The sequence below is a fragment of the Muricoccus nepalensis genome (genome assembly GCF_006438825.1).
Lineage (GTDB): Bacteria > Pseudomonadota > Alphaproteobacteria > Acetobacterales > Acetobacteraceae > Roseomonas > Roseomonas nepalensis.
The window spans coordinates 280,056-333,921 of the sequence record NZ_RCZP01000002.1; the positions used below are offsets into that span (position 1 = coordinate 280,056).

The 53,866-nt window shown below is 74.2% G+C and carries 58 protein-coding genes and 1 riboswitch (2 of these 59 only partly in view); of the genes, 26 read left to right on the forward strand and 32 right to left on the reverse strand.

Going from position 1 to position 53,866, the window contains the following annotated elements; translation table 11 throughout:
• Positions 1-552, forward strand: partial view of a 2-hydroxyacid dehydrogenase gene (locus EAH89_RS03520; protein ID WP_140881381.1) — the 3' portion only. 450 nt of this gene lie to the left of the window's left edge; only the last 552 of its 1,002 coding nucleotides appear in the window; the start codon falls outside the window, past its left edge; the stop codon is at positions 550-552.
• 15 nt (positions 553-567) lie between these two features.
• Here the strand turns inward: EAH89_RS03520 and EAH89_RS03525 are convergent, their stop codons facing one another.
• From EAH89_RS03525 to EAH89_RS03550, 6 genes are all read right to left on the reverse strand, one after another.
• Positions 568-1,335, reverse strand: a complete 768-nt coding sequence (locus tag EAH89_RS03525; RefSeq protein ID WP_206667436.1) for a Crp/Fnr family transcriptional regulator — start codon at positions 1,333-1,335, stop codon at positions 568-570.
• A 182-nt stretch (positions 1,336-1,517) separates the two neighbouring features.
• Complete coding sequence (locus tag EAH89_RS03530; RefSeq protein ID WP_140881382.1) at positions 1,518-2,891, reverse strand: NAD(P)/FAD-dependent oxidoreductase; 1,374 nt, start codon at positions 2,889-2,891, stop codon at positions 1,518-1,520.
• An 89-nt stretch (positions 2,892-2,980) separates the two neighbouring features.
• Positions 2,981-3,778 (reverse strand): DUF2243 domain-containing protein, encoded by a 798-nt coding sequence (locus EAH89_RS03535; RefSeq protein WP_206667437.1) that lies wholly within the window; start codon positions 3,776-3,778, stop codon positions 2,981-2,983.
• The gene (locus EAH89_RS03540; protein ID WP_140881383.1) at positions 3,775-4,269 is read right to left on the reverse strand and encodes a hypothetical protein; all 495 of its coding nucleotides are present in this window, start codon (positions 4,267-4,269) and stop codon (positions 3,775-3,777) included. Before EAH89_RS03540 ends, EAH89_RS03535 begins: the two co-directional genes overlap by 4 nt.
• 511 nt (positions 4,270-4,780) lie before the next feature.
• The gene (locus EAH89_RS03545) at positions 4,781-5,104 is read right to left on the reverse strand and encodes a manganese catalase family protein (RefSeq protein WP_161993467.1); all 324 of its coding nucleotides are present in this window, start codon (positions 5,102-5,104) and stop codon (positions 4,781-4,783) included.
• Positions 5,105-5,168: 64 nt separating this feature from the next.
• The gene (locus EAH89_RS03550) at positions 5,169-5,639 is read right to left on the reverse strand and encodes a response regulator (protein ID WP_241666842.1); all 471 of its coding nucleotides are present in this window, start codon (positions 5,637-5,639) and stop codon (positions 5,169-5,171) included.
• Positions 5,640-5,745: 106 nt separating this feature from the next.
• Here EAH89_RS03550 and EAH89_RS03555 point away from each other — a divergent pair, with 106 nt between their 5' ends.
• Both EAH89_RS03555 and EAH89_RS03560 read left to right on the forward strand, forming a co-directional pair.
• Entirely contained in the window at positions 5,746-6,498 is a 753-nt protein-coding gene (locus EAH89_RS03555; RefSeq protein WP_140881385.1) for a Crp/Fnr family transcriptional regulator, read from the forward strand.
• Positions 6,499-6,588: 90 nt separating this feature from the next.
• A complete protein-coding gene (locus EAH89_RS03560) occupies positions 6,589-8,532 on the forward strand; it encodes a PAS domain-containing sensor histidine kinase (protein ID WP_140881386.1) in 1,944 nt (647 codons plus the stop codon).
• 16 nt (positions 8,533-8,548) lie between these two features.
• On the opposite strand, the gene EAH89_RS03565 is transcribed toward EAH89_RS03560, so the two are convergent.
• From EAH89_RS03565 to EAH89_RS03575, 3 genes are all read right to left on the reverse strand, one after another.
• Positions 8,549-8,929, reverse strand: a complete 381-nt coding sequence (locus EAH89_RS03565) for a response regulator (protein WP_140881387.1) — start codon at positions 8,927-8,929, stop codon at positions 8,549-8,551.
• 237 nt (positions 8,930-9,166) lie between these two features.
• The gene (locus EAH89_RS03570) at positions 9,167-9,841 is read right to left on the reverse strand and encodes a GntR family transcriptional regulator (protein WP_140881388.1); all 675 of its coding nucleotides are present in this window, start codon (positions 9,839-9,841) and stop codon (positions 9,167-9,169) included.
• Position 9,842: 1 nt separating this feature from the next.
• Positions 9,843-10,586: a maleate cis-trans isomerase family protein gene (locus EAH89_RS03575; RefSeq protein ID WP_140881389.1), complete on the reverse strand. Its 744-nt coding sequence runs from the start codon at positions 10,584-10,586 to the stop codon at positions 9,843-9,845.
• A gap of 113 nt (positions 10,587-10,699) precedes the next feature.
• Between EAH89_RS03575 and EAH89_RS03580 the strand changes: the two genes are divergently transcribed.
• Positions 10,700-11,701 (forward strand): Bug family tripartite tricarboxylate transporter substrate binding protein, encoded by a 1,002-nt coding sequence (locus EAH89_RS03580; RefSeq protein WP_140881390.1) that lies wholly within the window; start codon positions 10,700-10,702, stop codon positions 11,699-11,701.
• Between the two features lie 32 nt (positions 11,702-11,733).
• On the opposite strand, the gene EAH89_RS03585 is transcribed toward EAH89_RS03580, so the two are convergent.
• Positions 11,734-12,924 carry an FAD-dependent oxidoreductase gene (locus EAH89_RS03585; protein WP_140881391.1) on the reverse strand — a complete coding sequence of 397 codons (1,191 nt, stop codon included), beginning with the start codon at positions 12,922-12,924 and terminating at the stop codon, positions 11,734-11,736.
• Positions 12,925-13,275: 351 nt separating this feature from the next.
• Here EAH89_RS03585 and EAH89_RS03590 point away from each other — a divergent pair, with 351 nt between their 5' ends.
• The 4 genes from EAH89_RS03590 (at position 13,276) to EAH89_RS03605 (ending at position 17,032) form a co-directional block, all read left to right on the forward strand.
• The gene (locus EAH89_RS03590) at positions 13,276-14,148 is read left to right on the forward strand and encodes an isocitrate lyase/PEP mutase family protein (RefSeq protein ID WP_140881392.1); all 873 of its coding nucleotides are present in this window, start codon (positions 13,276-13,278) and stop codon (positions 14,146-14,148) included.
• On the forward strand, positions 14,148-14,780 hold the full coding sequence (locus EAH89_RS03595; protein ID WP_140881393.1) for an isochorismatase family protein: 633 nt from the start codon (positions 14,148-14,150) through the stop codon (positions 14,778-14,780). Before EAH89_RS03590 ends, EAH89_RS03595 begins: the two co-directional genes overlap by 1 nt.
• Before the next feature lie 75 nt (positions 14,781-14,855).
• Positions 14,856-16,112 (forward strand): family 1 glycosylhydrolase, encoded by a 1,257-nt coding sequence (locus EAH89_RS03600; RefSeq protein ID WP_140881394.1) that lies wholly within the window; start codon positions 14,856-14,858, stop codon positions 16,110-16,112.
• Complete coding sequence (locus EAH89_RS03605) at positions 16,109-17,032, forward strand: Gfo/Idh/MocA family protein (RefSeq protein WP_140881395.1); 924 nt, start codon at positions 16,109-16,111, stop codon at positions 17,030-17,032. Before EAH89_RS03600 ends, EAH89_RS03605 begins: the two co-directional genes overlap by 4 nt.
• Here the strand turns inward: EAH89_RS03605 and EAH89_RS03610 are convergent.
• From EAH89_RS03610 to EAH89_RS03630, 5 genes are all read right to left on the reverse strand, one after another.
• Positions 17,029-17,730, reverse strand: a complete 702-nt coding sequence (locus EAH89_RS03610; protein ID WP_140881396.1) for a DUF2161 domain-containing phosphodiesterase — start codon at positions 17,728-17,730, stop codon at positions 17,029-17,031. The two genes, EAH89_RS03605 and EAH89_RS03610, sit on opposite strands and share 4 nt — an antisense overlap.
• A gap of 13 nt (positions 17,731-17,743) precedes the next feature.
• Complete coding sequence (locus tag EAH89_RS03615; RefSeq protein ID WP_140881397.1) at positions 17,744-18,061, reverse strand: HU family DNA-binding protein; 318 nt, start codon at positions 18,059-18,061, stop codon at positions 17,744-17,746.
• Positions 18,062-18,277: 216 nt separating this feature from the next.
• A complete protein-coding gene (locus EAH89_RS03620; protein ID WP_140881398.1) occupies positions 18,278-19,207 on the reverse strand; it encodes a bifunctional riboflavin kinase/FAD synthetase in 930 nt (309 codons plus the stop codon).
• Between the two features lie 11 nt (positions 19,208-19,218).
• Positions 19,219-19,803 (reverse strand): LOG family protein, encoded by a 585-nt coding sequence (locus EAH89_RS03625; RefSeq protein WP_140881399.1) that lies wholly within the window; start codon positions 19,801-19,803, stop codon positions 19,219-19,221.
• A 40-nt stretch (positions 19,804-19,843) separates the two neighbouring features.
• Entirely contained in the window at positions 19,844-20,305 is a 462-nt protein-coding gene (locus EAH89_RS03630) for a MaoC family dehydratase (protein WP_140881400.1), read from the reverse strand.
• Positions 20,306-20,400: 95 nt separating this feature from the next.
• Here EAH89_RS03630 and EAH89_RS03635 point away from each other — a divergent pair, with 95 nt between their 5' ends.
• Entirely contained in the window at positions 20,401-21,543 is a 1,143-nt protein-coding gene (locus EAH89_RS03635) for a M20 family metallopeptidase (RefSeq protein ID WP_140881401.1), read from the forward strand.
• A 10-nt stretch (positions 21,544-21,553) separates the two neighbouring features.
• Here EAH89_RS03635 and EAH89_RS03640 read toward each other — a convergent pair whose 3' ends face one another.
• The 5 genes from EAH89_RS03640 to EAH89_RS03660 all read right to left on the reverse strand — a co-directional run bounded on the left by EAH89_RS03640 (position 21,554) and on the right by EAH89_RS03660 (position 26,765).
• Positions 21,554-22,168, reverse strand: coding sequence for a BPSL0067 family protein (locus tag EAH89_RS03640; protein ID WP_206667438.1), 615 nt, complete (start codon positions 22,166-22,168; stop codon positions 21,554-21,556).
• A 46-nt stretch (positions 22,169-22,214) separates the two neighbouring features.
• Positions 22,215-22,499 (reverse strand): hypothetical protein, encoded by a 285-nt coding sequence (locus tag EAH89_RS03645; protein WP_140881402.1) that lies wholly within the window; start codon positions 22,497-22,499, stop codon positions 22,215-22,217.
• A 130-nt stretch (positions 22,500-22,629) separates the two neighbouring features.
• Complete coding sequence (locus tag EAH89_RS03650) at positions 22,630-24,606, reverse strand: TonB-dependent receptor plug domain-containing protein (protein ID WP_140881403.1); 1,977 nt, start codon at positions 24,604-24,606, stop codon at positions 22,630-22,632.
• A 139-nt stretch (positions 24,607-24,745) separates the two neighbouring features.
• A riboswitch (cobalamin riboswitch) is annotated at positions 24,746-24,973 on the reverse strand.
• Between the two features lie 59 nt (positions 24,974-25,032).
• Positions 25,033-25,692: an exopolysaccharide biosynthesis protein gene (locus EAH89_RS03655; protein WP_140881404.1), complete on the reverse strand. Its 660-nt coding sequence runs from the start codon at positions 25,690-25,692 to the stop codon at positions 25,033-25,035.
• 104 nt (positions 25,693-25,796) lie between these two features.
• Positions 25,797-26,765, reverse strand: coding sequence for a Bug family tripartite tricarboxylate transporter substrate binding protein (locus EAH89_RS03660; protein WP_140881405.1), 969 nt, complete (start codon positions 26,763-26,765; stop codon positions 25,797-25,799).
• Between the two features lie 120 nt (positions 26,766-26,885).
• On the opposite strand from EAH89_RS03660, the gene EAH89_RS03665 reads away from it, so the two are divergent.
• Together EAH89_RS03665 and EAH89_RS03670 are read left to right on the forward strand one after the other, a co-directional pair.
• Positions 26,886-27,500 carry a DUF1194 domain-containing protein gene (locus EAH89_RS03665; protein ID WP_140881406.1) on the forward strand — a complete coding sequence of 205 codons (615 nt, stop codon included), beginning with the start codon at positions 26,886-26,888 and terminating at the stop codon, positions 27,498-27,500.
• A 95-nt stretch (positions 27,501-27,595) separates the two neighbouring features.
• Positions 27,596-28,708 carry a 2-aminoethylphosphonate--pyruvate transaminase gene (locus EAH89_RS03670; protein ID WP_140881407.1) on the forward strand — a complete coding sequence of 371 codons (1,113 nt, stop codon included), beginning with the start codon at positions 27,596-27,598 and terminating at the stop codon, positions 28,706-28,708.
• Positions 28,709-28,741: 33 nt separating this feature from the next.
• On the opposite strand, the gene EAH89_RS03675 is transcribed toward EAH89_RS03670, so the two are convergent.
• Together EAH89_RS03675 and EAH89_RS03680 are read right to left on the reverse strand one after the other, a co-directional pair.
• Positions 28,742-29,410 (reverse strand): OmpW/AlkL family protein, encoded by a 669-nt coding sequence (locus EAH89_RS03675; protein WP_140881408.1) that lies wholly within the window; start codon positions 29,408-29,410, stop codon positions 28,742-28,744.
• Between the two features lie 98 nt (positions 29,411-29,508).
• Positions 29,509-30,489: a Bug family tripartite tricarboxylate transporter substrate binding protein gene (locus tag EAH89_RS03680; RefSeq protein WP_241666843.1), complete on the reverse strand. Its 981-nt coding sequence runs from the start codon at positions 30,487-30,489 to the stop codon at positions 29,509-29,511.
• Positions 30,490-30,616: 127 nt separating this feature from the next.
• Between EAH89_RS03680 and EAH89_RS03685 the strand changes: the two genes are divergently transcribed.
• The 4 genes from EAH89_RS03685 to EAH89_RS03700 all read left to right on the forward strand — a co-directional run bounded on the left by EAH89_RS03685 (position 30,617) and on the right by EAH89_RS03700 (position 34,979).
• On the forward strand, positions 30,617-32,287 hold the full coding sequence (locus EAH89_RS03685) for a formate--tetrahydrofolate ligase (RefSeq protein WP_140881410.1): 1,671 nt from the start codon (positions 30,617-30,619) through the stop codon (positions 32,285-32,287).
• Between the two features lie 146 nt (positions 32,288-32,433).
• Positions 32,434-33,366 carry a transglutaminase family protein gene (locus EAH89_RS03690; RefSeq protein ID WP_140881411.1) on the forward strand — a complete coding sequence of 311 codons (933 nt, stop codon included), beginning with the start codon at positions 32,434-32,436 and terminating at the stop codon, positions 33,364-33,366.
• 45 nt (positions 33,367-33,411) lie between these two features.
• Positions 33,412-34,233, forward strand: a complete 822-nt coding sequence (locus tag EAH89_RS03695; protein ID WP_140881412.1) for a transglutaminase domain-containing protein — start codon at positions 33,412-33,414, stop codon at positions 34,231-34,233.
• Positions 34,230-34,979: an N-formylglutamate amidohydrolase gene (locus EAH89_RS03700; protein WP_161993468.1), complete on the forward strand. Its 750-nt coding sequence runs from the start codon at positions 34,230-34,232 to the stop codon at positions 34,977-34,979. Before EAH89_RS03695 ends, EAH89_RS03700 begins: the two co-directional genes overlap by 4 nt.
• On the opposite strand, the gene EAH89_RS03705 is transcribed toward EAH89_RS03700, so the two are convergent.
• Complete coding sequence (locus EAH89_RS03705) at positions 34,976-35,674, reverse strand: PIG-L deacetylase family protein (protein WP_161993469.1); 699 nt, start codon at positions 35,672-35,674, stop codon at positions 34,976-34,978. The two genes, EAH89_RS03700 and EAH89_RS03705, sit on opposite strands and share 4 nt — an antisense overlap.
• Before the next feature lie 151 nt (positions 35,675-35,825).
• Here EAH89_RS03705 and andAc point away from each other — a divergent pair, with 151 nt between their 5' ends.
• The 3 genes from andAc to andAb are packed head-to-tail and all read left to right on the forward strand — an operon-like array spanning position 35,826 to position 37,908.
• The gene (gene andAc / locus EAH89_RS03710; RefSeq protein ID WP_140881415.1) at positions 35,826-37,109 is read left to right on the forward strand and encodes an anthranilate 1,2-dioxygenase large subunit AndAc; all 1,284 of its coding nucleotides are present in this window, start codon (positions 35,826-35,828) and stop codon (positions 37,107-37,109) included.
• Entirely contained in the window at positions 37,106-37,588 is a 483-nt protein-coding gene (gene andAd, locus EAH89_RS03715) for an anthranilate 1,2-dioxygenase small subunit AndAd (RefSeq protein ID WP_140881416.1), read from the forward strand. The genes andAc and andAd overlap by 4 nt, the downstream gene beginning before the upstream one ends.
• An 11-nt stretch (positions 37,589-37,599) precedes the next feature.
• A complete protein-coding gene (gene andAb / locus EAH89_RS03720) occupies positions 37,600-37,908 on the forward strand; it encodes an anthranilate 1,2-dioxygenase ferredoxin subunit AndAb (RefSeq protein ID WP_140881417.1) in 309 nt (102 codons plus the stop codon).
• A 5-nt stretch (positions 37,909-37,913) separates the two neighbouring features.
• Here the strand turns inward: andAb and EAH89_RS03725 are convergent, their stop codons facing one another.
• Positions 37,914-38,579 carry a FadR/GntR family transcriptional regulator gene (locus EAH89_RS03725; RefSeq protein WP_241666844.1) on the reverse strand — a complete coding sequence of 222 codons (666 nt, stop codon included), beginning with the start codon at positions 38,577-38,579 and terminating at the stop codon, positions 37,914-37,916.
• A gap of 91 nt (positions 38,580-38,670) precedes the next feature.
• Between EAH89_RS03725 and EAH89_RS03730 the strand changes: the two genes are divergently transcribed.
• The 8 genes from EAH89_RS03730 to EAH89_RS03765 are packed head-to-tail and all read left to right on the forward strand — an operon-like array spanning position 38,671 to position 47,171.
• The gene (locus tag EAH89_RS03730; protein ID WP_140881419.1) at positions 38,671-39,585 is read left to right on the forward strand and encodes a fumarylacetoacetate hydrolase family protein; all 915 of its coding nucleotides are present in this window, start codon (positions 38,671-38,673) and stop codon (positions 39,583-39,585) included.
• 51 nt (positions 39,586-39,636) lie between these two features.
• Positions 39,637-40,614, forward strand: coding sequence for a Bug family tripartite tricarboxylate transporter substrate binding protein (locus tag EAH89_RS03735; RefSeq protein ID WP_241666845.1), 978 nt, complete (start codon positions 39,637-39,639; stop codon positions 40,612-40,614).
• 22 nt (positions 40,615-40,636) lie between these two features.
• Positions 40,637-41,611, forward strand: a complete 975-nt coding sequence (locus tag EAH89_RS03740) for a tripartite tricarboxylate transporter substrate binding protein (RefSeq protein ID WP_140881420.1) — start codon at positions 40,637-40,639, stop codon at positions 41,609-41,611.
• A complete protein-coding gene (locus tag EAH89_RS03745) occupies positions 41,612-42,070 on the forward strand; it encodes a (2Fe-2S)-binding protein (protein ID WP_140881421.1) in 459 nt (152 codons plus the stop codon).
• On the forward strand, positions 42,067-44,208 hold the full coding sequence (locus tag EAH89_RS03750) for a molybdopterin cofactor-binding domain-containing protein (protein ID WP_206667439.1): 2,142 nt from the start codon (positions 42,067-42,069) through the stop codon (positions 44,206-44,208). The genes EAH89_RS03745 and EAH89_RS03750 overlap by 4 nt, the downstream gene beginning before the upstream one ends.
• A gap of 5 nt (positions 44,209-44,213) precedes the next feature.
• Positions 44,214-45,206 carry a substrate-binding domain-containing protein gene (locus EAH89_RS03755; RefSeq protein ID WP_140881422.1) on the forward strand — a complete coding sequence of 331 codons (993 nt, stop codon included), beginning with the start codon at positions 44,214-44,216 and terminating at the stop codon, positions 45,204-45,206.
• Positions 45,207-45,255: 49 nt separating this feature from the next.
• On the forward strand, positions 45,256-46,242 hold the full coding sequence (locus EAH89_RS03760) for a tripartite tricarboxylate transporter substrate binding protein (protein ID WP_140881423.1): 987 nt from the start codon (positions 45,256-45,258) through the stop codon (positions 46,240-46,242).
• 20 nt (positions 46,243-46,262) lie between these two features.
• Complete coding sequence (locus EAH89_RS03765) at positions 46,263-47,171, forward strand: alpha/beta hydrolase (protein ID WP_206667440.1); 909 nt, start codon at positions 46,263-46,265, stop codon at positions 47,169-47,171.
• 10 nt (positions 47,172-47,181) lie between these two features.
• On the opposite strand, the gene EAH89_RS03770 is transcribed toward EAH89_RS03765, so the two are convergent.
• The 8 genes from EAH89_RS03770 to EAH89_RS03805 all read right to left on the reverse strand — a co-directional run.
• The gene (locus EAH89_RS03770) at positions 47,182-48,450 is read right to left on the reverse strand and encodes a hypothetical protein (protein ID WP_140881424.1); all 1,269 of its coding nucleotides are present in this window, start codon (positions 48,448-48,450) and stop codon (positions 47,182-47,184) included.
• Positions 48,447-49,583 carry a hypothetical protein gene (locus EAH89_RS03775; RefSeq protein WP_140881425.1) on the reverse strand — a complete coding sequence of 379 codons (1,137 nt, stop codon included), beginning with the start codon at positions 49,581-49,583 and terminating at the stop codon, positions 48,447-48,449. The genes EAH89_RS03770 and EAH89_RS03775 overlap by 4 nt, the downstream gene beginning before the upstream one ends.
• A 73-nt stretch (positions 49,584-49,656) precedes the next feature.
• Entirely contained in the window at positions 49,657-50,325 is a 669-nt protein-coding gene (locus EAH89_RS03780; RefSeq protein ID WP_241666846.1) for an SDR family NAD(P)-dependent oxidoreductase, read from the reverse strand.
• The gene (locus EAH89_RS03785) at positions 50,322-50,666 is read right to left on the reverse strand and encodes a thiol-disulfide oxidoreductase DCC family protein (protein ID WP_140881426.1); all 345 of its coding nucleotides are present in this window, start codon (positions 50,664-50,666) and stop codon (positions 50,322-50,324) included. The genes EAH89_RS03780 and EAH89_RS03785 overlap by 4 nt, the downstream gene beginning before the upstream one ends.
• Before the next feature lie 2 nt (positions 50,667-50,668).
• Entirely contained in the window at positions 50,669-51,232 is a 564-nt protein-coding gene (locus EAH89_RS03790; protein ID WP_140881427.1) for a demethoxyubiquinone hydroxylase family protein, read from the reverse strand.
• A 46-nt stretch (positions 51,233-51,278) separates the two neighbouring features.
• Positions 51,279-52,472, reverse strand: coding sequence for an FAD-dependent oxidoreductase (locus EAH89_RS03795; RefSeq protein ID WP_140881428.1), 1,194 nt, complete (start codon positions 52,470-52,472; stop codon positions 51,279-51,281).
• A complete protein-coding gene (locus EAH89_RS03800; RefSeq protein ID WP_206667441.1) occupies positions 52,472-53,521 on the reverse strand; it encodes a ring-opening amidohydrolase in 1,050 nt (349 codons plus the stop codon). Before EAH89_RS03800 ends, EAH89_RS03795 begins: the two co-directional genes overlap by 1 nt.
• A 93-nt stretch (positions 53,522-53,614) precedes the next feature.
• Positions 53,615-53,866, reverse strand: partial view of an amidase gene (locus tag EAH89_RS03805; protein WP_140881429.1) — the final stretch only. Its footprint extends 1,227 nt past the window's final position; 252 of the gene's 1,479 nt are visible here — the last part of the coding sequence; its start codon lies beyond the right edge, outside the window; it ends in the stop codon at positions 53,615-53,617.

Below are 53,866 nucleotides of genomic sequence, written 5' to 3' on the forward strand. Positions count from 1 at the left end.
GGCACCGGGAAGATCGGGCGCGCCTTCGGGCGGATCATGGCGGGCTTCGGCTGCCGGGTGATCGGCCACGACCCCTGCCCGCACCCGGACTTCGAGGCCGCCGGCGCGCGCTACGCCCCGCTGGAGGCGGTGATGGGGGAGGCGGAGGTGCTCTCGCTCCACTGCCCTCTCACGCCCGCCACCCGGCACGTCGTGAACGCGGAGAGCCTGGCCCGGGTACGGCGCGGGCTGCTGCTGGTGAACACGAGCCGGGGCGGGCTGGTGGACACGCAGGCCGCGATCGACGCGCTGAAGGACGGGCGGCTCGGGGGGCTGGCGATCGACGTCTACGAGCAGGAGGCGGACCTCTTCTTCCGCGACCTCTCCTCCGAGATCATCTCGGACGACCTCATCCAGCGCCTCGTCTCCTTCCCCAACGTGCTGCTCACGGGGCACCAGGCCTTCTTCACCCGGGAGGCGATCGGGACGATCCTGGCGACGACGCTGGCCAGCATCACCGCCTTCGAGCGGGGCGAGGATCTGGTGAACGAGGTGCGGCCGCCCGGCGCCTGAGGGCGGCGCGGGGCCTCAGGCCTCCGCCGCCACCCCGGGCGCGTCCGGCAGGTTCCGCATGTGCAGGTAGGTCGGGTCGAACATCGCGAGCTCCTCCAGCGCCTCCCGGCGCAGCACGGCGATCATGGGCCGCTGCCAGGCGATCAGCTCGTCGCGCCGGAGGTCCTGCAGCACGCGGTTCACGTGCACGTTGGACAGGCCGAGCGCGTCCGCGATGTCCTGCTGCGTGACCGGCATCTGGAACACGCCCCCTTCCGCGAGGCCGACCGCCTCGAAGCGGAGGAGCATCTCGCAGATGAGGTGGGCGATCCGCTCGTGCGCGCTGCGGCGGCCGAGGCCGATCATCCAGGCGCGGAAGGTCGCGGCGTCGATCAGCGTCTCCCGCCAGAAGGCGTGGATCAGCCGCGGGTGCTGCTCGGTGGCGTGCTGGATGTGCTCGTGGGCGATGAAGGCGACCGTGCTCGGCATCATGGCGGCGACGCTGTGGTCCATGATCTGCAAGTGCAGGCTCTGCAGGTCCGGCACGTCGCCGGGCGGGTGGAAGGCGAGGATCTGGCGGCGGCCGTCGGGCAGCAGCGCGTAGCGGCAGACGAAGCCGGTGAGGACGAGGCAGCAGTGGCTCGGCCGGTCCCCGCCGCGCACGACGTCCTGGCCTTCCAGGAAGTCGCGCAGGATCATGGGCAGGTTCAGCAGGGCCTGGCGCTCGTCCTCGTCGAGGACGGTGGTGCTCTCCAGCCGGCGCAGCAGGCGGTGGCGTTCCGCAGAAGGGTTGGGTGGGGCCAAGCGCGGGTTCCTCGGGGTGTCGTGAGGGAAGCGGTCATTCCCCGAGGGCACTAGCCCCCAGTCGCTTAGAGCATGCAAGCGCCCGCTCCCCCGCTCACCTATGTGGGAATCCGGGAAGTGCAACAAACGGGGCCACGCCCGGGGTGGCGCGGGCCGCTGAGGGCGTGCCCCAGGGCCCGCCCTCAGCGGCCCGGCGCCGCCAGTTCCGCGGGGCGCGACGCGGCGGGGGGCTTCGGCGCCGCGCCGGGCTCGGGCACGGCCTCGGGCGGCGCGGCCGCAGCGGGGGAGAGGCGGCGGGTGATCAGCCGGGCGCCGCGCTGGAAGGTAAGGTAGCTCCAGAACCACTCGAAGGAGACGACGACGCGGCTGCGGAAGCCGATGAGGTAGTAGACATGGGCGAGGCCCCAGAACCACCAGCCGAGCCACCCCTTGAGCCGGAAGCCGTCCATCGCCACGACGGCGGAGCGCCGGCCGATGGTGGCGAGGTCGCCGTGGTGCCGGTAGGCGAAGGGCGGCGGCGCGAGCTCGCCCCGGGCGCGGGCGGCAATGACCTTGCCGACATAGCCGCCCATCTGCTTCGCCGCGGGGGCGTTGCCCGGGATCGGCCGGCCGGTGCCGTCCCTGGCGGTGACGAGGTCGCCGACGACGAAGATCTCGGGATGGCCGGGCACCGTCAGGTCCGGCCCGGCGGCGACGCGGCCCGCCCCGTCGCGCTCCGCCCCGATCCAGGCGCCGGCGGGGGAGGCGACGACGCCGGCTGCCCAGACCGTGCTGCTCGCCGCGATCCGCTCCGCGCCGTCGAGCACCACGCCGCCGGCGTCGCAGCCGGTTACGCGGGCGCCGGTGCGGATCTCCACCCCCATGCGGGCGAGGGAGCGCGCGGCGTAGGCGGAGAGGTCCTCGGGGAAGGAGGCGAGGAGGCGCGGGCCGGCCTCGACGAGGATGATCCGGGCGCGGCGGGGGTCGGCGCGGCGGAACTCGCTTTTCAGCGCCTGCCGCGCCAGCTCGGCCATGGCGCCGGCCAGCTCCACCCCCGTCGGGCCGCCGCCGACGACGACGAAGGTGAGGAGGCGCTGACGCTCGGCCTCGTCCGCCGCCATCTCCGCGCGCTCGAAGGCGGTGAGGAGGCGGCGGCGGATCTCGGTCGCATCCTCGATGGTCTTGATGCCCGGCGCGAAGGGCGCCCAGTCGTCGCGGCCGAAATAGGAGTGCGTGGCGCCGGTCGCGAGCACGAGGGCGTCGTAGGGGATGCTCGCGCCGTCGGCCCGGACGACGCGCGCCGCGGGGTCGATGCCCGTCACCTCGGCCATCAGCGTGGTCACGTTTGCCTGGCGGCGGAAGACGCTGCGGACCGGCCAGGCGATGTCGCCGGGGGAGAGGGCGGCGGTGGCCACCTGGTAGAGAAGGGGCTGGAAGAGATGGTGGTTCTGCCGGTCGACGATGGTCAGCTCCACCGGCGCGCGGGCGAGGGCGCGCGCCGCCTCCAGCCCGCCGAAGCCCGCGCCGACGATGACGACGCGGAGGGGATGCGCGGGCGGAGGGGAGGCGGTGTTCATGGGGAGGGACCTTGGAGGCGGCGGCGGCCCTGCGCGGGGGCGCCGCCGCCGGTTTTCGTCAGAACGCGGCCCTTCGGGGCCGGTTCCCCTCAGGCGGGCCGCTGCGTCCAGGCGAGGCAGCCGCCGCTGATGGCGGAGCTGCCGACGAGCAGGGCGCCGCCCCGGTAGAGCGCCAGCACCGAGCCGCCGTCGCGCAGGTCGACCGCGAGCAGGCCGCCGGAGGGGTCGCTCCAGGCCACGCGGCCGCCGGCGGCGATGGCGGCGGCGAAGGCCTGGTCCGGGGCGAGGCCTTCCCGGAAGAGCACGAGCACCGTCGTGCTGCCCGCCGGCGAGAGCGCGGCCACCGGCCCCGAGACGAGGGTGAGCGCGGCGAGGCCCGCCGCGACCGCCGTGCCGGCGCCGCCCCCCGGCGGTCCCTCGGGCCGCCGCCGCAGCAGGAAACCGAGGGCGAGGGGCGGCAGGCCGACGACCGCCAGCCAGCCGATGTCCCAGGCTAGCGGGTTGGGCACGTCCACCCGGATGCGGTGGATGCCGGCCAGCCAGTGGAAGACGGCCACGTCCACCACCTGCCAAACGCCGAAGCCGAGCAGCACCGCGCCGAGCAGCCGCGCGCCCGAGCGCCCGGCGACGCCGCGCCGCGCCCGCCAGAGCAGCCAGAGGCCGACCGCCGCGATGAGGTAGACGGCGACGTGGAAGAGGCCGTCGGCGAGGATCTGCGCGCGGATGTCGCGCAGCGCCTCCCCGGGCACGAGGGAGAGGAAGTGGTGCCACTGCAGCACCTGGTGGAGCATGATCCCGTCGAAGAAGCCGCCCAGCGCGAAGCCGAGCACCCCGGCCGCGAGCCCCGTGCCCGGCGCGTCCCGGCCGGGGGTGGGGACGGGCCTCACGGCGCTTCCTCGCTGCTCAGGGCGGCGAGGCGGCGGGCGCTAGCCTGGTACTCCTCGGCCGACATGCGGAGCAGCCGCGCCGCTTGGTACTCCGCGAGGTCGTGGGCGAGGCTCTCCAGCCGGAGCGTCTCCTGCGCCACGCGCTCGAGGGTGGCGGCCATGGCTGCGGCAGGCGCCGCGGCGGGCCCGATCCAGGAGGTGCCGCCGCGCGCACCCTTCCGAAGCCCGGCGAGGATGTACTCGACGCGGTGAACCGCCTCCTCCGCGTCCCGTTGGAGGGTGGCGAAGGCCTCGGCCAGGTCATCGGCCTCCGCGGCAAGGATCCAGCCCTCCGCGGCCTCGGCCAACGCCAGGCCGGTCGCGTGCGCGGCGCGCAGGCCTCGCGTGAGGGCGGCACGGGGATCGGCAGTGGCGTCGTCCGCGTGGTGGACCGCGATCGACGAGGTCCAGGCGGGCGGTGGGGCGGCGCTCCCGAGGGCGGGCTCGTTCACGGCCGGACGCTCGGCGGGTGGCGGGGCATCGGGTTGGCAAGCGGGCGGATGGCCTTGAACTCCCATCGATCGTCCGGCGACGGGCCGGGACCCCATGCTGCGTTCGGTCGAACAGAACGTTGTTAACCTGCGACAGGCTGCATATCCGGGGGACGCCACCTCCCCGAGCTGTGATCGTTCGGGGTGGTGGAGGGCCGACGGCGCGCCGGCTCGGAGGGGATTCGCGTTCCTCGCGCCGTTCGGCTATAAGCTTCTCAGGCCGTCGCGTGCTCCTCCAAGCGCCGACGGCCTAGGGCCGGCTTGAGGCACCCGCCTGCCTCGCCGGCCCGCCTTACGGCCCTCCTCCCGATCCAGTCGTCTGATCCTCGCGACCGTGGGCGGTTGGGTGGTGGCCTGCTCCGCCCGCGCGCCGCTGTCCGGGCGGGCCAAGGCAAGCTCGGGCACTTGGCCGAGCGGCTTGGAGATCATCGCCTCGTAGTCTCCCTTACCGCCAAGTGTGAGGACCGCGCCTCTAGCGGCGCTCGGGCACGGCGCCGTCCACGCCGTGCAGGAAGAAGGCCTTGGCGAACTCGTGCTTTTCCGGCGCCTGCGGGAAGCTGTCCGGGACGGGCAACCGCTTCTCCAATCCGCCTGGCTCCTCGACGGCGGTAAGCCATGGCTGCGGGCGCGTCGTGCCGCGCGCGATGAGGAGGGAGAGCATGTCCCTCATGCCGCGGTCATCGGTCAGGGTGCAGAGCCGCGTCGCCAGCACGCGCTTCGGCCGCGAGGTGCCGCGGGCGTCGACGTGGTTCGCGTTGACGGGCACGCCGTCGCGGATCTCGGGCGTGGCGCCCAAGCCCGTCGAGAGGATGCGGCGCAGGCTCGTGCCGTCAGCGCGGCGCCGGCCGCGCCGCGGGCGGTCAGGCCTGGCTGGCGAGGCCGCCGAGCGCGCGCGCGAGGGCGAGGGGATCGAAGGGCTTCTCCCAGTAGGGCACGCTCTGGAAGCGAACGGGGAGGAAGTCCCGCTCGTAGCCGGTGGCGAACATGAACGGGACGTCGCGGGCGATAAGGGCGTCGCCCACCGCGAAGGCCGCGTCGCCGTCGAGGTTCACGTCGACGACGGCGAAGTCGAGCGGTGCGCCGGTGCCGACGACGTCGAGCGCGGCGCGGAGCGTCGACACGGGGCCGACCACTTCCACGCCCTGCGCGCGGAGAGCGTCGGCCAAGTCGTCGGCGATGAAGAACTCGTCCTCCACGACGAGGATGCGAAGGCCGGACAGGCCCTCCGCCGGTGTTCCGGGGTGCAACTCCGGTCCGATTGTCCCGGCCAGGCCCGGCTTCATCGCCGCCATCGCCGCCTGCTCCTCCGGTAGGTTGTCTCTCTTGGTCACCGGCCGATCCCACCCATCACGCGGAGAGCGAACCACATACGTTAAGACTGTGATAGTTTGATAGACCTAAGGCTTCCCTTGGCCGGGTGTCGTGGCCGGAGCGGTGATGGACCCCTTGCATCCTAATCCATTGATTCTCAAGCTCGAGCAGTTCACGAAGCTCTCGCCGGAAGACAAGCACGCTCTCAACCTCGCGGCGTGCGAAGGCGTCCGGCAGATCGGCGCCCGGGCCGACATCATCCGCGAAGGGGACCGGCCGCAATCGCTGAACCTCATCCTCTCGGGCTGGGCCTGCCGCTACAAGCACCTCGAGGACGGCCGGCGGCAGATCATCTCGTTCTTCCTGCCGGGCGACCTCTGCGACAGCCACGTCTTCATCCTGCGCCAGATGGACCACTCCATCGGTTCCCTCACGCCCGTTACCTTCGCGCAGATTCCGCGACGCCGCGTGGACGAGATCACGCTGAAGCACCCGCGGATCACGCAGGCCTTCTGGTGGGACACGCTCGTCAACGCGGCGATCCAGCGTGAATGGGTCGTCAGCCTCGGCCAGCGCGACGCGCTCGAGCGGATGGCGCACCTCATGTGCGAGATCTTCCTTCGCCTCCAGGCCGTGGGGCAGACGGACGGCCACTCCTGCGACCTGCCGCTGACCCAGGCGGGCCTGGCGGACGCGATGGGTCTCTCGGTCGTGCACGTCAACCGGACGTTGCAGGAGTTACGATCGTCGGGGCTGATCGTTCTGAAGGGACGGACGCTCACGATCCCCGATCTGTCGGCGCTCCAGGACGCGGCGCAGTTCAACCCCAACTACCTACACCTCGACGCTGAGGGACGGCATTTCGATGCGAACGAGTGAGTTCCCCTCCGTGGCCGGGCCGGTGCCGGCGCCGCGGGGCAGCGCCGGCGGGGTGGGCCGCGGCCGGCCCATCGCCGCGACGGGGCGGCGATGACGGTCGCGGGGAACGACGCCGCCGGCGACTGGCCGGTCGGCGGGGGCGAGACCGGCGCGATGCTCCGGCGCGGGGCCTGGGCCGGCACGCCGCTGGGCGAGACCTGCCACTGGCCGCAGCCGCTCCGCACGGCCGTCGAGATCTGCCTCTCCTCCGCCTTCCCCTGCTTCGTCGCCTGGGGGCGCGAGCTGGCCCAGGTTTACAACGACGCGGCGATCCCCCTCGTGGACGGGCGGCACCCGGCGGTGTTCGGCCGGCCCCTCGGCGACGCCTGGCCGGAGGACTGGCCGGTGCCGCGGCCCCTCGTGGAGGGCGTCCTGCAGCACGGCGAGACCGTCTCGCGCGGGGACCTCGGCGGTCCTTCGGGCGAGAGGCGCTTCGCCCTCTCCTGCAACCCCCTGCGCGACGCCAGCGGCGCCGTGGCCGGGGTCTTCGCCACGATGGTCGAGACCGTGTGGCCGGGGCGGGCGGAGGAGGCGCGGGGCGCCTTCCTGCTGGACCTCGCCGACCGGCTGCGGCCCCTGGCGGAGCCGGACGCCATCCGCGCCACGGGGGCCGAGGCGCTGCGCCGCCACCTCGGCCTCGCCTCGGCCGGCTACAACCTTCTCGGGCCCGGCGAGGAGGAGGCCGGTGCGCCCGACGGGGCGGGCGTGCCCCCCTGGACGGACCGCCCGCTCCGCCTCGGCGAGATCGATGCGGCCGCCGCCGCGGCGCTGCGCGGGGAGGGCGACGTGTTCTTCGAGGGGAACGGCGCGCCGGCCGGGGCGGCCGTGCCGCTCCACGCCGCGGGCCGGCTGGTCGCCTGGTTCCGCGCCGCCGGCCCGGGGCCGCGGCCCTGGCCCGAGCACGAGCGCCAGCTGGTGCGCGAGGTGGCGGAGCGGATCTGGGACGCGGCCGAGCGGGCGCGGGCCGAGGCCGAGGCGCGCGAGGGGCGGCGGCGGCTGCGCTCCCTCGTCGAGGGCATTCCCGAGCTCGTCTGGCGCGCGCTGGACAGCGGCGAGTGGACCTGGTGCAGCCCGCAATGGACGACCTACACCGGGCAGCCGGAGGCGGAGGCGCGGGGCTACGGCTGGCTCGACACGGTGCACCCCGAGGACCGCGAGGCCGCCGTCGCGGCTTGGCGCAAGTCCCGCACGGCCGGCGAGTTCCGCGTCGACTTCCGCATCCTCCACGCCGAGGACGGGGAGTACCGCTGGTTCCAGACGCGCGCGACGCCGGTGCGCGACGAGCGCGGCGCGGTGCTCGAGTGGCTCGGCGCCTCGACCGAGGTGGACGAGCTGCGGCGGATGGCGCAGCACCAGCGCCTGCTGCTGGCCGAGCTGCAGCACCGCGTGCGCAACACGCTGAGCGTCATCCGCTCGATCATCCGGCGGACGGTGCTGGCGAGCGAGAGCCTCGACGACCTCGCCATGCACCTCGACGGCCGGATCGACGCCTTCTCGCGCGTGCAGGCGGCGGTGACGCGCAACCCGGAGCGCGGGATCGACCTCGCCCAGCTCGTCGCCGACGAGCTGCTCGCCTACTCCGCGCGCGAGGGCAAGCAGGTGCGCATCGGCGGGCCGGCGGTCGCGCTGCGGCCGAAGGCGGCGGAGACGATGGCGCTGGCGATCCACGAGCTGGCGACGAACGCGGTCAAGTTCGGCGCGCTCTCGACGCCGCAGGGGCGGGTCGAGGTGGAGTGGCGGACCGACCTTTCGGAGGCGCCGCGCCTTCTCTTCGACTGGCGGGAGAGCGGCGTGACGGAACCCGTCCGGGAGAGCGAGCGCCGCGGCTTCGGCACGGAGCTCTTCGACCGCACGCTGCCCTACGAGCTGAGCGCCGAGGTGGAGCACCACCTCGCGCCCGACGGCCTGCGCTGCACGATCTCGCTCCCCCTCACGGAGCGCGTGGTCAAGGAGGAGACGCTGCGCGAGCTCGGCCTCGCGCCGCGGCCGGCCTGAGGGGCGCCTCCCGCGATCAGCCCAGCCCGAGCTTCCCGAGCGCGGCGAGGAGGGCGGGCGTGGCGATCGGCTTCTCGAGGTGCGGGGCCGCGCCGAAGCGGGGATCGAGGCTGCCGGGGTCGTAGCCGGTGGTGAAGACGAAGGGGATGCCGGCCGCCTGCAGCGCCTCGGCGACGGTGTAGACCTCCTCGCCGTCGAGGTTCACGTCAAGGAGCGCGAGGTCCGGCCTCTCCCGCCCCAGGGCGGCGAGGGCGCCGGGCACGGTCGAGAAGGGCCCGAGGACCTCCCCGCCGAGGCGCTCGATGAGCAGGCGCATGTCGTCGGCGAGGAGGTACTGGTCCTCGACGACGAGGACGCGGCGCCCGGCAAGGATCGGCGGCGGCGCGCCGTTCGTCATGGCGGGGCCGCCCGCGGCATCTCTGCTTTCCTTCCGGTGTCGCGCGGCACGGCCATCGGCGGCCGCCGGGCGCCCAGCGCAATGACGCGCGGGCCGGAGGGAAGTTCCATCGCGCGGCAGGCGGCGTCGGGCGCGGCGACGGTGCCGGGGGCGCCGGATGGCGACCCAGCGGTCAGCACGATGCCGAGGACCGGACGGCGGCTGCGTCGCGCCGGTGGGCTCGCCCGGTGCCCTTCCTCAGCCCCTTGCCGCGCCGCCCGGGGCCTCGCGGGCGGGGGCGGTGTCCGCGAAGTCCGGCACGGTCGAGACGAGGTGGGCGCCGACGGCGAGGGCGGCCCATTCGGCGTTGCCCGCGCGCAGCGCCGCGATGATCTCGCGGTGCTGCCGGTTGGAGCGCCCGATGCCCACGGTCTCGTTCAGCCGGTAGCGCTTCAGGAGGACGAGCGGCGCCTGGCACATGCGCAGCAGCATCGCCTCCAACCGGGGCGAGCGCGCGGCGCGGGTGAGGACGAGGTGGAAGCGGGTGTTGAGCTCGGCGAAGCGGGCGAGGGCCGCCTCGTCGGGCTCGCCGATGGCCTCCATCGCCTCGGCGAGGCGCTCCATCTCGGCGACCTCCTCCGCGGTGATGCGCGGGGCGGCCTTCCGGGCGGCGTGGCCCTCAAGAAGGATGCGGAGTTCGAAGACCTCCCGGATCTCCTCGGGGCCGAGAGCCGCGACGAAGCTGCCCTGGTTGCGCGCGCTCTCGACCAGCCCGTCCGCGAGCAGGCGGCGCAGCGCGTCGCGGATGGGCGTGCGGCTGACGCCGATCTCGGCCGCCAGCACCTCCTCGCGGAGCGGCGCGCCCGGCGGGAAGGCGCCGTCGAGGATGCGGGCGCGGATGCCGAGATAGGCGCGCTCCGCCGCGTTGGGCATCCTAGAAATCCGACAGCAGGCGGCCGAAGCCCTCGAGGCGGTCCTCGATGCCGTTGGCGCGCAGCGCGTGCCACCAGGTCGCGGTGTTGATGGCGATGACGGGCTTGCCGAGCCACATCTCCGCCGCAGCCGCGAGACGCACCATGGAGAGGTTGGTGCCGACCTGCACGATGGCGTCGACATCCGGCCCGTCGAGCTCACGCAGGCGCTCGCGCAGCACGTCCGGCGGGACCTCGGCGATGGCGGTCCAGGAGGGGCATTGCAGGCAGAGGTCGCGCACGACCTCGAAGCCCTCCTCCTCGAAGTAGTTCCGGACCTCCGCGTTGGCGACGGGGAAGTAGGGCGAGAGAAAGGCGATGCGGCGCGCGCCGTAGCGCTGCAGCGCCGCGGTGCTGGCGAGGCTGCCGCAGCTCAGGCTGACGCCGGCCTCGCGCTCCACGCCGTCGCGGAAGGCGAGGGCGCCGGCCTTGCCGCCGAAGAAGGTGACGGCGGACATGCCCATGACGAGGTAGTCGGGCGCGCAGGTCATGACGCTGCGCACAGCGTCGATCACGCCCTCCGCGATCCGCTGCGCGCCGGCGGCGAAGCTCTCGTTGCTGACGGCCTGGGCGTTGGGCGTGAAGATGCGGCTGTAATGCGCGGTGACGCCGGGCGGGCGCATCATGTCGAAGTCGGGCTGCACGACCGTGTTGGTGGAGGGGCCGAGCACGCCGAACTTGGCGCGGTAGCCGAGGATGTCTGGCATTCCAGGATTCTCCTTTGATGATGTCGTGGTGATGGTCATCGGGCTGGCGGCGTGGCGCGATCCCTGCATTGATCGCGCGGCATCAACCAACCCTGCCCTGAAGGACGACCGCCATGGCCCGCACGCTTCCCCTTCCCCGCCGCCGCAACCTGCTGGCCGCGGCCGGCGCGCTCGCGCTCCCGGGCGCCGTGGTGCCGGGGGGCGCGCGCGCCCAGGACGGCTGGCCGTCGCGCACGATCCGCTTCATCGCGACCGGCCCGGCGGGCGGCGCGGGCGACGTGCTCTCGCGGCTGCTGTGCGAGCGGCTGACGGCGCGGCTCGGCCAGTCCGTGGTGGTGGAGAACCGGCCCGGCGCGGGGACGAACATCGGCATGGCCGCGATCGCGCGCAGCGCGCCGGACGGCTACACGATCGGCCTCGCCTCCATCGCGTCCAACGCGGTGAACCGCTGGCTCTACAAGTCCCTGCCCTTCGACCCCGAGAAGGACGTGGTGCCGGTCTCGCTCATCGCGCTGACGCCGAACCTGATGGTCGTCTCGCCCTCCCTGCCGGTGCGCGACGTCGCGGAGTTCATCGCCTACGCGAAGGCTCACCCGCGGGAGCTGAACTACGGCTCCGTCGGCGCGGGATCGTCGCAGCACCTCGCTGGCGCGCAGTTCGCGCTCGCCAACGGGCTGCAGATGCAGCACGTCCCCTACAACAACTCCGGCCAGCTCAACTCGGACATGATCGAGGGGCGGGTGCAGGTGCTGTTCCAGTCCGTCTCCGCCGTGGCCGAGATGGCGCGCAGCGGCCGCATGCGCCCGCTGGCGGTGACGGGCACGGAGCGGCAGGCCGCCTTCCCGGAGGTGCCGACGCTGCGCGAGGCCGGCGTGGACATCACCTCCATGGGCTGGTTCGGTATCGTCGCGCCCGCCGGCGTGCCGGAGCCGGTGCTCGACCGGCTGAACCGCGAGACGGTGGCGGCGCTGGGCGAGCCCGACCTGCGCCAGCGCATCATCGACCTCGGCTCCATCCCCCGCCCGACGACGCGGGAGGAGTTCGGGCGCTGGATGGCCGAGGAGAGCGCGAAGTGGCGCCCCGTCGTCGAGGCGACGGGCGCGACCGCGGAGTAGCGCAGGCAGGGGCCGCGCCGGGCGCCGCCGCATCAGGCGACGGCGTCCAGCTCCCGGAGGGAGCGGATCATCGAGGTCCGCATGAGGTATTCCTTGTGGCGCACCGGGTCCTCGGCCGTCCGGCGGAGATCGTCGAGGGCGGCCTGGCGCACGGCGGGGTCGCGCTGGTTGAGCGTCGCCCGGTTGCGCAGCGCCTGCTGCTGCACGACGTCGAGCGCGACCTTGCGCCGCTGGCGCTCGTAGCGGCCGAGCAGCGCCGGATCGGCGCCGCGCAGCACCTCCACGAGCTTGTCCGCGAGGTTGAAGGCGTCGTGGATGCCGCCGTTCATGCCCATGCCGCCGAGCGGGTTGTTCACGTGCGCGGCGTCGCCCGCCAGCAGGATGCGGCCAACGGCGTAGCGCTCCGCCACGCGCTCGTGCACGCGGTAGGCCGTGCGGTGGCGCACCTCGAAGCGGCCTGCGTGGGGCAGGACCCGCTGCATGCGCTCCTGGATGCGATCCTCCGACAGCATCACCTCCTCTGGCTCCGACGGATCGGTCGGCAGGAGCAGGCGCCAGAGGCTCGCGGTGCGGAGCAGCACGAACCACTCCTCCGGGTCCGAGATGTAGGCGATGTTCGAGAGGCCGGGGATGGCCTCGTGGAAGGGGAAGGTCGTCGAGAGCGTGAGGTAGAGCTCCGGGATGGTCTGCCCGCCGAAGTCGACGTCGAGCGACTTGCGGATTGCGCTGCGGGCGCCGTCCGCGCCGATGAGGTAGGCGCCCTCCAGCGTCTCCTGGCTGCCGTCCTCGCGCTCCACCACCAGCCGCACGCCGTCGGCGTCCTGCGCGGCCGAAACGGCGCGGGCGTCGTAGAGGAAGCTCACGTCCGGGTTCGCGAGGAGGCGGTCGCGCAGCAGGCGGGTGAGGCGCCACTGCTCGCATTGCAGGCGGTAGGGGTGGTCCGTCTCGCCGGCGAGAAGGGCCATGTCGAAGGTGGCGACGGGCCCCGCGTGCCGGTCGCGGTACTGCCAGTGGCGGCAGATCAGGCCCTGCTCGATCAGCGGCGCGGAGGCGCCGAAGCGGTCGAGCATGTCGAGCGTGGGCGGGTGGAAGGTCGAGGCGCGCAGCCCGTCCGGCAGGTCGCGCTCGGCCTCCACGACGAGGACGGGGATGCCGGCCTCGGCCAGGCAGGCGGCGGCCACCAGGCCGACTGGGCCGGCGCCGGCGACGAGGACCCGGTTCATGCCGCGCCACCCCGGGCGTGGCGGCGGGGCCGGCCGGTTGCTCTGTCCGTTGTCATGGCGCGGCCCCCTTTGCGCGGCGTGCCAGGGGCATCGGCCCCCTGGTTTCCCTGGAATGGGATCGCCGACTGTGTACAACCGCGCCGAGGAGGGCAAGAGAATTGCCCCGTCTGCCCGATTTAAGATTGGCCACTTCCCGCTATTGTGCACAATCACGTGCCGAAGGGCCGGAAGGGCTTTCCAGGCCCTCTCTGGCCGGGGACAACCTCCCCGCGCGTCCACGGCCCCTGCCGTCCCCGAGCGGCGCCAGGGGCGAATGCGCTAGAGGGGCTGGTCCCCGGGAAGGAGACATCCATGGCTGATCCGTCGCTCAAGGCCGCGCTCGACGCGGGGCGCTTCGTCGTCGCGCCCGGCATCTTCGACATGATCTCGGCGCGCGTGGCGGACGGGCTGGGCTTCACGGCGCTCTACGCCACCGGCTACGGCACCGTGGCCTCCCACCTCGGCATCGCCGACGCGGGGGTCGCCACCTATTCCGACATGGTCTCGCGCATGGGGCGCTTCGCCCAGGGCTGCCGCACGCCGGTCATCGCGGACGCCGACACGGGCTATGGCGGGCTGCTGAACGTGCGCCACACCGTCATGGGCTACGAGGGCGCCGGCGTCACCGCGATCCAGATCGAGGACCAGGAGGTGCCGAAGAAGTGCGGGCACACGCCGGGCCGCCGCGTGATCGCCGCCCGCGACATGGCGCTCAAGATCGAGGTGGCGGCCGAGGCGCGGCGCGACCCGAACTTCCTTATCATCGCCCGCACCGACGCGCGCACGGGCCTCGGCCTCGACGAGGCGATCGAGCGCGGCAAGCTCTACCGCCGCGCCGGCGCCGACATCGTCTTCATCGAGAGCCCCGAGAGCGAGGACGAGATGAAGCGGATCGGCCAGGAGATCGACGCGCCGCTGCTGGCCAACAACGTCGAGGGCGGCCGCACGCCGATCCTGCCGGCGGAGCGGCTGAAGGCGATCGGCTACGACATCGCGATCTTCCCCGCGATCGGCTTCCTGGCGGCGGCCGCGGCCTTCGAGCGGGTCTACACGCACCTGCGCGACCACGGCGACAGCAACGACCGGCCCGCCGGCGACGACTACGGCTTCGGCCGCATGAACGAGCTCATGCAGTTCCCGGAGGTCTGGGAGTTCGAGCGCCGCTGGGCGCGCGAGGAGGGGTGATGGAGGGCGAGCTCGACATCTACCGCCAGCAGGGCTTTGCAACGCCGCTCGGCCTCGGCCAGGCGCCGGCCGTGCTGGTGATCGACTTCGTGCACGGCTTCACCGATCCCGCGCATTTCGGCGGCGGCAACATCGGGGAGGCGATCGGGCGCACGGTGGAGCTTCTCGCCCTCGCGCGCGCGCGGGGCTGGCCGGTCGCGCACACGCGCGTCGTCTACGCGGACGACGGCTCGGACGGCGGCGCCTTCGCCATGAAGGTGCCGGCGCTGCTGACGCTGACCGAGACGAGCCCGCTCTCCCAGATCGTGCCCGAGGTGGCGCCCGTGAAGGGCGAGACGGTGTTCCGCAAGCGGCACGCGAGCGCTTTCTTCGGCACCGACCTCGGGGCCTGGCTCTCCTTCCGGCGGATCGACACGCTGCTCGTCGCGGGCTGCACCACCAGCGGCTGCGTGCGGGCGAGCGTGATCGACGCCTCCGCGAACAACATGCGGCCGGTGGTCGTCACCGACTGCGTGGGCGACCGCGCCATCGGCCCGCACGAGGCGAACCTCTTCGACATGGGCCAGAAATACGCGGACCTGATGTCGCTCGAGGAGCTGCGCCGGGCCGTGACGGGCAACGCCCCGGCCTGAGGAGCGCCTTTCGGAACCGGAAGGGTCCCGCAACCCTTCCGGGTCCGCCCGCGCTCTTCGTGACGAGGAGCGACCATGCCAGACACCTTCCGCGACCCGCTGCCGGCCGCCGCGCCGCTGTTCCTCTTCGCGACCGGCATCGAGAATAGCAACCCCCGGGTCGGAGACCGGCGGGTGGACCAGATGGCCGCCAGCGGGCACCTGCAGCGCTGGCGGGAGGACTTCGCCCTCGTGCGGGAGACCGGCTGCAACGCGCTGCGCTACGGCCCGCCGCTACCCACCACTTGGCTGGGGGAGGGGCGCTACGACTGGGACTTCGCCGACGAGACGATGGCGGCGCTGCGCCGGCAGGGCACCTACCCCATCGTGGATCTCTGCCACTTCGGCGTGCCCGACTGGATCGGCGACTTCCAGAACCCCGACTTCCCGCGCCTCTTCGCCGACTACGCCGCGGCCTTCGCCGGGCGCTTTCCCTGGGTGCAGCTCTACACCCCCGTGAACGAGATGTATGTCTGCGCTCTCTTCTCGGGCCGCTACGGCTGGTGGAACGAGCGCCTGAGCAGCGAGCGCGGCTTCGTGACGGCGATGAAGCACCTCGTCGGCGCGAACCGCATGGCCATGCGCGCCATCCTGCGGCAGCGGCCGGACGCGATCTTCATCCAGAGCGAATCCGCCGAGCAGTACCACGCGGCCTCCCCGCGCGCCTGGGCGGAGGCGCGCCGGCGGAACTCCGAGCGCTTCCTCTCGCTCGACCTCAACTACGGGCACCCCGTGGAGGCGCCGATGTACGAGTACCTGCTCGACAACGGCATGACGCGGGAGGAGTACGGGGCTTTCCAGAGCACCGACCTCAAGCGCCACTGCGTGCTCGGCACCGACTACTACGTCACCAACGAGCACCTGGTGATGGAGGACTGCAGCACGCGCGCTTCGGGCGACGTCTACGGCTACGCGACCATCATCCAGCAGTACTACGCCCGCTACCACCTGCCGCTGATGCACACCGAGACCAACCTGGTGGACGATCTTCACGGCAGCGCGGAGAACTGGCTGTGGAAGCAGTGGGCGAACCTCCTCCTGCTGTGGGAGACGCCGGTGCCGGTGCTCGGCTTCACTTGGTTCTCGCTGGTCGACCAGGTGGACTGGGACACGGCGCTGCGCGAGGACAACGGGCGGGTGAACGCGGTGGGGCTCTACGACATGGACCGGCAGCCGAGGCAGGTGGGGCGCGCCTACCAGCGGCTGATCGAGCAGTGGCGGGACGTGCTGCCCGCGCGGAGCCTCTGCCTTCAGCTCCCGCTGCTGCCGCTGACGCAGGAGGTGATGTCATGAAGATCGCGCTTGTCGGCTGCGGCGCCATCGCGCGCAGCCAGCACGCCCGGGCGCTCGCGGGCGACACCGGCTTCGAGCTGGTCGCGACCGTCGATCCCCGGGCCACGGTCCCCGGCTTCGAGGGCCGCCACTACACGGACCATCAGGCGATGCTGGCGGCGGAGCCGGCGGTGGAGGCCGTGTCGGTCGCCTCGCCGACGGGCACGCATTTCGCGGTGGCGCGCGACGCGCTCCTCGCGGGGCGGCACGTCATGCTCGAGAAGCCGCCGGCGACGACGCTCGGCGAGGTCGTCGAGCTGCAGCGCCTCGCGGCGGAGAAGGGGCGGGTGCTCGTCACCTCCTTCCACGCGCAGCACAACGCGGCGGTGGAGCGCGCGCGGGAGATCCTGGAAGGCCACCCGCCGCCCGAGAGCATCACCATCGAGTGGCGCGAGGACTTCGAGCGCTGGCACGGCGGGCAGGCCTGGCCCTGGCAGCCCGGCGGCTTCGGGGTCTTCGATCCCGGCATCAACGCGCTCTCGGTCCTCTGCCACGTCATGCCCGCCGCGGAGTTCCGGGTGGAGCGCGCGCGGCTCCGCCTGCCCCCGGGCGCCGCGACGCCCGCCCTCGTCGAGATGCGCCTCGCCTGGGAGGGCGGCGCGGGGGACGCCGCCTTCGAGTGGCGGCGCGGCGGGGAGGACGTGTGGAACGTCACCCTGAACGGCGCCTTCGGGACGCTGCTCATCCGCGGCGTGCGCACGCTGCTGCAGGACGGCGCGGTGGTCGTGCCGGAGGGCCCGAACCTCGAGTATGACGGGCTCTACTGCGCCTTCCGGGCCGCGATCGCGGCGGGCCGGTCGGCGGTGAGCCTGCGGGAGATGCGCATCATCGAGGACGCGCTCGCCGTCGCCGCGGTCGAGCACGGGGGCGAGGCGCTCTAGGCGGGTTCCCGGGCGAGGAGGGCGGCCTCGCCGGCGGGGTTCAGGCGGTAGAGGCCGCGCTCCACCCGATCGAACCAGCCGTAGACGTTGCGGAGAAGGATGGCGCCGGCCTCCGGCACCTCGGGCGCGAGGTCGCGGGGGCGGCGCGGGCCGTCCCGCATGGCCTCGGCGCAGGCAAGGGCCCTCTGGCGGTAGGCCGTCATGATCGGCGTGCGCGTCGCGCCACCCTTGTTCGGGTCGCCGCGGCGGCGGGCGTGCTCGCGCAGCAGGAGCGCGCGGCGGCGCGGGTTGCCGCGCGGCCGGTAGGGGGCGGGCTCGGCCAGGACCTCCACGCCGCCGCGGGACGGGTCGACGGCGAGGAGGCCGAAGCCGAGCAGGCGGCAGAGCCGGCGGACGCGCGAGTCCTGGTCGCGCCCGCGCGTTGTGGCGCGCACGGCGAGCCAGACCTCGTCCGCCGCCGCCATCCGGTCCACGCCCTGGAGAAGAAGCTCGAGCGTGAAGCCCATCTTCATCTCGGTGACGACGAGGAAGGGCGGCTCGCCCGGGCGGACGGCGACGATGTCGCAGCCGCAGACCTCACCCTTCGCCTCGTAGCCGAGGCCCTCGAGATGCGCCTTCACCGCGGCGTAGAGCGTCGTCTCGTGCGCCGCCGCCGGCGCGCCCCGGGGCGGCGCCGCGCGGCGACGGCGACGGGCCATGGCGGGAAGGCGCTCAGGCCTTGGTCTTGGCGGCCTTGCGCTTGGCCTTCTTCGCGCCGGCGAAGGCGGCGAGCTTCAGCGAGGGGCTCGCCTTGAAGCGGACGGTGGCGCCGGCCTTCACCGCGACCTTCTCGCCGGTGCGCGGGTTCAGCGCCGTGCGCTTGGGCGTCTCGCGCACCGTGAAGGAGCCGAAGTCGGGAAGGGAGAAGCGACCGTTCTCGACGATCTCCGTCTTGATGGCGGCGATGATGTCCGCGGCCAGGCGGCCGGCGGCGGCGCCGGTCATCTCGGCGGAGTTCTGGATGACGTCGGTGAGGAACTTCTTCGACACGGTATGGATCGTCCTTGTTGCAGGCCGGGCGGCAGGGCCGCCGTCGCGCCGTGGTCTTAGGGTTCTCCGCCCCCGTTTGTGAAGGCGCATCGCCGGATTCCGTGCCGCCCGGCGGCATCGCGCCGCGCGTGCGGCACGGGCGCGCGGCGCGGGATGGGATGATGGTTCACCGCGCGGGCGGCGGCTCGCGGCCGGAGACGCGCCGGCGCGGACGGCTCAGGCGCCGAGCACGGCCCGCGCCCGCGCGGCGTCGCTCGCGATCGCGGCCTTCAGCGCGTCCAGCCCGTCGAAGGTCGCGTCCTCGCGGAGGAAGCGGTGCAGGCGGATGCCGATCTCCTGCCCGTAGAGGTCGCCGAACCAGTCGAAGAGATGCGTCTCCAGCCGGGTCTCGGGGTCGCCGCCGAGGGTGGGGCGGCGGCCGACATTGGCGACGCCCGGCACGAGCGACCCGTCGGCCAGCACGGCGACGACGGCGTAGACGCCGCGCGCGGGCTCAAGGTGGCGGCCGAGCCAGACATTGGCCGTGGGCCAGCCGAGCTCGCGGCCCAGGCGGTCGCCGTGGAAGACCTCGCCCCGCACCTCCCAGTCGCGCCCGAGGAGGGCGGCGGCGCGGTCGGGGTAGCCGTCCTGCAGCGCGCGGCGGATCCGCGTGCTGCTGATCGGGCCGGCGGCGTCCGAGACCGGGGGCACGACGGTGAGGCCGATGCCGCGCCGCTCCGCCCAGCGCGCGAGGAAGGCGACGTCCCCGCCGCGCCGGTGGCCGAAGGCGAAGTCCGCGCCGCAGGCGAGGTGGCGGGCGCCAAGGGCCTCGTGCAGCACGGTGTCGCAGAAGGCCTCCGCCTCCATTCCCGCGAGCGCCGCGTCGAAGGGCACGGCGTGCACGTGGGCGCAGCCGGCCGCCGCCAGCGCCGCGGCCTTGGCGGGCAGGAGCGTCAGGCGGAAGGGCGGGTCCTGCGGGCGGAAGTGTTCGCGCGGGTGCGGCTCGAAGGTGAGGGCGGCGAGCGGCAGGTCCGGTCGGGCCGAGTGGGCGGCGGCGAGCACGGCGCGGTGGCCGCGATGCACGCCGTCGAGGTTGCCGAGGGCGACCGTGCCGCCGCGGGCCGCCGCGGGCAGGCCGTGCCAGCCGGTCCAGACCTGGCAGGTCATGCCCGGCCGGTTCAGGCCTGGGCCACGCGCTCGATCCAGCGCGTGACCTCCGGCGGGCGGAAGTCGGCGAGCATGTCGAGCGCCTGCTCGGGGCTGCCGGCCGTGAGGGCGAGGGCGCGGTGGTCCGGCTTCACGAAGCCCTCCTCGGCCATGGAGTCGAGCATGGCGTTCAGCCGGCTCCAGTAGCCCTTCACGTCGAGAAAGACCGTGCCCTTGCGGTGCAGGCCGAGCTGGGACCAGGTGAGGACCTCGAAGGCCTCCTCCAGCGTGCCGAAGCCGCCGGGCAGCACCACGAAGCCGTCCGACAGGGCGGCCATCATCGCCTTGCGCTCGTGCATCGAGCCCACGACGTGCAGCCGGGTGACGGAGCCGTGGCCGAGCTCGCGCTGCATCAGGTGCTCGGGGATCACCCCGTCCACCTCGGCGCCGCCCTCCAGCGCGGCGTCGGCGACGATGCCCATGAGGCCGACCTTGCCGCCGCCGTAGACGAGGCCGAGGCCGCGGGCGGCGATGGCGTGGCCGAGGGCCCGGGCGCCCTCCGCGTGGGCGGGGTCGGTGCCCGGGTTCGCGCCGCAGAAGACGCAGACCTTCTTCATCTCAGTGCTCATGGAATGAATGTGGCATCGCGGGGGGGCACTATCCAGCCGAGGAGGCGTCACTTCTGCCATGCGGGGAGGGGGGCGGGGGGCCTGGGATCATGACCACCGCCTCCCCGTCGAGGACCACCACGCCCGCCACGCTGCAGGTGGTGCGGAGGGTGGCGCGGCGCCGCTGCGGGTCGAGCGCCGTCACCTCCGCGGTGGCGGCCACGGTCTGGCCGATCCGGACGGGGCCGCGGAAGCGCAGCGTCTGCGAGACATAGACCGCGCCCGGCCCCGGCAGCCGGGTGCCGAGCAGGCCGGAGATGAGGGAGGCGGTGAGCATCCCGTGCGCCACCCTCTCGCCGAAGAAGGAGGTGGCGGCGGCCTCGGCGTCGAGGTGGACGGGGTTGTTGTCGCCGGAGACGGCGGAGAAGAGGAGGATGTCGGCCTCCGTGATCGTCTTGGCGAAGCGGGCCGACTGGCCCAGCGACAACTCCTCGAATCGCATACCGTCCATGTGAACCCTCCCGGCCGGGGCAGCATGGACAAGTCCCGACCCCGGGGCGAGAACCCGCGGTCGGATTTACTGGCGAAACAGCGAGGACGAGGCCCATGGCGGCAACCCGGATCGGCACGAGCGAGGACCTGCTGGAGGAGCTCCGCGGCTGGGTGCTGCACGAGACCCCCACCACGGACGCCGCCGCCGTGAACGGGCTGATGGACCGCGCCGAGGCGGCCCTGCGGGAGGCGGGGGCGGAGGTCACGCGCGTGCCCGGCCGGGACGGCTACGGGGACAACCTCATCGCCCGCACGCCGCCCTCGCCGAGCACGGGCAACCGCAAGCCCGTGGTCATCGCGGGGCACCTGGACACCGTGTGGGACCACGGGACGCTCGCCGCCTCGATGCCCTGGAAGGTCGAGGGGGAGAAGGCCTTCGGGCCAGGAATCTACGACATGAAGGCGGGCTCCTTCCTCGCCTTCCACGCGCTGCGGGAGATCCTGCGCCAGGGGGTGACGACGAACAGCCCCATCACCCTGCTGCTGACCCCCGACGAGGAGGTGGGCAGCCCGACTTCGCGCGAGCTGATCGAGCAGGAGGCGCGGGGGGCGAGCGCGGTGCTGATCCCCGAGCCCGCGGGCAACCCGGGCGGCGCCTGCGTGACGGCGCGCAAGGGCGTCGGGCGCTTCGTGGTCCGGATCCAGGGCGTCTCCTCCCACGCCGGCGGCAACTGGACGGAGGGGCGGAGCGCCGTGGTGGCGCTGGCCGGGATCGTTCAGAAGGTGCACGCCATGGTGGACCTGGCGGCGGGGGTCACCACCAACGTCGCCCCGGTCTGGGGCGGCACCCGGCCGAACGTGATCCCGCCCGAGGCCGGCTGCGAGATCGACCTCCGCGTCGCCAACCTCGAGGACGGGGCGCGGATGGAGCGGGAGATCCTGGCGCTGGCCGGCAGCGAGGACGGCATCACCATCACCGTGGAGGGGGGCATGAACCGTCCCTCCTTCACGGAGAACCCGGACATCCTGAACCTCTACGAGCGCGCGCGGGCCCTGGCGCGGGAGGCGGGCTACGAGCTGCCGAAGCAGCACCGCGGCGGCGGGTCGGACGGGAACTTCACGGCCGCCCTCGGCATCCCCACGCTGGACGGGCTGGGCTGCACCGGGGCCGGGGCCCACGCGCCCTTCGAGCACATCCTGTGGCGCGACCTCGCGCCGCGGGGCCAGGTGATCGCGGGGCTGCTGGAGACGCTCTAGCCCCCCCGCGTCAGGTCGCGCGCTCGACGACGTGGTAGCGGTCGCCGCTGTTGGCGGCGGTCGCGCCCGGCCGGGACCAGGCGATGGTGCGCACCGCCGCGGCCTTGCCGAGCCACTGGTCGAGCACTTGGATCCCGCTCTCGTCCTGGCCGAGATAGATGGCGGCGTGGCTGCTGCCGTCCTCGGCGTTGGCGTAGCGGCCCGCGGCGTCGAAGGTGGCGATGATGGTGCCGGGCTGGAGCGCCGCGTTGCCGCGCACGGCCTCGCCGCGGGTCCAGCCGCTGGTCTTGCCCACCTCCGGCTTCGCGGCCTGCACGAGGGCCACGCACTGGCCGGATCCGGCGGACTGGCCGATGTACTTCTCGTGCCCGGCCGCGAGGAAGGCCTTCGGGTGGTGCCCGCCGCTTCCCGGGGCGGCCGGGGCGGCGAGGGGCGCGGGCTTGCCCAGGCCGCTGTTGTAGCCCTCCTGCAGCCTCAGCAGGGAGCCCATCTCGAGGAGCTCGAGCGCGGGCGTCGCACCCCCGAGGGCCGGGGGCAGGTTCGGGACCGTGAAGCCGGTGCCGCGGGACACCGCGGGCGCGCCGGCGGTCGGGGGCAGGCCCGCGACGGGACGGACGCCGCTCACGGCGCGCCCACCGGCCGGGCCTGGCCGGTCGGAGAGGCGGCCGGGATCACCAGCGCACCGCCACGGGCACGACCTCGACCCCGCGCCAGCGGCGGCGGAGTTCCACGGGCAGGCACCAGCGCCGGGTTCCGCAGTCGTAGGATGGGGGCTCGGGCGCCCGGGCCTCGCGGCCGCGCTGGAGGCTGACGGCGCGGGCCACGAGGTCCCAGCGGTCCGCGCCGGCCGGCAGGGAAAGCTCCCGCTCGACGCCGTCGAGCGTGTAGTAGATCGAGGTCAGCCGGGCCGAGAGAGCCGCGGCCTCCGCTTCGAACCCGGCACCCAGGGTGGACACGTCCGGCCTCCATCGCGTTGCCCGGCCATTCAAGCGATAAATGCTTGCGCAACCGTGAAGGACCGGCGCGTCGCGCCCGGCCGTGAGACGGGTGTGCTCCCCGGGCTGGGCGCCGCCGCGGTGGCGCGCCTCAGAAGCGGAAGCGCGTGCCCGCCACCACCGTCCGGCCCGCGATGACGAAGCCGTTCGCGGGCTCGAAGCGGCTGTTCGTGAGGTTCCGCCCCTCCGCGAAAAGCGCCACGGGCTCGGTCGCCTGCCAGGTGGCCGTCAGGTTCAGCACCGTGCCGGCCTTGTTGTCGCGGGCCGTGGTGTTGGCGCTGCCGTCGTCGCGGTAGGAGGCGAAGGCGCCCTCGCGCGAGCGGCCGTAGAGGACGAGCTCGGGCGCGACGGTCACGCGGTCCCCCAGGCGCAGCGCGGCGTTGAGGACGAGCTGCTGTTCCGGCCGGCGGGCCAGGCGCTCGCCGGTGCGCGCGTCGCGCGCGTCGGTCACGGTGTAGGCTGCGGTGGCGGTCAGCCAGCGCGCCGGGCGGAGCGTCGCCGTGAACTCGCCGCCCTTGATCCGCGCCCGGTCGATGTTCTCGAGCGAGGTGAAGGCGGCGTCGAAGTTGATGAGGTCGCGGATGCGGTTCGCGAAGTAGGTGGCGCCGAGCGTCACGAGGTCGCGCTGGCCGGCGAGCGGGATGTCGAACTCCACGCCCGCCTCCCAGCCCTCGGAGGTCTCGGGGCGGAGGCTCGGGTTGCCCTGGAAGAAGCCGCTGATCACGCCGTAGCGCTGGTAGAGCGAGGGCGCCTTGAAGGCGGTGCCGTAGGCGGTGCGCAGGCGGGCCGAGATCTCCGGCAGGGCCAGCACGGCGCCGAGGCGGTAGGTGGCGTGGCTGCCGTAGTCCTCCGCGTCGTCGTTGCGGAAGCCCGCCGTCAGGTCGAGGCGGCGGAGGAGGCGGACCTGGTAGCCCGCGTGGACCGCGGTGCTGCTGGCGTCGGCGTTGGTCGTGGTGCGGAAGCCGCTGCCGCCGGAGGCCTGGCGGACCTCCTCGCGCTCGTGCGTCAGGCCGAAGGCGAGCTGGCTGGCGTCGAAGGGCCCGGCATCGGGCAGGCGGAGCTGGTTGCCCCAGTCATAGACCGTGCGCTCCCCGCGGTAGAGGTCGTCGGTGGAGGAGCGGGAGAGGCTGTCGGGCAGGTTGGTGTAGCGGCGGCGGTCCTCGGTGCGGGCGATGCGGAAGCCGGTGGTCCAGGCCTCGATGGGGCGCGCCTCGGCGCGGAGCTGGCCGGTGAAGCGGCGGTCGTTGAAGGAGTAGTTGGGGTCGTCCGCCGGGACGTTGTCGAGGCCGCCGTAATTGTCGCGCCAGTTGGCCAGGCCCTCCACGCGCAGGCGGGCATCGGGCGTCCAGCCGAGGCGGGCGGTGCCGGTCAGGCCGCGGAAGCCGTCGCGCTCGCCCGTGTTGGCGGCGAAGCGGCCGGGGGTCGCGTCGGTGCCGCGGGTGGAGAGGCTGCGGAGCGAGAAGAGGTAGTCGAACTGCCCGACCGTGCCGGCGACGCCGCCGCCGCCCCGCAGCGTGCGGTTGCTGCCGCCGGCGAGCTCCCCGAAGGCCTCGATGGGGCGGTCGGCGGGGGCGCGGCGGGTGACGATGTTCACCACGCCGCCGATCGCGCCCGAGCCGTAGAGGGAGGAGGCGGGGCCGCGCAGGACCTCGATCCGCTCCACCTCGAGTCCCAGGAGGTCGTTGCCGAAGTTGAAGGCGCCGTTGGGCTCGGAGGCGTCGTTCACGGGCACGCCGTCGAGCAGCACGAGGGCGTGGCGGGAGGCGGTGCCGCGGATGAAGGCGGAGGCCGGCTGGCCGGGGCCGCCGGATTGGATGAGGGAGAGGCCGGGGACGGAGACGAGAGCTTCGGCGAGGGTCTGGTAGCCGCGCTCCTCGATCGTCTGGCGGTCGATGACGGTGACGCTGCCCGGCACGCGCTCGATCGGGGTGGGGATGCGGGTGGCGGTGACCACGGTCTCCGCGACCGCCGCGCTGGGCTGGGTGGCGGGGGGCGCGGACTGGGCCAGGGCGGGCGCGATGCCCGCGACGGAGAGGGCGGTGAAGGAGAGCAGCAGGATACGTCGCATCGGGGTTCCCCAGGCGTGCGGTCACGATCGGCCGCGCGGCCCGGAAGGGCTGCGCGGCGGTGGACGCGGTTCCCGCATGCGGAAGGGGCGGATCGCCCCCCGTATGTCCGTTGCGCCGGTGCACCTCGCCCGGCACGCGCGAGACAGCTCTGCGCCGGCCGGTCTCCTGGCTCGCGTCCCTCCCTCTCGGGACCGGCCCCCGCCTTCTCGCGCCCCGTGCGGGGAGCAATGGCGCATGGGGGCCGGGATGGGCCGCCTACAGTTGCGAGGGCAGCTGCGGATGGGCGCCCCCCGGCCGGTCGGCCAGGAGGCACGTCGCGCATTCCCGTTTCAGCCCTTTCGGGCCACCGGCGCATGGGGGGCTCTTAGCGCGGCGGAGCGGCGGACGGAAAGGGCGGGCGGGCGGATGTTCCGCCGCCACGTCGCTCAGATCACGAGGCCCAGCGCCTTGATGCCCACCCAGGCGAGGGCGCCGAGCACCGCCGTCGCGAAGGCGCAGCCGAGCACGGTGAGGGCGATCCCCCAGCCGATGGTCCGGCTGTCGTGCTCCACGAGGCCGAGCGCCATGACGATGTTGCCGAAGGCGGGGGGGCCGTTGGTGCCGGGGCCGGGCAGGATGAGCATGATGGCGACGTAGACCGTCAGCCAGCCGAAGAGGCGGTCGCCGAAGGGGGTGGTGAAGGGGCCGGGCCGGGGGCGGACGTAGCACTCGATCTTGCCGAGCCACTTCGAGGAGGCGCCGGCCAGGCGGAGCAGGTCGGTTCGCTTGATCGACTGCCTGGCCATGAAGGCCGGGAACCACGGCACGCGCCGCCCGAGGCCCATCTGCGCCCCGAGCAGCAGCATGGGCGTGCCGAAGACGCTGGCCATGCCCGGCAGCAGCGAGGGCAGGAGGAGAAGGAGGATCAGCAGCCCGAAGGCGCGGTCCCCGAAGGCCTCGGCCATCTCGCCGAGGGAGATGCGCTCGCCCGGGAAGGTCGCGGCCACCTCCGCGACGATGCGGGAGATCGGCGCGGCCGCGGCATCGTCCCCCGCGGGCGGCGGGGGCACGGCGCCGGGCAGGGGCGGGCTCAGCGGGGCATCCATCGGGTCGTCCTGGTCACGGCGCGGCGGGGCGGCTCGCGTTCCCCGGAGGTGCCTTCTGCACGGTGGCCGGGCGGCGGTCCATGGGCAGGGCGGGACGGCCGTCTCTATTCCGGCTGGAAGCCGGCCAGGCGCAGCAGCCCGGCGTTGCGGGCCACGTCGTCGCGGATGAAGGCCTCGAGCGCGGGCTGGGTCTCCACCACCGGCTCGAAGCCCAGCGCGGCGAGGCGCTGGACCGTCGCGGGCTCGCGCATGCCCTCCGTCACCGCCTCGTGCAGGCGGGCGACGATCTCGGGCGGCAGGGCGCGGGGGCCCCAGACGCCGTACCAGGAGTAGAACTCGAAGCCGGGCAGACCGGCCTCGGCGAGGGTGGGCAGGTCGGGCGCGAGCTCGGTGCGGGCGGGGGTCGCGATGCCGAGGCCGCGGAGCTGCCCGCCGCGGACCATCGGCAGGATGGCCAGCGCCGCGTCGAACATCAGCTGGGCGTTGCCGGCGGCCACGTCTGACAGGGCGGGCGCGGTGCCACGGTAGCCCACGATCTCGACCCGCGAGCCGGTGACGCGGTTGAACTCGATGGCCGCGAGATGGCCGGCGGCGCCGAGGGAGGAGACGGCGAAGCTCCAGCGGCCGGGGTCGCGCCGCGCCGCCTCCACGACCTCCGGGATGCCGCGCGGTGGGAGCCTCGGGTCCATCACCAGGACCAGCGGGCCGCGCGCGGTGCGGGCGAGGGGGACGAAGTCGGCCACGGGGTCGTAGGGCGCGGCCTTCATCACCTGCCGGGCCATGGGGTGCACGCTGGCGGAGCCGAGGATGGTGTAGCCGTCCGGCGGCGCCTGCAGCACGGCGAGGCTGCCGATGGCGCCGTTGCCGCCCGCGCGGTTCTCCACCACCACGGGGACGCCGAGGCGCTCGCCGATCTTCTGCGCGGCCAGGCGCGCCATGGCGTCGGTCGCGGCGCCGGGAGTGTAGGGCACGACCATGCGGATGGGGCGGCTCGGCCAGGCGCCCTGGGCCCGCAGCGCCGGCGCGGCGAGGAGGGCGGGGGCCGCGGCCAGGGCGAGGCGCCGGTTCATCATGCTGGGGACCTCCGCTCGGCGTCGGCCCGGTTCCGGGCGGACGGGCGATCCTGCCCCGCGGGGACGCCCCTCGGCCAGCCCGGCCTTCCGCCGGCCGGCACGGCCCCCCACCTGCCGGGGATGAGGGACGTGGACGTCGCGCTGTGCCTGGCGGTGGACGCCTCCTCCTCCGTCGATCACGACGAGTTCGGGCTGATGATGGGCGGCCTGGCCGCCGCCTTCCGCGAGCCGGCGGTGGCCGCGGCGGCGGCGGGCGGGGCGCGCGGGGCGGCGGCGGTCTCGGTGCTGCTCTGGTCCGTGACGCAGGAGGTGGCGGTGCCCTGGATGCTGGTCGCCGACGCGGACGGCGCCGAGGCGCTGGCGGCGGCGGTGGACGCCACGCCGCGCCTCGTGCCCCCCGGCGCCACCGCGCTGGGCGAGGCAATGCGGGCGGCGCTCGGCCTGCTGGCGGCCTTCCCCGGCGAGGCCGCCCGGCTCGTCATCGACGTCTCCGGCGACGGGGCGGGGAACGCGGGCCTCCCCTCCGCCCCCGTGCGGGACGCGGCGGTGCGGGCGGGCGTGACCGTCAACGGGCTGGCCGTCGTGAACGAGGAGCCCGACCTGCCCGCGCACTACGCGGCCGAGGTGATCGGCGGCCCCGGCGCCTTCGTCATGGCCTGCGCGGACTACGCGGACTTCGCGGAGGCGATCCGGCGCAAGCTGGTGCGCGAGTTGCGCGGGGCGCTCACCGCCTGAGGAATCGGGGCGGAAACAGCCGCGGCGGGTTGTCCCGCCCGGGCGCGCGGGTGCAGCCTGGGCGGCGCCCGCTTCCCGCACCCAAGGCCTTCCGCATGATCTTCCTCACCCCCGGCCCCGTCCAGACCCGCCCCGAGACCCGGGCGGCCATGGCGGTGGACATCGCCCCCTGGGACCGCGACTTCGGCCCGGAATACGCGGCCATCCGCGACCGGGTGCGCGACATCGCGGGCGGCGTGCCGGGCGTCCACGCGACGCTGCCCCTGCAGGGCGCGGGGCACTTCCTGGTGGAGGCCGCGATCCGCACCTTCGTGGCCCCGGGCGGGCGGATTCTGGTGCCGAGCAACGGCACCTACGCCGACCGCATGATGCGCCTGGCCCGCGAGGCCGGGCGCGAGGCGGTGGCGCTGCCCGTGCCCGACACGCGCGGCGTGCGGGCCGAGGAGGTGGCGGCGGCGCTGGCGGCGGACGAGACGATCTCGCATGTCTGCATGGTTTACTCGGAGACGGGCAGCGGCATCGTCAACGACCCGGCGGCGGTGGGCGCGGCCGTGCGCGCGGCGGGGCGGCGGCTGATCCTCGACGCCGTCTCGGCCTTCGGCGCGCTGCCCTTCGACCTCAAGGCGCAGCCCGAATGCGACGCGGTGCTCTTCACCTCCAACAAGTGCCTCGAGGGAATGCCGGGGATCGGCTTCGCGGTATGCCCCATGGACCGCGCGCGGGCGCAGGCGGGGCAGGCGGGGTCCTGGTGCTTCGACCTCGGCGACGTGCTGAAGCACGCCGAGCGCCAGGGCTGGGGCTCTTTCCGCTTCACGCCGCCGGTGCAGGCGCTGCACGCCTTCGCGGTGGCGCTCGACCTCTACGAGGCCGAGGGCGGGCGGACGGCGCGGCTGGCGCGCTACGCGGAGAACATGCGCGTGTTGCGCGCGGGCGCGGAGGCGATGGGCCTCGTGCCCTACCTCGACGCCGAGCACCAGGGGCCGATCATCCTCACCCTTCACCAGCCGGAGACGCCGGGCTTCACGCTGCAGGGCTTTGTGGACGCGCTGAAGCGGCGCGGCGTGCTGATCAGCAACTTCTTCACGACGCCGACGCCGACCATCCGGATCGGCTGCATCGGCGCGGTGACCGCCGACGACATGCGCGCGGCCCTGCGCGCGATGGAGGAGGCGCTGGCCGAGCTCGGCGCCGCGCGGCAGGCGGCCTGAGCGCGGGGGGAGCTTTCCCCCCGCGGCCCCGGTTCAGAAGCGGTAGCGGACGCCGGCGCCGACGATCCAGGGATCGATGTTCGCGTGGCCGGTGACGAAGCCGCTGTTCACGCTGACATCCGGGCGCAGCCAGAGCTTCTTCGCGTCGATGTTCACCAGCCAGCGCGGCGCGACCTCGACGTCGAGGCCGAAGTTGATGCCGTAGCCGAAGGCGTTGTCGATCGACACCTTGTTGACCGGCGCGCTGCGCGGCCCGCCCTCGCCGTAGAAGATCGTGTAGTTCAGCCCGGCGCCGATATAGGGGCTGAAGCGCGCGGCCGGGAAGGGGTGGAACTGCAGGTTCAGCGTGGGCGGCAGGGCCCAGACGCGGCCGAGGTCGACGTCGCCGAGCGCGCTGCCCCGCACGTGCACGTCGTGGCGCGTGGTGGCGGCGATGAGGTTCAGCGAGACCTGCGGCGCGAGGAAGTAGGTGAGGTCGAGCTGCCCCGTCGCGGTGTCGCTCGCCTCCGGGCGGCCGCCGATGACGCTGACGCGCCCGCCGCCCTCGGGCAGCACGCCGATCACGCCGGCGCCGAGCACGATGTCGCCGGCCCTCTTGCCGCGCACGGGCTGGCCGCCGAACTCCTGGGCCGAGGCGATGGTGGGGATGAGCGCGGTGCAGGCCAGCAGGGCCGCGGCCAGGGCACCGGTACGGTGGGTCATAGCGTCCTCGTCTTCACGGGGCGGCCGGTCGCCGCCACGGGAAGCGGGCTACGCCCTGCGAATTCGTTCCGCTTTGATCTGGATCAAGCGCGGCGGCGTCAGCCGGCCGTGATGCTCGCGCGGCGCACGACGTCCCGCCAGCGCTCGATCTCCGCGCGCTGGAAGCGGTGGTAGTCGTCGGGCGTGGTGGGCACGACGTCGAAGCCGATCGCCTCCAGCCGCGGGCGCGTCTCGGGATGCAGCAGCGCGTCGCGCAGCGCGCCGGCCAGGCGGTCGCGCAGCGGCGTCGCCATGCCGGCGGGCGCCATGAAGGCCTGCCAGGAGGTGACGACGAAATCCTCGAGCCCCGATTCCTTCGAGGTGGGAACGCCGGGCAGCACGGGATGCGGCCGCTCGCTCGTCACCATCAGCGCGCGCAGGCGCCCGCCCGCGATGTGGCCGGCGACGGTGCCGAGGTTCTGGAAGGAGAGGTCCACGTTACCCGCGATGAGGTCGGTCGCCGCCGCCGCGCCGCCGGTGTAGGGGACGTGCGTGATCTCGGTGCCCGTGCGCAGCTTGAACAACTCCGTCGTCATCTGGTCCGAGGAGCCGACGCCGGAGGTGGAGTAGGACGCGCGGCCGCCGCGCTCCCGGAGCCAGGCGACGAGCCCCGCGGTGTCGCGCGCGGGGTGCTTGTCGTTCACCACGAGCACGTTCGGCGTGGTGGCCGCGAGGACGAGCGGCGTGAAGTCGCGCAGCGGGTCGTAGCCGAGGTTGGGCCGCAGCGCCGCGTTGATCGCCCAGACGCCGATCGAGCCGATCATCAGCGTGTGCCCGTCCGGCGCCGCCCGCATGACGACGCGCGCCGCGACCTCGCCGTTGGCGCCCGGCCGGTTCTCCGCCACGACGGGCTGGCCGAGGGTCTGCGCCATGCGGTTGGCCGCGGCGCGCGCGACGATGTCGGAGGGGCCGCCCGCGACGAAGGGCACGAGGACGGAGACGGGGCGGGTGGGCCAGGCCTCCGCCGGCTGCGCGCCCGCGGCAGGGGCCAGGAGGAGGGCGGGGGCGGCCAGGACGGCGCGGCGGGTGGGACGGGTCACGCGTTTCTCCTCCGGGCGGTGCTTTTCGGCCAGCATGGCACCCGCGGGCGGCGGGGGCCAAGCCCGGTCCGCTTGCCGGGGCGCCGGGCCTGCCGTAACCGGGGGCGGAGCGGATGGCAGGGAACGGATGAAGACGGATCTGGAGATCGCGCGGGCCGCGACGCTGCGCCCCATCGCCGAGATCGCGGCGCGCGCGGGCATTCCGGCCGAGGCGCTGGAGCCCCACGGGCGCTTCAAGGCGAAGATCGGCACCGACTTCCTGCGGGCGCAGGAGGGGCGGCCGGAGGGGACGCTGGTGCTCGTCACCGGCATCAGCCCGACGGCGGCCGGCGAGGGCAAGACGACCACCACCATCGGCCTCGGCGACGCGCTGAACGCGCTCGGCACCCGGGCCATGATCGCGCTGCGCGAGCCCTCGCTCGGCCCCTGCTTCGGGGTGAAGGGGGGCGCGACCGGAGGCGGGCGGGCTCAGGTGGCGCCGATGGAGGAGATCAACCTCCACTTCACCGGCGACTTCCACGCGATCACCAGCGCGAACAACCTTCTCGCCGCGATGATCGACAACCACATCCACTGGGGCAACGCGCTCGACCTCGACGTGCGGCGCATCGCCTGGCGGCGGGCGATCGACATGAACGACCGGGCGCTGCGGCTGGCGGCGCTCGGCCTCGGCGGCGTCGCCAACGGCTTCCCGCGCGAGGACGGCTTCGACATCACCGTCGCCTCCGAGGTGATGGCGATCTTCTGCCTGGCGAAGAACCTGGACGACCTTCGCGCGCGCCTCGGGCGCATCATCATCGGCCAGACGCGCACCGGCCGCGCCGTGACGGCGCACGAGCTGAAGGCGGACGGCGCCATGGCGGCGCTGCTGCGCGACGCGCTGATGCCCAACCTCGTGCAGACGCTGGAGGGGAGCCCCGCCCTCGTGCACGGCGGGCCCTTCGCCAACATCGCCCATGGCTGCAACAGCGTGATCGCGACGCGGCTGGGGCTCCGGCTCGCGGACGTGGTGGTGACGGAGGCGGGCTTCGGCGCGGACCTCGGCGCGGAGAAGTTCCTCGACATCAAGTGCCGCATGGCCGGCCTCGCGCCCGCCGCCTGCGTGGTGGTGGCGACCGTGCGCGCGCTGAAGATGCACGGCGGCGTCGCCAAGGCGGCACTCGGCACGGAGGACGTGGCTGCGGTGCGGCGGGGCCTTGCCAACCTCGAGCGCCACGTCCGGAACATGGGCAAGTTCGGCCTGCCCGTGGTGGTGGCGCTGAACCGCTTCACCAGCGACACCGCCGCCGAGATCGCGGCGGTGGAGGAGGCGATGGCCGCGCTCGGCACGCGCGCCATCCTCTGCACGCACTGGTCGGACGGCGCGGCCGGGGCGGCGGAGCTGGCGCGCGCGGTGCAGGGCCTGATCGCCGGCGGCACGGCGCGCTTCCGCACGCTCTACCCGGACGACATGCCGCTGGCCGAGAAGATCGGCACCATCGCGCGCGAGATCTACGGCGCGGCCGATGTGGCCTTGCCGCCGGCCATCGCCACGCGCCTCACGCGCTTCGAGGAGGCGGGCTTCGGGAACGCGCCGGTCTGCATCGCGAAGACGCAGTACTCCTTCTCCGCCAACCCCGCGCTGATGGGCGCGCCGACGGGGCACGTGCTGCCGGTGCGCGAGGTGAGGCTCTCGGCCGGCGCCGGCTTCGTGGTGGCAGTCTGCGGCGACGTGATGACCATGCCGGGCCTGCCGCGCCACCCGGCCGCCGAGACGATCGGTCTGGACGCCGAGGGGCGGATCGACGGGCTGTTCTGAGGGGCGCCCGCGCGCAACCTTCGGGCGGGCGGGGCGTTACGCCGCCTTGCATGCCCCGATGAGGAACGGGCCGGAGGCGCGGGGACACCCCCTGGCGCCTCCGGCCCGTTCTTTGCCTGGGCATCCCTGATGTCCGGGTTCCGCCCATGCCGATCCTCACCGTCCGACACGTCACGACCTACCGCTACCGGCAGCCCGTCTCCTTCGGGGAGCACCGGATGATGCTGCGGCCGCGGGACGGGCACGACCAGCGGTTGCTGGAGGCGCGGATCACCATCCTGCCGGAACCCTCCTCCTTCTGGTGGGTCCACGACGTCTTCGGGAACAGCGTCGGCGTCGCGCAGTTCACCACCCGCGCGCGGGAGTTGCGCTTTGAGAGCACCATGCGCCTCGACCACAGCCCGGTGGAGGCGCTCGACTTTCGGCTCGAGGAGCACGCGCGCCGCCTGCCTTTCTCCTACTCCGTGGAGGAGATGCCCGACCTCGCGCGCTCGATCGAGCGGCACATGCCCGATCCCGACCGCGCGGTGGACCGCTGGGCCCACGGCTTCATGCGGACGGACGGGCCGACCGGCACGCTGGACCTGCTGGTGGCGATGACGCGCGCGGTGAAGCGGGACTTCACCTACATCCCGCGCGCGGTGCGGGGCATCCAGGAGCCCTGGCGGACGCTGGAGATGGGCAGCGGCACCTGCCGGGACTTCGCGCTGCTGATGCTGGAGGCGGTGCGCGCGCTCGGCCTCGCGGCGCGCTTCGTCTCCGGCTACCTCTACTCCCCAGGACTGCAGGGCGAGCGCGAGGGCGGGCATGTCGGCGGCGGCTCCACCCACGCCTGGGTGCGCGTCTACCTTCCCGGCGCGGGCTGGGTGGAGTTCGATCCCACCAACGGCATCGTCGGCAACCGCGACCTCATCCGCGTGGCGGTGGCGCGCGAGCCCTCCCAGGCGGTGCCGCTGCACGGGCGGTGGAAGGGCTTCCCGGACGACGCCTTGGGCATGGACGTCTCGGTCGAGGTGACCGAGGGCGGCGATCCGGCGCCGGCGGCGCCGCGCCCCTTGGCGGCCCTGCCGGGCGACTGAGACGCCCGATGCCCCTCATCCCCGCCAACCGGAGACCCCTCGCCCGTGAAAATCCACGCCGGCTACGACATCACCTACGAGTGCCCGCAGCCCACCCCCATGCTGCTCGCGCTCAGCGTGCATCCCTCACGCCTGCCGGACGTGATCGGGCCGCACGCGATCACCTTCGACCCGCCGATCGGGGCCACGGAGTACCGCGACGGCTTCGGCAATCTCTGCCACCGCATCGTTGCGCCGGCCGGCCGGCTGACGATCTCCACCCGCTTCGACGTGACCGATCCAGGCACGCCCGACCTGGTGGTTCCGGAGGCGCGGCAGATCCCGGTGCACGAGCTTCCCGATGACGCCCTCGTCTTCCTGCTGGCCAGCCGCTACTGCGAGACGGACCGGCTGTCCGACCTCGCCTGGTCGCTCTTCGGCGGCACGGAGCCGGGCTGGGCGCGGGTGCAGGCGATCTGCGACTACGCGCACGATCGGATCACCTTCGGCTACGAGCACGCGGACGTCTACCGCACGGCCTTCAGCGGCAACAACGACCGCGTCGGCGTCTGCCGGGACTTCGCGCATCTCGCGGTCACGCTCTGCCGCTGCATGAACATCCCGGCCCGCTACTGCACGGGCTATCTCGGCGACATCGGCGTGCCGCCGGTGGACGCGGCGATGGACTTCTCCGCCTGGTTCGAGGCCTATCTCGGCGGCCACTGGTACACCTTCGACGCGCGCCACAACACGCCGCGCATCGGGCGCATCCTGATGGCGCGCGGGCGGGACGCGACGGACGTGGCCATCACGACCACCTTCGGCGCCTGCACGCTGGCGGGCTTCAACGTGGTGACGGACGAAGTGAAGGTGGAAGCCGCGCCGTGACGGAGCCCGCCCCGGTCGAGGTGGTGAACCCGGGGGGCGCCTCGCCCTTCGTGCTGCTCTGCGAGCACGCCTCCAACCACGTCCCCGCGCGCTACGGGGCGCTTGGGCTGCCGGAGGCGGAGCTCGGCCGGCACATCGCCTGGGACATCGGGGCGGCCGCGCTGGCGCGGCGGCTCTCGGCGCTGCTCGACGCGCCCCTGCTCCTCTCGGCCGTGTCGCGGCTGGTGATCGACCTCAACCGCCCGCCGGGCGTGCCGACGAGCATCCCGGAGCGGAGCGAGGACACGCCGATCCCCGGCAATCTCGGCCTCGCGCCCGAGGAGCGGGCGGCGCGGGAGGCGGCCTGGTTCCACCCCTTCCACGACGCGGTCACGGCCCTGCTGGACCGGCGCGCCGCGGCGGGGGCGCCCGCCATCGTGGTGGGGGTGCACAGCTTCACGCCGCGCTTCCAGGGCGTCGACCGACCCTGGCACGCGGGCGTCCTCTTCGCGGCGGCCGAGGGCTTCGGGCGTGCCCTGGCCGCGGCCATCGGGTCCGACCCGGCGCTGGTGGTGGGGGAGAACGAGCCCTACCGGATCGAGCCCGGCCTCCATGACTACACCGTGCCCGTGCACGGCGATTCCCGGGGAATTGACGCCGCGCTCATCGAGGTGCGGCAGGACTTGCTGGGCGATCCCGCGGGGATCGAGGACTGGGCGCTGCGCCTCGCCTCCGCGCTCGGCGGGGCCGCGGGGCGGCGGGTCTAGGGCGGGGGGCGCAGAAGGACCTCGTGGGGGCGGAAGGCCGCCTCCAGCCGCGCCGGCGCGAAGCGTGGGGCGGGGTCGTCCGCGACCAGGCCGCCCGCCTGGGAGGCGTGGGCCGCGACCGCCGCGCGCTTCGCCTCGAGCCCCGCGGCGATGCCGAGGCGCCAGCCCTCCGCGCCCTCGGGCCGGTCCGCCCCCGCGCAGGAGAGGTGGCCGAGGCCATTGCGCCGCGCGACCTCGGCCGCGATGCGGTGGGCGGCGCGGCGGGCGGGGTCACCCTCGGCCGGCCAGGGGGCGACCACGAGGTTGCAGTCCCGCGCCCAGGTGACGAGCGAGACGGCGTTCACGACCGCCTCGAAGACGGGGCCCGCCTCCGGGGTGGGGCCGTCGAAGAGGCCGGCCATGAGCAGGCGCTCGGGGCGGAGGCCGAGGCGGCGCACGGCCTCGCGCGTCTCCCGCTCCCGCTCCGCCGCCAGGCGGTCCGGGGGCCAGGCCGCCGAGCCCGGGTGCGACCCGCTGCCGTCGTGCAGCACCATGACGAAGGGCTGGCGGCCGCGCCGGCAGGAGAGGGCGATCAGCCCGCCGCAGTCGAGGCTCTCGTCCCCCGGCTGGAGCGCGAGGACGAGGATGTTCTCGTCGCCGGTGATGGCATCGAGGCCGGCCTCCGGCAGCGCCGCGTCGATGGGCAGGGGGGCCAAGGTCGTGCTCCGCCTCGCGATGTCGCCCGCAGGATAGGCGGCGGGGGAGGGGGTGGCCAGGACCGGCGGGGGGCGGAATAATGCCCCCGCGTGCCCTTGCCGGAGCGGCCGCGCCGGATCCCCCCGGGCGCGGAGACCTGAGGAGCCCCCCATGGACCAGCACCCCCCGCGCGGCCCGATGCCGGAATCCCTGGCCGTCTTCCCGCGCGCCGACGGCTCGCGCGTTCCCTACAAGGTCTTCAGCGACGCCGAGATCTACGCGCTGGAGCAGGAGCGCATCTATCGCGGCCCGACCTGGAACTTCCTGGGCCTGGAGGCGGAGATCCCGAAGCCCGGCGACTACAAGAGCAGCTTCATCGGCGACACCCCCGTGGTGATGACGCGCACCGAGGACGGGACGCTGGCGGCCTGGGTGAACCGCTGCGCGCATCGCGGTGCCATGGTGTGCCGGCTGCCGCGCGGCAACGCGCTATCGCATTCCTGCGTCTACCACCAGTGGAGCTTCGGCACGAAAGGCAACCTGCAGGGCGTGCCCTTCCGGCGCGGCCAGAAGGACGCGACGGGCATGCCGAAGGACTTCGACCCCAAGCGGCACAACCTGCACCAGCTCCGGGTGGAGAGCTACCGCGGCCTCGTCTTCGCGACCTTCAGCGACACGGTGGAGCCGCTGGCCGACTACATCGGCCCCGAGATGCGGCCCTATGTGGACCGGGTCTTCCACAAGCCCGTCGTCTACCTCGGCTGCACGCGGCAGTACTCGGACAGCAACTGGAAGCTCTACATCGAGAACGTGAAGGACCCCTATCACGCCAGCCTGCTGCACCTCTTCCACACCACCTTCAACATCTTCCGGGTCGGCATGCGGGCGCGCTGCCTGCCGGACGCGAAGGCCGGCCTGCACAGCGTGATCTTCGTCATGAAGAACGAGGAGGAGAACGCGGCGGACTACAAGAGCCAGGGCATCCGCTCCTACGACGAGGGCTTCCGGCTGGAGGACGATTCCATCCTCGCGCTGGAGAAGGAGTACGAGGAGGTCGCGACGAACCAGATCCAGCCGATCTTCCCGCAGCTCGTCATTCAGCAGATCCACAACACGCTCGTCGCGCGGCAGATCCTGCCGAAGGGGCCGGACCACTTCGAGCTTGTCTTCCACTTCTTCGGCTACGAGGACGACACGCCGGCGATGAGGAAGCTGCGGATCAAGCAGGCGAACCTCGTCGGCCCTGCCGGCTACATCTCCATGGAGGACACGGAGGCGACGGAGCTCGTGCAGCGCGGCACGTACCGGGACGCCGACAAGGCCTCGGTCATCGACATGTCCCGCGACGCGCCGGAGCGCCGGGACACGCTCATCTCGGAGCAGCTCATCCGGCAGTTCTGGATGGGCTACCAGAAGCTCATGGGCTTCGACGCGCCGGCGGCCGCCGCGGAATGAGCGGGGCCGAGGACCTGATGCTGCGCCTGGAGCTGATGTCGCTCCAGGACCGCTACGTCGCCGCGATCGACAACGACCGGATCGAGGAGTGGCCGGGCTTCTTCGTGGAGGACTGCCTCTACGAGATCGTCTCCCGCGAGAACGAGGAGGCGGGGCTCCCCGCGCCGGTGATCCACTGCGACAGCGCGCGCATGCTGCGCGACCGCGTGCTCGCGCTGCGCCACGCCAACATCTACGAGAAGCCGGCCTACCGCCACCTGGTCTCGGGCCTGGAGTGGAGGGCGGAGGCGGATGGCAGCCTCTCGGTCTCCAGCAGCTACGTCGTGGTGAACACCTCGCTGGAGGGCGAATCCAGCATCTACCAGGCCGGGCGCTACCTGGACCAGGTCGTGCGCACCCCGGACGGCCTGCGCTTCCGGCAGAAGCGCTGCATCTACGACACGCTGCGCGTGCAGACCCTGCTCGCCTTCCCGATCTGAGAGGCCCGATAATGAGCGAATGGCACGACGCCGCGGACGCCGGCGCGGTGGTGGAGGAGGAGGTGCTGGGCTGCGTCGTCGCCGGCCTGCCCGTCGCCTTGTTCCGGGTGGAGGGGAAGGTCTTCGCGCTGCACGACCTCTGCTCGCACGGCCACGCGCGGCTGTCGGAGGGCTTCGTCGAGGACGGCTGCGTGGAGTGCCCGCTGCACCAGGGGCTGGTCGACATCCGCACGGGCGCGCCGCGCACGGCGCCGATCAGCGAGCCCGTGCGCAGCCTCCCCGCGCGCGAGGTGGACGGGCGCGTGCAGGTGCAGCTCTAGCGGGGTCAGTCCCCGAACATGTAGCCCTGCACGAAGAGGATGTGCTCGCGCATCACGCGCCTTGCCTCCGCGCGGTCGCGCTGCCGGACGGCGTCCACCATCGCGTGGTGCTGGGCCTGCAGGATGGCGCGGTGCTCGGCCGTGTTGCCGCGGGCCTTGAGCCGGCCCCAGTCGGTCCGCTCCCGCACACGGGCGAGGGAGCGGGACATGGCGATGACGGCGCCGTTGTGCGTGCCGGTCGCGAAGGCGTCGTGCAGGGCGGCGTCCCAGCGCTCGAAGGCGGCGAGGTCCGCCGCCTCGTCCGTGCCGCGCAGGCACTCGGCCATGCGCGCGATGTCCGCCTGGCCCGCGCGGGCGACGGCCAGCGAGATCATCTCGGGCTCGAGGATGAGGCGGCACTCGACGACGTCGGACGGGCTGAGGCTCTCGTCCGGCGCTGGGGCGGGGTCGGCGCGGAAGGTGCCGCGGCCGACATGCCGGTGGATCAACCCCTGCTGCTCCAGCCCATCCAGCGCGCGGCGGACGGTGTTGCGGGCGACGCCGTAGCGGGCGCCGAGGTCGCGCTCCGTCGGCAGGCGCTCGCCCGCGCGCCAGCGGTCGGCCCGCAGGTCGCGCGCCAGGGCCTCCTGCAGGGCGACCGCGCCGAGGCGCTCTTTCGTGACTTCCGCCATCGCCTCGAATGTCTTGACCGGATCAACCAATGAGCGGACCATAAGCCCATATTGGTTCACTGAGAAGCCAGATTGGTATAGAGGGCGCCGCATGAAGCTCGCGATGATCCGGACGGGGGGCGCGGCGCGCCCGGTGCGCGTGGACGAGGCCGGGCGCCGCTTCTGGCCGGTCGAGGCGCTCGCCCCCGGCCTGCCCACGGACATGGTGGGGCTGATCGCGGCGCTCTCCGCGGGCGCCACCCTCCCGGAGCCGACCGGCGAGGGCCAGCCGCTGGACGAGGCCGCCCTGCTGGCGCCGCTGCCCAACCCGCCGCGGAACATCTTCTGCGTGGGCAAGAACTATTACGCCCACGCGCGGGAGTTCGCGGGCAGCGGCTACGACTCCTCCTCCACGGGCGCGGCGGACGCGGTGCCCAAGGCGCCGATCATCTTCACCAAGCCGCTCACCTCCATTTCCGGCCCCTGGGACGACATCCCGCTGGTGCCGGGGCTGGACGCGGAGGTGGACTACGAGGCGGAGCTGGCCGTGGTCATCGGCCGCGGCGGGCGCTGCATCACCAAGGCCGAGGCGATGGGCCATGTCTTCGGCTACACCGTGGTGAACGACGTCACCGCCCGCGACCTGCAGGGCAAGCACAAGCAATGGCTGCTGGGGAAGGGCATCGACGGCTTCTGCCCCATGGGCCCCTGGATCGTGACGGCCGACGAGGTCGACGTCGCGACGATGCGCCTCACCTGCGCGGTGAACGGCGAGGCGCGGCAGGACGCCGTCACGTCCGACCTCATCTTCGACATCCCGACGCTGATCGAGACCATCTCGCTCAGCATGGCGCTGCTGCCGGGCGACGTGATCGCGACGGGCACGCCGGAGGGGGTGGGCATCGGCTTCAAGCCGCCGCGCTTCCTGCGGGACGGCGACGTCGTGGAATGCGCGATCGAGGGCATCGGGCGCATCCGCAACACCCTGCGGCGCGCCGACCCGGCCGCGCTGCGCGGCGCGGCCTGAGCCGTCGGCGCGCGTGACGGGCGGCGCGGCCGCCAGCGGGAGGGAACGAAGGTGCTCTATCGTCGCGGCGTGATGGCTGCCCTGGGCGCGCTGGCGCCGCTTTCCGCGCGGGCGCAGGCGCCGGCCTGGCCGACGCGCGCCATCCAGATGATCGTCGCCTTCCCGCCGGGCGGGCAGGCCGACGTGACGGCGCGCCCGCTCGCCTCGGCGCTGGAGCGGGTGCTGGGCCAGGCGGTGCCGGTGGTGAACCGCGCGGGCGCCGGCGGCATCGTCGGCAGCGCGAGCGTCGCCCGCGCGGCGCCGGACGGCTACACCTCGCTCCTCGCGCTCTCCTCGCTCGCCATGCTGCCGGAGAGCGAGCGCATCCAGGGCCGCGTGCCCGCCTACACCGTCGAGCAGCTCGCGCCCGTCGCGCGCATCACCGCCGACCCGACCGTGCTGGTCGTGCCCGCGAATTCGCCCTGGCGCTCGATAGAGGAGTTCGTGGCGGACGCGAAGCGGCGGCCGGGCGCGATCACCTACGGCTCGGCGGGCAACTACTCCACGCTCCATGTCGCCATGGCGATGCTAACGGGGGCGGCCGGGATCGACCTGCTGCACGTTCCCTTCCAGGGCGGCGGCCCCGCGCTGACCGCGCTGCTCTCGGGCACGCTGGACGCGCTCGCCTCCGGCCCCGGCCCCGCGCTGTCGCACGTGAAGGAGGGGCGGCTGCGCGCGCTGGCGAGCTGGGGCCGCGAGCGCATCCCGGGCTTCGAGGCGGTGCCGACCTTCATCGAGCTCGGCTATCATGACGTCGAGTTCTACATCTGGACCGGCTTCTTCGTGCCCGTCGCGACGCCCGCGCCAATCCAGGCGCGCCTGCGCGAGGCGCTGCGGGGGTTGTGCGAGAAGGACGAGGGGCTGAGGCGCGCGTTGGACGCGGCGGGCAGCCCCATCGCCTACCAGGACGGCGAGGCCTTCGAGCGCTTCTTTCGCGAGGACAGCGCGCGGCTGGTGCGCGCGGTGCAGCGGATCGGCAAGGTCGATTGAGGCGTTGGAAAGGGATGGCACGATGAGGACGGGCGTCACGCGGCGCGGCCTGGGCCTGCTGGCGGCGGGGGGGCTGGCCGTGCCCGCCCTCGCGCAGGAGGCGCCCTGGCCGAGCCGGCCGGTGCGGATCATCGTGCCGTTCGGCGCGGGCGGATCCGCCGACATCGCGGCGCGCAACGTGGCGGAGGCGCTCTCGGGCTCGCTCGGCCAGCCCTTCGTCATCGAAAACCGGCCGGGCGCGGGCGCCGTGATCGGGACGGACGTCGTCGCGAAGGCGGCGCCCGACGGCTACACGATCCTGATGATGTCCAACACGCACACGGCGAACGAGACGCTCATCCGCAACCGCCCCTATGTGCTGATGCGCGACCTCGCGCCCGTGGCCGCGGTGAACGTCGCGCACCACGTCCTCGCGGTGCATCCCTCGCTCGGCGTCAGCAGCGTGGCGGAGCTGATCGCCAAGGCGAAGGCGGCGCCGGGGACGATCGACTACGCCTCCTCCGGGCCCGGCACGCCCTACCACATCGCGGGCGAGGTCTTCCGCGCGATGACGGGGATCGAGATCCAGCACATCCCCTTCCGCTCCTCGGGCGAGGCGCGCACGGCGGTGATCTCCGGCACGGTGCCGATGATGTTCGACGCCATCCCGACCATGGAGCCGCACCTGCAGGGCGGGCGCGCCAAGGGTCTCGCGACCACCGGCCCGCAGCGCGACCTGCTGCTGCCTTCCCTGCCCTCCGTGGCCGAGACGGTGCAGGGCTACGAGGCCTCGATCTGGCTCGGGCTGATGGCGCCGGCGGCGATCCCGAAGCCGATCGTGGAGCGGCTGAACGGCGCGGTGAACGCCTGGCTGGCCCGGCCGCAGACGCTCGACGCCATGGCCAAGCAGGGCGCGCAGCCCATGCCGATGTCGGTGGCCGAGTTCGACGCCTTCCTGCGCAAGGACGTCGAGACCCAGCGCAACTACGTCACCATGGCGAAGATCGAGGTCAACTAGGTGCCCGTCGCCTTCACCCTCAACGGCGCGCCGGTGCGGGTGGAGGCGCCGGAGGGCATGACGCTGCTGCACGCGCTGCGCGGCCCGCTTGGCCTGAGCGGCCCGCGCTTCGGCTGCGGCGCGGAGGCCTGCGGCTGCTGCTACGTCACCATCGACGGCGAGCCGCGCCCCTCCTGCGCGCTGCCGGCCGAGGCGGTGGCGGGCCGGTCGGTCGGCACGGTGGAGGGGTTGGGAACGCCCGAGGCGCCGCATCCCGTGCAGGCGGCCTTCCTCGAGGAGCAGGCGGGGCAGTGCGGCTACTGCCTCTCGGGCATCCTCGTCAGCGCCGCCGCCCTGCTCGAGCGGAACCCCGACCCGGACGAGGCGGCGGTGCGGGCGGCGCTGGAGCCGCATCTCTGCCGCTGCGGCGCGCAGAACCGGATGGTCCGCGCCGTGCTGCGCGCGGCGAGGGCCGCGTGAACCTCGCCTTCGGCTTCCCCCTGGGCCAGTCCGGCAACGCGCTGGACCTGCCGGGCAGCCTGCGCGCGGAGCCGCGCCTGTCGCGCTGGCTGCGCTTCGCGCCGGACGGCACCGTCACCGTCACGCCGGGCAAGGTGGAGATCGGCCAGGGCATCCTGACGGCGCTGGCCCAGATCGCGGCGGACGAGCTGGACCTGCCGATCGAGCGCGTGCGCGTCGCCGCCGCCGCGACGCCCGGCAGCCCGAACGAGGGGGTGACCTCCGGCAGCCTCTCCATCCAGGAGAGCGGGGTCGCGATCCGCCACGCCTGCGCCGAGGCGCGCGCCATCCACCTCGGCCTCGCGGCCCGGCGGGCGGGGCTGTCGGTGGCGGAGCTGCGGGTCGAGGACGGTGTCTTCTTGCGGGCGGACGGCACGCCGGTGGGCGACTACGCCTCACAGGCGGAGGAGGCGCTGCTGGAGGTGGAGGCGCGCGGTGACGTGGCGCCGAAGGCCGCGGGGGCGCGGGGCGTCGCCGGCCGCCCGCGGGCGCGGCTCGACCTGCCGGAGAAGGTCTTCGGCGCGCCGCGCTACCTGCACGACCGGCGCCTGCCGGGGATGCTGCACGCGCGCATGGTGCGGCCGCCGGCGCGGGCGGCGACGCTGCTGGACCTTCGCGAGGGACCGCTGCCGGGTGGGGCCACCGTGCTGCGGCTGGGGAACCTTCTCGCCGTCGTCGCCGCGGAGGAATGGGCCGCCGACGCCGCGGCGGCCCGGGTCGCGGCGCGCGCGCGATGGGACCTGCGGGAATCCCTGCCGGACCGGAGCGACCTGCCCGCCTGGATCGAGGCGGTGCCGACGCAGCGAGGCGAGGTCGCGCGCCGCGACGACCCGGCGCCGCCGGCCGCGCACACGGTCACCCGCCGCTTCGCGCGGCCCTACCTCGCCCACGCCTCCATCGGCCCCTCCTGCGCCGTGGCGCGCTGGGAGGGGGAGGCGGTGGAGGTCTGGACCCACAGCCAGGGGATCTACAACCTGCGCGCCGACCTCGCGACGGTGCTCGGGCTGGAGGCGTCCCGCATCACCGTGCGCCACGCGGAGGGCGCCGGCTGCTACGGGCACAACGGCGCCGACGACGTGGCGCTGGACGCGGCACTGGTGGCGCGCGCCCATCCCGGCCGCCCCGTGCGCGTGCTCTGGAGCCGCGCGGAGGAGCTCGCCTGGTCCCCGCACTCCCCCGCCGGCCTCGCGGAGATCGAGGCCTCGGTGGACGCAAAGGGAATGCTCTGCCGCTGGAAGGCGGTGGTGCGGGGCAACGGGCATTCCTCGCGGCCTGGGCGGGCGAAGGACCCGACGCTGCTCTCGGCGGGCTACCTCGACCCGCCCTTCCCCCTGCCGGTCGCGATCGACGCGCCGATGGCGGGCGGCGGCGGAGGGCAGCGGAACGCGGTGCCGGGCTACCGCGTGCCGTCGCTCGACGTCTCCATGCACCGGCTGCTGGAGATGCCCATCCGCTCCTCCGCGCTGCGCGGGCTGGGGGCGCTGCTGAACGTCTGGTCCATCGAGGCCGTCATGGACGAGCTGGCGGCGGCGAGCGGCCAGGACCCTGTCGCCTTCCGCCTGCGCCATCTGGACGAGGACCCCCGCGGGGCCGCCGTGCTGCGGGAGGCGGCGGCGATGTGCGGCTGGCCGCGCGCGGGCGGCGAGGGGGTGGGCACCGGCATCGCCATGGCCCGCTACAAGGGCACGGGCGGCTGGTGCGCCGTCGCGGCGGAGGTGGAGGCCGCGGAGGTCGTGCGCTGCCGCCGCCTCTGGATCGCGGCCGACCTCGGCGAGGTCATCAACCCCGACGGCGCCGCGAACCAGATCGAGGGGGGCGCGCTGCAGGCCGTCTCCATCGCGCTGAAGGAGGCGCTGGACTTCGACCGGCTGAACGTCACCGCCGATTCCTGGGACGCCTACCCCGTGCTCCGCTTCTCCGAGGTGCCGGCGGTGGAGCTGCGCCTGATCGGCCCTCCGGACGCGCCGCCGCTCGGCGCGGGGGAGCCCTCGCTGGGGCCGACCATCGCGGCCCTCGCGGGCGCCATCCACGCGGCGCTCGGCGTCCGCCCGCGCGCCATGCCCTTCACGCCCGACAACCTCGCCGCCGCCATGGAATAGCCCGCTTGCCCGAGACGCTCCGCCTCACCCTCGCCTGCACCTCCTCCGACCGCACGCGCCCGATCATCGACGGGCGGGTGGAGGTCGCGGGCGTCTCGCTCACCGTGCTGCCGGGGGAGCCCGAGGACATCTTCCGCCGCGCGCTGCGCGACCGCGCCTTCGACGTGACGGAGCTCTCCATGGGCAGCCACATCGTCACCACGGCGCGGGGCGACGCGCCCTATATCGGCATCCCCGTCTTTCCCTCCCGCTCCTTCCGCCACGCGGCGATCTACGTCCGGACCGACCGCGGCATCCGCACGGCCGCGGACCTCGCGGGCAAGCGAATCGGGCTGCCGGAATACCAGCAGACGGCCGCGCTCTGGGTCCGAGGCATCCTGCGCGAGCACTACGGCGTGGACACGACCGGCATCGCCTGGCGCACCGGGGGGATGGAGGAGAAGGGCGGCAGCGAGCGCGTGGCGCTGGCGCTGCCGCCGGAGATGGACGTCGCGCCGATCGGGCCGGAGGAGACGCTGAACGGGCTCCTTGCCACCGGCGAGATTGACGCCGTGGTCGGGCCGCGCCCGCCCTCCTGCTTCGTCGCCCGCAGCGCGCCGGTGGACCGGCTCTACCCCGACTACCGCGCGGAGGAGGAGGCCTATTTCCGCGCGACGGGATTCTTCCCGATCATGCACTGCGTGGCGCTGAGGAAGGAGCTGGCCGCGGCCCATCCCTGGCTGCCGCTCGAGATCTTCCGCGCCTTCGCGCGGGCGCGCGCCCTGGCGGTGGCCGACCTCTCGATGGTGAACGTGCTGCGGGCCTCGCTGCCCTGGATCGCGGCGGAGGCGGAGGCGCAGACGCGGATCATGGGCGGCGATCCCTGGCCCTACGGCTTCCGCCGCAACCGCGACGAGGTGGCAGCGATGATCCGTTTCGCCGTGGCGGACGGCCTGGCCGCGCGCGCGATCGCGCCGGAGGACCTGTTCCACAAGAGCGTGCTGGACGCCGTGCCCTGACGCGGCCGGCAGGAGATCCCGCGGCAGACGGGACGGAGGGAGGGCGAGCATGCGCGAGGGAATGGGGCGCCGCGGCATCGCGGCGATCGCCGCGGCGGGGCTGATCGCGCCGCGCGCGGGGCGGGCGCAGCCGGCGGAGGGATACCCCTCGCGCCCCGTGCGCATCGTGCTGCCGGTGGCGCCGGGCGGCTCCACCGACACGATCGGCCGCGTGCTGGCGGACGAGCTCGTGAAGAAGGGGCGCGGCACCTTCTTCGTCGAGAACCGGCCGGGCGCGGGCGGCAACCTCGCCTACCAGCTCGTCGCCGGGTCCGCGCCCGATGGGCAGACGCTGCTCGTGGCCGTGGACTCGCTGACGGTGAACCCCAGCCTCTTCCGCGACGCCGGCTACGACCCCGTCGCGAACTTCGCGCCGGTCGCGCTGATGGCGCGCATCCCGCACGTGCTGGTGACGCACCGCAACGGCCCCGCCAAGACCTTCGCCGAGTTCATGGAGATCGCGAAGCGCGAGCCCAACCGGCTGCAGGTGGCGATCTCGGGCTTCGGCAGCGGCGGGCACCTCTCGGGCGCGGTGATCCAGCACGAGACGGGGGCGCGCTGGTCCGTCATCCCCTACCGCGGTGGGTCCACGCCGATGAACGACCTGATGGCGGGGAACGTGGACGCGGCCTTCGTGACGCTCGGCGCGGTGATCGGCCTCATCCGCGGCGGGCAGGTGGTGCCGCTGGCCATCACGACGCCCCAGCGCTTCCCACTGCTGCCGGACGTGCCCACCGTCGCCGAGGTGTCGATCCCCGGCTACGACGTGCCGAACTGGTACGGCCTGCTCGCCCCCGCCGGCACGCCCGCGCCGGTCGTGGCCCGGCTGAACGAATGGGCCAACGCGGCACTGGCGGAACCCGCCGTGCGACAGACCCTGCTGGAGAGCGGCTTCGAGATCGTGGGCGGCCCGCCGGAGCGGCTCGGCGCGCTCGTGCGCGACAGCGTGCCGCGCTGGCGCAACCTCATCCGCGACGCGGGCCTCCGGGCCGAATGAGCACCATCGGGAGAACGGGCATGGACACGAACATGGGCGGCGCCATCGAGGCCGAGCAGCACTGGGCGATGAAGGGCGACGTGCGCCTGGCCGTCTACCGCAAGCGGCTGGCGGGGGCGGGCGACCTGCCCATCCTCTTCCTCGTCCACGGCTCCTCCTTCGGTGGGCAGGGCGGCTTCGACCTCGAGGTGCCGGGCAAGCCCGGCTACTCCTTTATGGAGGCCTTCGCGCGCCGCGGCTTCGACGTCTGGACGATGGACTTCGAGGGCTACGGCCGCTCCTCCCGCACGGCGTCCAACTCGAACCTCTCCATGGCGGCGGAGGACCTCCGCGCCGCGACCGACGTGGTCTTCGAGCGCACCGGCCGCCGCTCCGCCATGTTCTACGGCTCCTCCTCCGGCGCGCTGCGGGCCGCGCTGTTCGGGGAGGCGCACCCGGACCGGGTGGAGCGCGTGATCCTCGACGCCTTCGTCTACACCGGCGAGGGCGCGCCGACGCTGATCAAGCGGCGGGAGCGGCTGGAGGAGTGGCGGTCCTCCCATACCCGCAAGGTGGACCGCGCCTTCTTCCACTCCATCTTCAACCGCGACCGGCCGGGCACCTCGGAGGAGGGGATCGCCGACGCGCTGGCCGACTACGAGCTCGCGCTCGGCGACACGATGCCGACCGGCACCTACCTCGACATGTGCGCGAACCTGCCGGTGGTCACGCCGGAGAAGCTGACCTGCCCCGTCATGATCGTGCGCGGCGAGCACGACGGCATCGCGACGGAGGCGGACCTGCTGGACTACTTCGCGAAGCTCGGCACCAACGACCGGCGCTTCGTCGTCATCCCTGGCATGGCGCATGTCTCCTACCTGTCGAAGAACCGGGCGATTTTCTTCCAGGCGATGGAGGAGTTCCTGCGGCCGCCCGCGCGCGCGCTCTGAGGCGGCCCGCTCAGCGCGGCCGCTTGCGGCGGGGGCCGCCCAGCAGGCGCTCGGCCGCGTCGGGCCCGAGGAGGATCTCCGTCAGGCGCAGGGCGTCGGCCCGGCCCACGGCCGGCGCCGTGCCGGCCTTCGCGTCCTCCGCCACCGCCTCCGCGGCGGAGCGGAGCGCGCGGTCGTAGGTCTCGGCGCCGCCCAGCCGGCGGCCCGCGGCCTCGATCTTCCGGAGCGAGCGCGCGGCGTCCTCCGCCCGCTCGATCTCCGCGGCGGCATCGGCCGCGTCCGCCCGGCGCAGGCAGGCCATGGGCTGCATGAACCCGCGCGTCAGCGTGTCCGAGAAGCCGCGGCGGCAGGCCTTGTCGGCGGCCTGGCGGAGGGCGAGCAGTCCCTCCCGCCTTTGGGGCGTCCGCAGGAGGCTGGAGGCCTCCAGGTCCTCGACCAGCGTGCAGGCCGCCTGGGCCGCGGCCACCGCCGCCTGGCCGCCGTCCGGCGCGGAGGGAAGGGGCGCCGAGACGCGCTCGACGGAACTCGCCAGCAGGTCGTCCAGCGCGCGCTGCGCGGCCGGCATCACGGCGGGTCCGGCGCCCGGCGCGACCTCCAGCGCGAGGGCGGCGACCCCGGCCGGCCGCGCGGCGCCCGCGAGCAGCAGGCGGAGGACCACCTCGAAGGCGGCCGGCCCCTCGGCCACGGCGGCGGAGAGGACGTCGCGGCACAGCTCGGGCGGCGGCCCGTCCGCGGCGGCGGCCTGCGCCGGCCGGAGGGCCAGGGCGTGGCGCCAGGCGGTCGCGCAGCGCTGGCGCACCGGCTCGTAGTCCGCGGCGGCGAAGCCGGCCTCGCGCCAGACGGCGGGCGCCGCCTCCGGCAGGACGACGGCCGCGGCGGGCCAGAGCCGGCCGCCGAGGGCGAGCAGCGCCGCCTCGTCCTCCCGCGTGCGGCCGGCGCAGGCCGCCTCGATCTCGGCCGCGAAGCCGCCGAGGGCGTCGCGCACCGCCCGCGCGAGGAGCGAGAGCGCCGGGCGCGGCACGGCGGCCATGCCGGGCCGCCAGGCCGGGGCGGGGACAATGAGCCCGTCGAGCGGCGCGAAGAGCAGGCGCGTGAAGCGGAGGGGGCGCGACACGCCGCGGCCGCGCAGCGTCGGCCGCACCCGGTCGAGGATGAGGTCGGCCTCCGCGCGGTCGGGCAGGGCGTCGATCACGGAGACCACGCGCGCGAGCTGGTCCGCGGAGGCCTGGGCCAGCGCGCCGCCCAGCCGGCGGAAGTCGGAGAGGCCGGCGCCGCTCAAACGAAGTCCCTCACGATCATCTCGTTGCGCATGACCAGGTCGACCTGCCGCCCGGTCCGCCATTCCTCGAGCCGCGAGACGAGCCGGCTGTGGCGCTTCCGCTCGTTGGCGAAGTAGTCGAACTCCGGCCCGCTGACCCACTTGTTCACCTCGAGCGGCATGGAGGGCACGAGGATGGACATCTCGTGGATGGCGGCGGGCACGCCGATCCGCTCCGCGCTTTCCCAGATGCCGAGGATCATGGCCCAGCCGTCGAGCAGCCAGGCGAGCTTGCTCAGATCCGTGCGCACGCCCTCGGGATCGGCGACCCAGCGCATGACGAGGGAGCGGAGCACGTCGACCGGCGCCAGCAGGTCCGACAGGACGACCTGCCCGCAGCTCACGGTGAAGAAGGCCGAGCGGGACACGAGGCTCGCCGCGCCCGCGAGGCCGGAATCGAGCGAGGCTTCCGCCCAGCGCGCCGTCTCGGCCGACAGGGCTTCGATCTCGCGGAGCTGGCGCTGGTAGCGCGCCTTCGTCCGGTCGCCGGGCAGGCCGACGTCGATATAGGCCATTGCGAGTCCCTCGAGGGCGCCGACCACCCGCTCCGTCGGCATGCCCAGCGCATGCGCCACGCGGGCGACGGCGCGTTGCGCGCGGGCCTGCACCTGGGCGGGCGCGTCCTCCTCCGCCGGCCGTTCGCACTCCGCGGGGTGCTCGGTCTGCGCGATCAGGTGCAGCAGGAGCATGTAGTTCGTGAGAAGGCTCTGCCCGGTGACGGCCTTCTCCGCGGCGGCGGCCGCCGCGGCGGCGGCGCGGCCGGCCAGCCCTTCCTGGGCGACGGCGCGCGAGACGAGCAGGATGGTGTTCGGGGTGACGATCGAGGTGTCCGCCAGCACCTCGACCATCAGGCGGTCGTGCAGGGTGGGCGTGCAGATGTCCCCGATGCCCTCAAGGGGAAGGACGTAGAAGCCGCGGACCCCCGCCGGGCTTGGCACCGCGATCTCCAGCTCCCCGCGCCGGCCGGGCCGGACGCGGCTGCCCAGCAGCATGGGCGTGGTGAAGGGCACCGTCACCCCGCGCTCGAGGAAGGTCGTGGGGCGCGCGTCCTCCACGGTGAGACGGGAGAGCGGCACTTCGGCGTGCGCGGACATGGGCGGATGGTGCGCGAGCACGGTTAAGATTGCGTGGCCGCGCGCGCCTTTTCCGCCGGAAGCGCGACCGGAATCAGAACGGGATCGGCTGGCCCCGGTGGTCGAAGAGAAGGCCCGTCTGCGCGGGGGCGAGCCCGTCGATCACCGCGAGAAGCCGCTCGGCGGACTGGCGCGGCGACTGCACCTCCAGCCCTGCCTTCGCGAAGGGGGTGGAGAGGCCCGTCGCCACCGTGCCCGGGTGCAGCGCAACGAGGATTGCCTCCCGCCGGGTGCGGGCGAACTCGATCGCGGCCGTGCGCACGAGCTGGTTCAGCGCCGCCTTCGAGGCGCGGTAGCTGTACCAGCCGCCGAGGTGGTTGTCGGCGATGCTGCCCACCCGGGCCGAGAGGGTGGCGAAGACCGCGCGCCCGTCGCGCGCCAGCCGCGGCAGGAAGTGCTTCATCAGCAACGCCGGGCCGGTGGCGTTGACGGCGAAGCTGCGGGCCATGTGCTCGGGGTCGATTGCGCGAAGCGACTTCTCGGGCTGGAAGCGCCCGTCGTGCAGCATGCCCGTGGCGTCGATGACGAGGCGGAGCCCGCTCCCGGCCGCCTCCGCCGCGGCCGCGATGCTCGCCTCGTCCAGCAGGTCGAGGGAGGGGGAGGTCGAGCGGCCGAGGCGCCGCACGGATTCGCCGCGCGCCTCCAGCGCCTCCGCCAGCGCGGCGCCGATCCCGCCGGTCGCGCCGACGACGACGGCGCTCAACGCCAGAGCCCGCGCAGGCGGAGGAAGCCGCGGTAGCCGAGTTCCGCCACCGCGCCGAAGGGCGGGAGCGCGACCAGCCGGCCCAGCCAGCCGAGGCCGGGCATGTGGCGCCACATCTCCCCGAAGGCGGCGGCGCCGCTGAGCAGCGTGCCGTCGGCGCGGCGGACATGCATGCGGGCGAGCGCCGCCTCGCGCGTCAGTCCAGGGCCGAGGAGGGCGCCCTCCGCGTTCACGTCGGTCCAGCGGAAGCCCTCCGCGCCAGGGCGGGCGCGGTAGAACGCGATCTCGCGCGAGCAGACCGGGCAGCCGCCGTCGTAGTAGATCTCCACCTCGCCGGGCATGCCTAGATCCGCCGCGCCGCCGCGACGGCGGCCTTGCTGCCGGCGCCGACCAGGAAGGCCCAGCCGCGCAGCAGGGGGCGGGCGGGGGCTTGCTGGAAGGCGCGCGCCTCGTCGCGGTGGTGCACCTCGTCCGCCTGGCAGGCGAGCAGCGTCTCGCGCAGGGCGCCGCCGGGGCCGGTGAGGGGAAGCTTGCGGATCTGCTCCTCGTAGTGGTGGTCCACGAAGGTCTCGACGGCGTCGATCGTCGCGTAAACGGCGCGCGGGCCGACGAGCGCCGGCAGGAAGCCCGTGAGCCAGCCGGCGACGCGCCAGATTGGCAGCAGCACGCTGCGCTGCCCCGGCGGCAGCAGGGCGTCCAGCAGGTCGAGGTGGTGCTGCTCCGTCGCCAGGTGCTGCTCCGAGAAGCGCCGCACCGCCGCGTCGCGCGAGGCCGCAAGGATGCCGCGGTAGATCATCACCGCGCCGGTTTCCCCGGCGTGGTCGGACCGGATGTCGCCGATCAGGCCGGGGACGCCGGGCGCGAGGCCGGCGAGGTCCGCGGCGCCGAAGGGGGTGGTCGTGCTCATGCCGAACAGATTGCCCCGCCCGCGCGCGGCGCAAGCGGGGTTGCGCTCAGGCGGCTTCGACGCGGGCGGGCGGGGCACCGTCCCCGGGCCCGGGCACCTCGGTGTAGAGGCGGCGAAGCTCCGCGAGGAAGGGCTCGCGTCCCTTCCGACGGGTGCCCTCCACCGGGTCCTCGCCGAGGATGGTGTCGCTGGCGGCGCGGGAGAGGCGGCGGGCGAAGGCGACGCGCGGGTCGCGGCGGGCTGCGACCGCGGCCGCGTCGCCGCCGGCGCGGAGGATGCCGGCGGCGATGGCCCCGTCCTCGATCGCCTGGGTCGCGCCCTGGCCGAGGGTGGGGACCATGGCCTGGGCGGCGTCGCCGAGGAACAGGGCGCGCCCCCCGGCCGCGTGGCGGAGCACCGGCGCCTCCTGCGTGCGCGCCCAGTGGATGCCCGCCACGTCCGCCTCGATCCGGTCGAGCATCCAGGCGACGGCGGGGCAGGGGGCCGCGCCCGCGGGCGCGAAGAGGGCGCGCTGGTGGGCGGCGGTGCGAGCCTCCTCGGGGATCGGCACCTCGCCGCCGAGGCGGAAGGTGCCGGCGACGTAGACGGCGTCGCCCGGCACGCGGAAGGCGAGCAGGCGGTTGCTGCCCTGGAACCACTGGCCGTAGTCGTCGAAGGGGCAGTCGCCGGCGTCGCTCACCAGCAGCCGCCAGATGCAGAGGCCGAGATGCTCCGGCACCGGGTCGCCCGCCGTGAGGGCGCGGAGCCGGCTGTAGCGGCCGTCCGCGCCGACCAGCAGGTCGAAGCCCCCCTCCCGCACCAGCGCGCCGCCCGGGGTGACGAAGACCGGCACGAGGCGGCCCGCCGCGTCCTCCTCCAGCGCCTCCAGCGCGTGGCCCTGGCGCGTGAGCGGGGCGACGGGGGCGCGGAGCGCCCGGTAGAGCTCCGACCAGCGGATGCGGGCGCCCGGCTCCTCCGCCACCGAGAGCAGGTCGAGGTCGAGCAGCGGCGTGCCGTCGGTCAGGTCCACCCGCCAGCGGCGCCAGGGCAGGGAGGTCGCGCGGAGGGCGTCGTGGCGCGCGGGGGCGTGCAGGCGCAGCGCCTTCAGCGCGTTGGGGCCGAGGTTGAGCCCCGTCCCGGCCTCCGCGTGCTCGCCCGCCGCCGCGCGCTCGAAGAGGGTGACCTCGTGGCCGGGCGAGCCGAGCAGCCCCTCCGCCAGGAGGGAGCCCGCGACGCCGCTGCCGATGATCCCGATGCGCATCACGCCTCCTCCCCGCTACCGGCCGCGATGACGGCGACGAGCCCGCCGCCGGGTGGGCCCTGGTGGGCCGCGCCGCCCGAGACGAAGACGCGCCCGTCGCCGGCCACCGAGGCGATCACCGCGCCGAGCGCCCCCCGCAGGTGCCGCTGCGCGTCGAGGTCGGTGTCGCCGAGCATGGTGTGGCGCTGCCCGCGCACGAGAAGGCTCCGGTCCGGCTCCCCCTTGGCGAGGACGGCGCGGATTCGCGCGCGCTGGCCGGGCGGCACGTCGGGGTCGGCCGCGAGGCCCGCGGCCCGGAAGGCGGATTGCACCGCCGCGAGGTCCAGCGCGTCCGCCAGGGGGCGCACCGCGATCGAGAGGCCCGGCGACCAGCCGCGAGCGGTGCCGAGCACCACCACCTCGTCCCGCGCCACCTCCACCCCGGCGGAGGCGCTGACGCGGGAGGAGAAGAGGGAGAGGTCCGCCAGCAGCGCGGCCTCCCGCGCGGCCCCGGCCGGCACGTCGCCGAGCGCGAGCGCCGCGCCCATCGCGCCCGCGGCGACCGAGCGCAGCAGCAGGCCGGGCCCGCCCGCGGGGGACTTCACCTGCACCAGCGCGACCGCCCCGGGGTCGTCGATGCCCGCGTCGGCCATGGCGGCGCGGGTGGCCTCGGCCACGCGGGCGATCTGGGCGTCGTTCCCGACGTCGCCAGGGGCTACGGGCGGGCCGAAGGCGGTGCCGATGGCCAAGCCTTCCGGTCCTTCGCCGGGTTCCGCCGCGAAGACCATGTAGTGGGGCGAGAGCACGCCCTCCGTCCCGCCCGAGAGCATGCAGGGGATGCGGGCGGCCAGCGCCTCCGCGGCCTCGTCCGTGGCGCAGGCGAGGAGGTGCAGGAGGGATTGGGCGAAGTAGCCGCGGGTGAAGTCGTTCAGCCCGCCGTTGCCCTCGGTCTTGCCGATGACCGCGCGGATCGTCCCGGCGGCGAGCGCGCCGCGGTCGAGCAGCGCGGCCAGGGCGGAGACGTCGCCGGGATGCGCCATGGGGAGGCGGTGGATGACGAGGCGCGGCACGGCGGGGCTCCGGTGGGGTGCGCGCGGCGTCGCAAGCGCCGCGCCAGCGGCTCAGGCCCATCGCTTCAAGCCCAACGCTTCAAGCCCATCGCTTCAAGCGAGGTCTGGCCAGCGGTCGGCCCAGGGATGCGCCGCCTCGTAGGCCGCGCCCACGGCCAGCAGCGCGGCCTCGCTCCCCGGCGCGCCCACGAGCTGGAAGCCGGCGGGCAGGCCCGCCACGGGGTCGCCGGGCAGGGCGATGGCGGGCAGCGCGCCCAGGTTCGCGAAATTGGTGAAGACCGCGTGGCCGCGCGGCCCGGCGGGCTGGCCGTCGATCACGGGCGGGTGGGATTCCCGCGCGGGCCA

Excerpts from the sequence above, each read along its gene's own strand:
- EAH89_RS03530 (WP_140881382.1), bottom strand. The coding sequence starts at position 2,891 with ATGAACACCGCCTCCCCTCCGCCCGCGCATCCCCTCCGCGTCGTCATC.
- EAH89_RS03555 (WP_140881385.1), top strand. The coding sequence starts at position 5,746 with ATGGACCCCTTGCATCCTAATCCATTGATTCTCAAGCTCGAGCAGTTC.
- EAH89_RS03560 (WP_140881386.1), top strand. The coding sequence starts at position 6,589 with ATGACGGTCGCGGGGAACGACGCCGCCGGCGACTGGCCGGTCGGCGGG.
- EAH89_RS03565 (WP_140881387.1), bottom strand. The coding sequence starts at position 8,929 with ATGACGAACGGCGCGCCGCCGCCGATCCTTGCCGGGCGCCGCGTCCTC.
- EAH89_RS03570 (WP_140881388.1), bottom strand. The coding sequence starts at position 9,841 with ATGCCCAACGCGGCGGAGCGCGCCTATCTCGGCATCCGCGCCCGCATC.
- EAH89_RS03575 (WP_140881389.1), bottom strand. The coding sequence starts at position 10,586 with ATGCCAGACATCCTCGGCTACCGCGCCAAGTTCGGCGTGCTCGGCCCC.
- EAH89_RS03580 (WP_140881390.1), top strand. The coding sequence starts at position 10,700 with ATGGCCCGCACGCTTCCCCTTCCCCGCCGCCGCAACCTGCTGGCCGCG.
- EAH89_RS03585 (WP_140881391.1), bottom strand. The coding sequence starts at position 12,924 with ATGAACCGGGTCCTCGTCGCCGGCGCCGGCCCAGTCGGCCTGGTGGCC.
- EAH89_RS03590 (WP_140881392.1), top strand. The coding sequence starts at position 13,276 with ATGGCTGATCCGTCGCTCAAGGCCGCGCTCGACGCGGGGCGCTTCGTC.
- EAH89_RS03595 (WP_140881393.1), top strand. The coding sequence starts at position 14,148 with ATGGAGGGCGAGCTCGACATCTACCGCCAGCAGGGCTTTGCAACGCCG.
- EAH89_RS03600 (WP_140881394.1), top strand. The coding sequence starts at position 14,856 with ATGCCAGACACCTTCCGCGACCCGCTGCCGGCCGCCGCGCCGCTGTTC.
- EAH89_RS03605 (WP_140881395.1), top strand. The coding sequence starts at position 16,109 with ATGAAGATCGCGCTTGTCGGCTGCGGCGCCATCGCGCGCAGCCAGCAC.
- EAH89_RS03610 (WP_140881396.1), bottom strand. The coding sequence starts at position 17,730 with ATGGCCCGTCGCCGTCGCCGCGCGGCGCCGCCCCGGGGCGCGCCGGCG.
- EAH89_RS03620 (WP_140881398.1), bottom strand. The coding sequence starts at position 19,207 with ATGACCTGCCAGGTCTGGACCGGCTGGCACGGCCTGCCCGCGGCGGCC.
- EAH89_RS03625 (WP_140881399.1), bottom strand. The coding sequence starts at position 19,803 with ATGAAGAAGGTCTGCGTCTTCTGCGGCGCGAACCCGGGCACCGACCCC.
- EAH89_RS03630 (WP_140881400.1), bottom strand. The coding sequence starts at position 20,305 with ATGGACGGTATGCGATTCGAGGAGTTGTCGCTGGGCCAGTCGGCCCGC.
- EAH89_RS03635 (WP_140881401.1), top strand. The coding sequence starts at position 20,401 with ATGGCGGCAACCCGGATCGGCACGAGCGAGGACCTGCTGGAGGAGCTC.
- EAH89_RS03650 (WP_140881403.1), bottom strand. The coding sequence starts at position 24,606 with ATGCGACGTATCCTGCTGCTCTCCTTCACCGCCCTCTCCGTCGCGGGC.
- EAH89_RS03655 (WP_140881404.1), bottom strand. The coding sequence starts at position 25,692 with ATGGATGCCCCGCTGAGCCCGCCCCTGCCCGGCGCCGTGCCCCCGCCG.
- EAH89_RS03660 (WP_140881405.1), bottom strand. The coding sequence starts at position 26,765 with ATGATGAACCGGCGCCTCGCCCTGGCCGCGGCCCCCGCCCTCCTCGCC.
- EAH89_RS03665 (WP_140881406.1), top strand. The coding sequence starts at position 26,886 with ATGAGGGACGTGGACGTCGCGCTGTGCCTGGCGGTGGACGCCTCCTCC.
- EAH89_RS03670 (WP_140881407.1), top strand. The coding sequence starts at position 27,596 with ATGATCTTCCTCACCCCCGGCCCCGTCCAGACCCGCCCCGAGACCCGG.
- EAH89_RS03675 (WP_140881408.1), bottom strand. The coding sequence starts at position 29,410 with ATGACCCACCGTACCGGTGCCCTGGCCGCGGCCCTGCTGGCCTGCACC.
- EAH89_RS03685 (WP_140881410.1), top strand. The coding sequence starts at position 30,617 with ATGAAGACGGATCTGGAGATCGCGCGGGCCGCGACGCTGCGCCCCATC.
- EAH89_RS03690 (WP_140881411.1), top strand. The coding sequence starts at position 32,434 with ATGCCGATCCTCACCGTCCGACACGTCACGACCTACCGCTACCGGCAG.
- andAc (WP_140881415.1), top strand. The coding sequence starts at position 35,826 with ATGGACCAGCACCCCCCGCGCGGCCCGATGCCGGAATCCCTGGCCGTC.
- andAd (WP_140881416.1), top strand. The coding sequence starts at position 37,106 with ATGAGCGGGGCCGAGGACCTGATGCTGCGCCTGGAGCTGATGTCGCTC.
- andAb (WP_140881417.1), top strand. The coding sequence starts at position 37,600 with ATGAGCGAATGGCACGACGCCGCGGACGCCGGCGCGGTGGTGGAGGAG.
- EAH89_RS03725 (WP_241666844.1), bottom strand. The coding sequence starts at position 38,579 with ATGGCGGAAGTCACGAAAGAGCGCCTCGGCGCGGTCGCCCTGCAGGAG.
- EAH89_RS03730 (WP_140881419.1), top strand. The coding sequence starts at position 38,671 with ATGAAGCTCGCGATGATCCGGACGGGGGGCGCGGCGCGCCCGGTGCGC.
- EAH89_RS03740 (WP_140881420.1), top strand. The coding sequence starts at position 40,637 with ATGAGGACGGGCGTCACGCGGCGCGGCCTGGGCCTGCTGGCGGCGGGG.
- EAH89_RS03760 (WP_140881423.1), top strand. The coding sequence starts at position 45,256 with ATGCGCGAGGGAATGGGGCGCCGCGGCATCGCGGCGATCGCCGCGGCG.
- EAH89_RS03765 (WP_206667440.1), top strand. The coding sequence starts at position 46,263 with ATGGACACGAACATGGGCGGCGCCATCGAGGCCGAGCAGCACTGGGCG.
- EAH89_RS03775 (WP_140881425.1), bottom strand. The coding sequence starts at position 49,583 with ATGTCCGCGCACGCCGAAGTGCCGCTCTCCCGTCTCACCGTGGAGGAC.
- EAH89_RS03785 (WP_140881426.1), bottom strand. The coding sequence starts at position 50,666 with ATGCCCGGCGAGGTGGAGATCTACTACGACGGCGGCTGCCCGGTCTGC.
- EAH89_RS03790 (WP_140881427.1), bottom strand. The coding sequence starts at position 51,232 with ATGAGCACGACCACCCCCTTCGGCGCCGCGGACCTCGCCGGCCTCGCG.
- EAH89_RS03795 (WP_140881428.1), bottom strand. The coding sequence starts at position 52,472 with ATGCGCATCGGGATCATCGGCAGCGGCGTCGCGGGCTCCCTCCTGGCG.